The 57,272-nt window shown below is 62.8% G+C and carries 54 protein-coding genes (3 of these 54 cut by a window edge); 35 read left to right on the top strand and 19 right to left on the bottom strand.

The genetic code is table 11. From position 1 onward, the window contains the following. On the top strand, positions 1-2 hold a 2-nt sliver of the coding sequence (locus GV002_RS17445) for a hypothetical protein (RefSeq protein WP_160020193.1). The gene continues 226 nt to the left of window position 1, outside the view; just 2 of its 228 coding nucleotides fall inside the window; its start codon lies off the left edge, out of view; only part of the stop codon is in view: it crosses the left edge, with 2 bases visible at positions 1-2. On the opposite strand, the gene GV002_RS17440 is transcribed toward GV002_RS17445, so the two are convergent. After that, positions 1-355, bottom strand: partial view of an excalibur calcium-binding domain-containing protein gene (locus GV002_RS17440; RefSeq protein WP_160019583.1) — the 5' portion only. The gene continues 2 nt to the left of window position 1, outside the view; 355 of the gene's 357 nt are visible here — the first part of the coding sequence; it begins with the start codon at positions 353-355; only part of the stop codon is in view: it crosses the left edge, with 1 base visible at position 1. The genes GV002_RS17445 and GV002_RS17440 overlap by 4 nt on opposite strands. 137 nt (positions 356-492) lie before the next feature. On the opposite strand from GV002_RS17440, the gene GV002_RS24170 reads away from it, so the two are divergent. Further along, on the top strand, positions 493-657 hold the full coding sequence (locus GV002_RS24170; protein ID WP_178094719.1) for a hypothetical protein: 165 nt from the start codon (positions 493-495) through the stop codon (positions 655-657). A 25-nt stretch (positions 658-682) separates the two neighbouring features. Next, positions 683-1,129, top strand: a complete 447-nt coding sequence (locus tag GV002_RS17435; protein WP_160019582.1) for a hypothetical protein — start codon at positions 683-685, stop codon at positions 1,127-1,129. A 160-nt stretch (positions 1,130-1,289) separates the two neighbouring features. On the opposite strand, the gene GV002_RS17430 is transcribed toward GV002_RS17435, so the two are convergent. Continuing rightward, positions 1,290-2,204: a DMT family transporter gene (locus GV002_RS17430; RefSeq protein WP_160019581.1), complete on the bottom strand. Its 915-nt coding sequence runs from the start codon at positions 2,202-2,204 to the stop codon at positions 1,290-1,292. A 503-nt stretch (positions 2,205-2,707) separates the two neighbouring features. Continuing rightward, on the bottom strand, positions 2,708-4,630 hold the full coding sequence (locus GV002_RS17425) for a bifunctional metallophosphatase/5'-nucleotidase (RefSeq protein WP_160019580.1): 1,923 nt from the start codon (positions 4,628-4,630) through the stop codon (positions 2,708-2,710). A 172-nt stretch (positions 4,631-4,802) separates the two neighbouring features. Here GV002_RS17425 and GV002_RS24165 point away from each other — a divergent pair, with 172 nt between their 5' ends. Then, positions 4,803-4,967: a hypothetical protein gene (locus GV002_RS24165; RefSeq protein WP_003459472.1), complete on the top strand. Its 165-nt coding sequence runs from the start codon at positions 4,803-4,805 to the stop codon at positions 4,965-4,967. A gap of 203 nt (positions 4,968-5,170) precedes the next feature. On the opposite strand, the gene moaE is transcribed toward GV002_RS24165, so the two are convergent. The 4 genes from moaE to GV002_RS17405 all read right to left on the bottom strand — a co-directional run bounded on the left by moaE (position 5,171) and on the right by GV002_RS17405 (position 8,248). Beyond that, entirely contained in the window at positions 5,171-5,620 is a 450-nt protein-coding gene (moaE, locus tag GV002_RS17420; protein WP_160019579.1) for a molybdopterin synthase catalytic subunit MoaE, read from the bottom strand. A 136-nt stretch (positions 5,621-5,756) separates the two neighbouring features. Further along, a complete protein-coding gene (locus GV002_RS17415) occupies positions 5,757-5,999 on the bottom strand; it encodes a MoaD/ThiS family protein (RefSeq protein ID WP_003459467.1) in 243 nt (80 codons plus the stop codon). Beyond that, a complete protein-coding gene (gene moaC, locus GV002_RS17410; protein WP_013714224.1) occupies positions 5,996-6,472 on the bottom strand; it encodes a cyclic pyranopterin monophosphate synthase MoaC in 477 nt (158 codons plus the stop codon). The genes GV002_RS17415 and moaC overlap by 4 nt, the downstream gene beginning before the upstream one ends. A gap of 384 nt (positions 6,473-6,856) precedes the next feature. Continuing rightward, on the bottom strand, positions 6,857-8,248 hold the full coding sequence (locus GV002_RS17405) for a PhoH family protein (RefSeq protein WP_017678167.1): 1,392 nt from the start codon (positions 8,246-8,248) through the stop codon (positions 6,857-6,859). A 529-nt stretch (positions 8,249-8,777) separates the two neighbouring features. On the opposite strand from GV002_RS17405, the gene yaaA reads away from it, so the two are divergent. From yaaA to GV002_RS17320, 17 genes are all read left to right on the top strand, one after another. Beyond that, positions 8,778-9,557 (top strand): peroxide stress protein YaaA, encoded by a 780-nt coding sequence (gene yaaA / locus GV002_RS17400; RefSeq protein WP_160019578.1) that lies wholly within the window; start codon positions 8,778-8,780, stop codon positions 9,555-9,557. Between the two features lie 707 nt (positions 9,558-10,264). Next, positions 10,265-11,575, top strand: a complete 1,311-nt coding sequence (gene algD, locus GV002_RS17395) for a GDP-mannose 6-dehydrogenase (RefSeq protein ID WP_021488167.1) — start codon at positions 10,265-10,267, stop codon at positions 11,573-11,575. Positions 11,576-11,626: 51 nt separating this feature from the next. Next, positions 11,627-13,108, top strand: a complete 1,482-nt coding sequence (gene alg8, locus GV002_RS17390) for a mannuronan synthase (RefSeq protein WP_160019577.1) — start codon at positions 11,627-11,629, stop codon at positions 13,106-13,108. A gap of 26 nt (positions 13,109-13,134) precedes the next feature. Further along, positions 13,135-14,298: an alginate biosynthesis protein Alg44 gene (locus GV002_RS17385; protein ID WP_160019576.1), complete on the top strand. Its 1,164-nt coding sequence runs from the start codon at positions 13,135-13,137 to the stop codon at positions 14,296-14,298. A gap of 12 nt (positions 14,299-14,310) precedes the next feature. Continuing rightward, entirely contained in the window at positions 14,311-15,687 is a 1,377-nt protein-coding gene (gene algK, locus GV002_RS17380; protein WP_160019575.1) for an alginate biosynthesis TPR repeat lipoprotein AlgK, read from the top strand. A gap of 14 nt (positions 15,688-15,701) precedes the next feature. Continuing rightward, positions 15,702-17,141, top strand: a complete 1,440-nt coding sequence (locus tag GV002_RS17375) for an alginate export family protein (RefSeq protein ID WP_160019574.1) — start codon at positions 15,702-15,704, stop codon at positions 17,139-17,141. 11 nt (positions 17,142-17,152) lie between these two features. Beyond that, positions 17,153-18,688, top strand: a complete 1,536-nt coding sequence (gene algG / locus GV002_RS17370) for a mannuronan 5-epimerase AlgG (protein WP_160019573.1) — start codon at positions 17,153-17,155, stop codon at positions 18,686-18,688. 11 nt (positions 18,689-18,699) lie between these two features. Then, complete coding sequence (locus tag GV002_RS17365; protein ID WP_160019572.1) at positions 18,700-20,130, top strand: alginate O-acetyltransferase; 1,431 nt, start codon at positions 18,700-18,702, stop codon at positions 20,128-20,130. Positions 20,131-20,140: 10 nt separating this feature from the next. Continuing rightward, positions 20,141-21,214 (top strand): mannuronate-specific alginate lyase, encoded by a 1,074-nt coding sequence (locus GV002_RS17360; protein WP_160019571.1) that lies wholly within the window; start codon positions 20,141-20,143, stop codon positions 21,212-21,214. Between the two features lie 132 nt (positions 21,215-21,346). Next, on the top strand, positions 21,347-22,798 hold the full coding sequence (locus GV002_RS17355; protein WP_160019570.1) for an MBOAT family O-acyltransferase: 1,452 nt from the start codon (positions 21,347-21,349) through the stop codon (positions 22,796-22,798). A gap of 13 nt (positions 22,799-22,811) precedes the next feature. Next, entirely contained in the window at positions 22,812-23,945 is a 1,134-nt protein-coding gene (locus GV002_RS17350) for an alginate O-acetyltransferase (RefSeq protein WP_160019569.1), read from the top strand. A 25-nt stretch (positions 23,946-23,970) separates the two neighbouring features. Next, a complete protein-coding gene (locus GV002_RS17345; protein WP_160019568.1) occupies positions 23,971-24,618 on the top strand; it encodes an alginate O-acetyltransferase AlgF in 648 nt (215 codons plus the stop codon). Positions 24,619-24,715: 97 nt separating this feature from the next. Continuing rightward, complete coding sequence (locus GV002_RS17340) at positions 24,716-26,152, top strand: mannose-1-phosphate guanylyltransferase/mannose-6-phosphate isomerase (protein WP_160019567.1); 1,437 nt, start codon at positions 24,716-24,718, stop codon at positions 26,150-26,152. Between the two features lie 282 nt (positions 26,153-26,434). Beyond that, positions 26,435-26,899 (top strand): multidrug transporter, encoded by a 465-nt coding sequence (locus GV002_RS17335; RefSeq protein WP_160019566.1) that lies wholly within the window; start codon positions 26,435-26,437, stop codon positions 26,897-26,899. A 195-nt stretch (positions 26,900-27,094) separates the two neighbouring features. Then, a complete protein-coding gene (locus tag GV002_RS17330; RefSeq protein ID WP_160019565.1) occupies positions 27,095-27,925 on the top strand; it encodes an SDR family oxidoreductase in 831 nt (276 codons plus the stop codon). Further along, positions 27,922-28,290: a hypothetical protein gene (locus tag GV002_RS17325; RefSeq protein WP_160019564.1), complete on the top strand. Its 369-nt coding sequence runs from the start codon at positions 27,922-27,924 to the stop codon at positions 28,288-28,290. Before GV002_RS17330 ends, GV002_RS17325 begins: the two co-directional genes overlap by 4 nt. A gap of 24 nt (positions 28,291-28,314) precedes the next feature. Continuing rightward, positions 28,315-29,475 (top strand): AAA family ATPase, encoded by a 1,161-nt coding sequence (locus tag GV002_RS17320; protein WP_160019563.1) that lies wholly within the window; start codon positions 28,315-28,317, stop codon positions 29,473-29,475. Positions 29,476-29,583: 108 nt separating this feature from the next. Here the strand turns inward: GV002_RS17320 and trxB are convergent, their stop codons facing one another. Then, positions 29,584-30,531, bottom strand: coding sequence for a thioredoxin-disulfide reductase (gene trxB / locus GV002_RS17315; protein ID WP_160019562.1), 948 nt, complete (start codon positions 30,529-30,531; stop codon positions 29,584-29,586). A gap of 285 nt (positions 30,532-30,816) precedes the next feature. Here trxB and cysZ point away from each other — a divergent pair, with 285 nt between their 5' ends. Further along, positions 30,817-31,581 carry a sulfate transporter CysZ gene (gene cysZ / locus GV002_RS17310; RefSeq protein ID WP_160019561.1) on the top strand — a complete coding sequence of 255 codons (765 nt, stop codon included), beginning with the start codon at positions 30,817-30,819 and terminating at the stop codon, positions 31,579-31,581. Here the strand turns inward: cysZ and GV002_RS17305 are convergent. Further along, positions 31,555-32,664: an SRPBCC family protein gene (locus GV002_RS17305; protein WP_160019560.1), complete on the bottom strand. Its 1,110-nt coding sequence runs from the start codon at positions 32,662-32,664 to the stop codon at positions 31,555-31,557. The two genes, cysZ and GV002_RS17305, sit on opposite strands and share 27 nt — an antisense overlap. Before the next feature lie 79 nt (positions 32,665-32,743). Here GV002_RS17305 and GV002_RS17300 point away from each other — a divergent pair, with 79 nt between their 5' ends. Both GV002_RS17300 and GV002_RS17295 read left to right on the top strand, forming a co-directional pair. Continuing rightward, the gene (locus GV002_RS17300; RefSeq protein WP_160019559.1) at positions 32,744-33,646 is read left to right on the top strand and encodes a LysR family transcriptional regulator; all 903 of its coding nucleotides are present in this window, start codon (positions 32,744-32,746) and stop codon (positions 33,644-33,646) included. Positions 33,647-33,704: 58 nt separating this feature from the next. After that, positions 33,705-34,919, top strand: coding sequence for a glycosyltransferase family 4 protein (locus GV002_RS17295; protein ID WP_160019558.1), 1,215 nt, complete (start codon positions 33,705-33,707; stop codon positions 34,917-34,919). A 154-nt stretch (positions 34,920-35,073) separates the two neighbouring features. Here the strand turns inward: GV002_RS17295 and GV002_RS17290 are convergent, their stop codons facing one another. From GV002_RS17290 to rluD, 4 genes are all read right to left on the bottom strand, one after another. Next, complete coding sequence (locus tag GV002_RS17290) at positions 35,074-36,183, bottom strand: NADH:flavin oxidoreductase (RefSeq protein WP_160019557.1); 1,110 nt, start codon at positions 36,181-36,183, stop codon at positions 35,074-35,076. 27 nt (positions 36,184-36,210) lie between these two features. Continuing rightward, on the bottom strand, positions 36,211-36,801 hold the full coding sequence (locus GV002_RS17285) for a TetR/AcrR family transcriptional regulator (RefSeq protein WP_256667122.1): 591 nt from the start codon (positions 36,799-36,801) through the stop codon (positions 36,211-36,213). A 327-nt stretch (positions 36,802-37,128) separates the two neighbouring features. Next, positions 37,129-37,860 carry a peptidoglycan editing factor PgeF gene (gene pgeF / locus GV002_RS17280; protein ID WP_160019555.1) on the bottom strand — a complete coding sequence of 244 codons (732 nt, stop codon included), beginning with the start codon at positions 37,858-37,860 and terminating at the stop codon, positions 37,129-37,131. Further along, positions 37,857-38,831: a 23S rRNA pseudouridine(1911/1915/1917) synthase RluD gene (gene rluD, locus GV002_RS17275; RefSeq protein ID WP_160019554.1), complete on the bottom strand. Its 975-nt coding sequence runs from the start codon at positions 38,829-38,831 to the stop codon at positions 37,857-37,859. The genes pgeF and rluD overlap by 4 nt, the downstream gene beginning before the upstream one ends. A gap of 138 nt (positions 38,832-38,969) precedes the next feature. On the opposite strand from rluD, the gene GV002_RS17270 reads away from it, so the two are divergent. The 4 genes from GV002_RS17270 (at position 38,970) to GV002_RS17255 (ending at position 43,315) form a co-directional block, all read left to right on the top strand. Beyond that, positions 38,970-39,962 carry an outer membrane protein assembly factor BamD gene (locus GV002_RS17270; protein WP_160019553.1) on the top strand — a complete coding sequence of 331 codons (993 nt, stop codon included), beginning with the start codon at positions 38,970-38,972 and terminating at the stop codon, positions 39,960-39,962. A gap of 191 nt (positions 39,963-40,153) precedes the next feature. Continuing rightward, on the top strand, positions 40,154-40,390 hold the full coding sequence (locus GV002_RS17265) for a PP0621 family protein (protein ID WP_160019552.1): 237 nt from the start codon (positions 40,154-40,156) through the stop codon (positions 40,388-40,390). Further along, on the top strand, positions 40,380-41,972 hold the full coding sequence (locus GV002_RS17260) for a sensor histidine kinase (protein WP_160019551.1): 1,593 nt from the start codon (positions 40,380-40,382) through the stop codon (positions 41,970-41,972). Before GV002_RS17265 ends, GV002_RS17260 begins: the two co-directional genes overlap by 11 nt. A gap of 2 nt (positions 41,973-41,974) precedes the next feature. Continuing rightward, positions 41,975-43,315 carry a sigma-54-dependent transcriptional regulator gene (locus GV002_RS17255; RefSeq protein ID WP_160019550.1) on the top strand — a complete coding sequence of 447 codons (1,341 nt, stop codon included), beginning with the start codon at positions 41,975-41,977 and terminating at the stop codon, positions 43,313-43,315. 93 nt (positions 43,316-43,408) lie between these two features. Here GV002_RS17255 and thiO read toward each other — a convergent pair whose 3' ends face one another. Further along, a complete protein-coding gene (gene thiO, locus GV002_RS17250; RefSeq protein WP_160019549.1) occupies positions 43,409-44,503 on the bottom strand; it encodes a glycine oxidase ThiO in 1,095 nt (364 codons plus the stop codon). Between the two features lie 91 nt (positions 44,504-44,594). Between thiO and GV002_RS17245 the strand changes: the two genes are divergently transcribed. The 7 genes from GV002_RS17245 to GV002_RS17215 all read left to right on the top strand — a co-directional run bounded on the left by GV002_RS17245 (position 44,595) and on the right by GV002_RS17215 (position 51,969). Next, complete coding sequence (locus GV002_RS17245) at positions 44,595-45,104, top strand: GspH/FimT family pseudopilin (RefSeq protein WP_160019548.1); 510 nt, start codon at positions 44,595-44,597, stop codon at positions 45,102-45,104. 108 nt (positions 45,105-45,212) lie between these two features. Next, on the top strand, positions 45,213-45,701 hold the full coding sequence (locus GV002_RS17240; protein ID WP_160019547.1) for a GspH/FimT family pseudopilin: 489 nt from the start codon (positions 45,213-45,215) through the stop codon (positions 45,699-45,701). Continuing rightward, the gene (pilV, locus tag GV002_RS17235; RefSeq protein ID WP_160019546.1) at positions 45,698-46,210 is read left to right on the top strand and encodes a type IV pilus modification protein PilV; all 513 of its coding nucleotides are present in this window, start codon (positions 45,698-45,700) and stop codon (positions 46,208-46,210) included. Before GV002_RS17240 ends, pilV begins: the two co-directional genes overlap by 4 nt. A gap of 2 nt (positions 46,211-46,212) precedes the next feature. Then, on the top strand, positions 46,213-46,935 hold the full coding sequence (locus GV002_RS17230; RefSeq protein WP_160019545.1) for a PilW family protein: 723 nt from the start codon (positions 46,213-46,215) through the stop codon (positions 46,933-46,935). Beyond that, the gene (locus GV002_RS17225; protein ID WP_160019544.1) at positions 46,932-47,486 is read left to right on the top strand and encodes a pilus assembly PilX family protein; all 555 of its coding nucleotides are present in this window, start codon (positions 46,932-46,934) and stop codon (positions 47,484-47,486) included. The genes GV002_RS17230 and GV002_RS17225 overlap by 4 nt, the downstream gene beginning before the upstream one ends. Positions 47,487-47,530: 44 nt before the next feature. Next, on the top strand, positions 47,531-51,511 hold the full coding sequence (locus tag GV002_RS17220) for a pilus assembly protein (RefSeq protein WP_178094717.1): 3,981 nt from the start codon (positions 47,531-47,533) through the stop codon (positions 51,509-51,511). Then, positions 51,508-51,969 (top strand): type IV pilin protein, encoded by a 462-nt coding sequence (locus GV002_RS17215; protein WP_160019543.1) that lies wholly within the window; start codon positions 51,508-51,510, stop codon positions 51,967-51,969. The genes GV002_RS17220 and GV002_RS17215 overlap by 4 nt, the downstream gene beginning before the upstream one ends. A gap of 51 nt (positions 51,970-52,020) precedes the next feature. Here GV002_RS17215 and ispH read toward each other — a convergent pair whose 3' ends face one another. The 5 genes from ispH to ribF all read right to left on the bottom strand — a co-directional run. Then, the gene (gene ispH, locus GV002_RS17210; RefSeq protein WP_160019542.1) at positions 52,021-52,965 is read right to left on the bottom strand and encodes a 4-hydroxy-3-methylbut-2-enyl diphosphate reductase; all 945 of its coding nucleotides are present in this window, start codon (positions 52,963-52,965) and stop codon (positions 52,021-52,023) included. A 186-nt stretch (positions 52,966-53,151) separates the two neighbouring features. Next, a complete protein-coding gene (locus GV002_RS17205; protein WP_160019541.1) occupies positions 53,152-53,589 on the bottom strand; it encodes an FKBP-type peptidyl-prolyl cis-trans isomerase in 438 nt (145 codons plus the stop codon). After that, positions 53,586-54,095: a signal peptidase II gene (gene lspA / locus GV002_RS17200; RefSeq protein ID WP_160019540.1), complete on the bottom strand. Its 510-nt coding sequence runs from the start codon at positions 54,093-54,095 to the stop codon at positions 53,586-53,588. Before lspA ends, GV002_RS17205 begins: the two co-directional genes overlap by 4 nt. After that, complete coding sequence (gene ileS, locus GV002_RS17195) at positions 54,088-56,919, bottom strand: isoleucine--tRNA ligase (RefSeq protein ID WP_160019539.1); 2,832 nt, start codon at positions 56,917-56,919, stop codon at positions 54,088-54,090. Before ileS ends, lspA begins: the two co-directional genes overlap by 8 nt. Next, a protein-coding gene (gene ribF, locus GV002_RS17190) for a bifunctional riboflavin kinase/FAD synthetase (RefSeq protein ID WP_160019538.1) crosses the window boundary here: on the bottom strand, positions 56,916-57,272 show its 3' end. 594 nt of this gene lie beyond the right edge of the window; the window shows 357 of its 951 coding nt (coding positions 595-951); the start codon falls outside the window, past its right edge; its stop codon occupies positions 56,916-56,918. The genes ileS and ribF overlap by 4 nt, the downstream gene beginning before the upstream one ends.

Raw genomic sequence — 57,272 nt, 5'->3', positions numbered from 1 at the left:
AACGCCCGCACCATTGCCCTTCACAGGGCACACCATCGTTGTCGCCGTCCATCTTGGTGCCGGGGCAGTTGCGCAGAAAGAAGGTGGCTTCGGCGCAGGAGGTCATCTGCGAGCAGTGAACTCGGCCATCGCAACGATACTGCTTGCTGGCGACCTGGGCTGCGGGTTGGCTGATCGAGGGTGAGGGGCGCAGACTGTCCAGCGAGAAGGTGGACGAACCTGGCTGGGTGACCACCGGATTGTCCATCACCGAGCCATCGCTGGCGATGTTGCTGATCACCGGACTACCGGGCTTGCTCAGATAGAACTGCCAGAAAGCGGCGCCCAACAGCAGGATGATGATCAGTTTCTTCATTGCACAGTCCCTTGCCCGGTTTACGTGATAGCCAGTATCGGCTTGCCGAGCCGACAGCGCCAGGGGCGTGCATTGGCACTTGCCATCCCCTGCCCGCCTGTTCATCCTGCCCCATTGTTTATCCTGCGAGCCCTGTCATGACGCCCATCCAGAATATCGGCCTGGCGCTATTCGTGTTGCTTTCCATCGGTTTCGCCCTCGGCCACAAGACCGAATGCGGCGATGGCCGCGTGGTAGAAACCTTTTTGGCCAAAGGGCTGGCGTCGCAGTTGCTGGGGCATGATCTTTGCCAGCAACCCTGAACACCCTTCATTAAGGAATGATGTGATGAAAACGTTCGCCTTGCTTGTCAGCGTTGGCCTTCTCGGCGCTTGCGCCAACCTGGGCTCGCAACCGCCGGTGCCGGTCACCTCTCCCGTGGTGAAGGCGTTCCGCGACATCTGCCTGCAGACGGCGCCGAGCTTTGCCGAGGCGCATCGCATCGCGCGCCAGCATGGCATCACCGAGATGACCGATATGGGCTTCGCCACCGTCGGCTTCAATGCGGACAAGAGCCTGAGCATTCAGGTCAAGGTCAGCCACGAATGCGTGGTGACCAGCGAGGCGCAGGAGGATGACAGCCTGACTCGCCAGTTGCTCAGCGCGGCGGCGATCAACGCCGGCACCACGGTGCCGCGCAAGGTGCCGGTGAAGATGATGATCGCCGGGCAGCCGTTCATCCTGATGCATGATCGTGAAGGCGGTGAGGCCTTCGTGATGCTGAAGCCGGAGTGAAAGAACTAGCATCCCCTCCCCCGAGCCACGTTCGACGGGGGTGGCCGGCAGACTTACGGCGTTTTCAGCCCTCTCACCCAACCCCTCTCCCATAAATGGGAGAGGGGAGCAAAGCGCGCAGGACGTTCTGTGAACAGCGTTACGCTAATCAGGGGTATTTTCAGGCGCTCTTGCCTGGCCGCGTTGCCAGCAGCAGGCCGCCGAAGATCATCGCGGCACCCAGCCAGTGATAGAGCTGCAGGCTCTCGTTCAGCAGCACCCACCCCAACAACGCGGTGAATACCGGCATCAGGTAGTTGGTCAGCGCCGCCTTGGCCGCGCCGATCACGCGGATGCCGTGGTTCCAGGCCAGGTAGGCCAGCAGCGAGGCGAACACGGCAGTGTAGGCGACAGCCGATAGGTTGGCGGCGTTGAGCGCCAGATGCGCGCCCTGGCTCAGTTCGTATAGATAGAAGGGCAGAATCAGCGGTACGCCCAGCAGGATGAACACGCCCAGCAATGCCAGCGGCGGGATCGGCTGCAGGTAAGCAGCCCAGCGCCGCAGCAGCAGCGAGTACAACGCCCAGTCGACCACCGCCAGTAGCATGATCAGGTCGCCCTGATTGAACGACAGGCTGGCCAGGCGGCTCCATTGCCCCTGGCTGATCAGCACCGCCAGGCCCATCACCGCCACCAGCATGCCCCACCAGGCGCGGCGTGCCGGCCATTCATTGAGCAGCAGCCCGGCGCCGATGAATGTCACCAGCGGCAGGCAGGTATTGACCAGCGAGATGTTGATGGCTGCCGTGGTCTGCGCCGCGCTGTAGAGCAGCGAGTTGTAGCCGGCGATACCCAGCCCGCCGAGCACCAGCAGACGCCAGCCGGCAGTGCGCACTGCCACACGATGACGCCACAGCGGCATGGCGACGAAAGGCAGCAACAGTGCCAGGGCCAGGCACCAGCGCCAGAACGACAGGGTGAACGGGGCGATCTCGCCCGCGAAGGCGCGCGCCACCAGGGCATTGCCGGACCAGCAAAGGTTGGCCAGCAACAGGCCGAACAGCGCCAGCGGGCGCGAATGATTGAGTGCGGTCATAGGGCGAGCGCCGCACCAGTGGCGCGACATTTATCCGTGTGGAGGTTGGCCGGCTGTGCGCGGTCACCGAGCGGGCAGTGCTGAGCGATCATTGCGTAGCTTCCGAATCAGGCGGCTTTGCACCATACGGAGGCACGCAATGCTTGGCAAGGTGGCGGACTGTAGGGTGCACCGTGCGCACCAACTCTGCAGTGACACCATCATGGCTAAGACTGCATGGATGCAGGAGGTAGAGCGAAGCAGGATGCCCGAACCGAAAGCCACTCCCACGAATCGGCCGGAGCCAAACCGCGGGAGGCGCTTCAGCGGCGAGCGTTGCAGTATCTCGGCATATCTCGGCGTATTCGGTGCGCGCGGCGCACCCTACGCTGCGCAAACCGCGCGAGATCCCGTAGGGTGCGCCGTGCGCACCAACCCAACGGCGTCCGCGCATGGGTGCATTTTGCGAGTATGAGGGCCGAATAGCGCGTCATTCCCGGTGCGCACCGCGCACCCTACGGTCATCAACGCTGACTGCGGCGACGCAGCGGACGACTCAGCAGCCAGAGAATCAGCAGCACGCCGGCCAGGATCACCGCGCTGGCGCCCCATTGCATCGGCCCGGCCAGGCGGAACAGCTCGGTCGGATGCAGGCTGGGCGCGCGGATCATGCGCGCTTCGGCTGCCGCACCCGTGGTGGGAATATCGGCCAGGCCGTCGCCATCGAGATCCGGCAGGCTGCGGATATGGTCGAGCAGCACCTGCCATTCCTTGAGTTCCTGCACGCCTTCCCTATCCGGGTCCTGGTCGATAATGGCGTCTTCGATACGCGGCAGCGGGCGGCCCTCGGCATCCTTGGGGATGACGTCGAGCAGGCCCTTGGTCAGGTCCGGCACCAGCCAGGTGAAGCTGCCGACGTAGCTGGTGGCGCCGATGCTGTAGAGGCGTGTGTCGTTCAGGTCCAGGTCACGGTAGTCACCTTGCGGATCGCCGATTTCGATGCGGCTGACGCGGTCGAACGGCACACGCCAGGGGTTGTAGGTGAAACGCACGCCGGAAACGCGCGGGTAATAGCTCTGGCTGTCGCGCAGCTGATAGGCGAGCAGCAGCACTTCGAGCAACGACTTGATTTCGCGCGCGCTGATGTAGGCCTTGATCATCGGGTAACCCGGTTCGTCGTCGAACTGGCCGATACCCAGCGGGGCGATGCGAAACAGGTCGGAGACATCCTGCACGCCATTACGCCCCTTGAGCAGGTCATCGCGGATGGTGCCGTTGCCGGTGAACGCAAGGTCGGCATCGACCGCATGACGCAGCGCATCGGTGACCAGGTTGGCCAGGGTCTGATCGGTGAAATCACGGCCCAGGCTCTGGTCGACCCTGGCCAGCGGCTGGTCGAAGCGGTAGCCCCTGGGCGCCAGCATGCGCTCGCTGACCACCTGCTTGAAGTCTTCGACCCTGGCAGTGATGGTCGCGTCGCCGACGATGCTGTCGTTGACCGCATGCAGGCGATAGTCACGCACACGCGGCACGCCGTCTTCACCCAGGCTCATGCGCAGCTCGCCAAGGTACTGGATTTCCGAGCCGGCCTGCACCACCGGGGTACGCCCATTAACCAGCACCGGCTGCGGCAGTGCCACATGCGAATGGCCGCCGACGACGATATCGATGCCCGGCACCTGCTCGACCAGTTCCACTTCCTCGCCGCGCCAGCTGCCATCAGCCTGCTGGGTGACGCCCATGTGCGAGAGCAGGATGACCACCTCGGCGCCCTCCTCGCGCAGCTTGGCCACCGTTTCCCTGGCGGTGGCGACCGGGTCGGCGAAGGTCACCGGCTTGATCATCGGGCTGACCGCCACGGCGTTGTTGCCAAGCAGACCGAACAGGCCGAAACGAATGCCGCCGCGCTCAATCAGCTTGTACGGCAAGATGCGCCCGGCCTCAGCATGCGCCTGCAGGCTATCGTCGGCCTTGCTCGCGGCATCGAAACGCATGTTGCTCGACAGCAGCGGCAGCAGCGCGTCGCCCTTGGCCCTGTGCGCCGCGCTGATCATCGCGGCAAGGCCGGCGGGGCGGAAGTCGAATTCGTGGTTGCCGATCACCGCGGCGTCATAGCCCAGTTCGGTCATCAGGCGCAGTTCGCTGCCCATCTCGCGGGCGATGGTGTGAAACAGCGTGCCCATGGTGAAGTCGCCGCCGTCGAGCAACAGCAGAGGTTCTTCGCCGGCTGCTGCGCGGCGTTCATTCAATAAGGTGGCAAGCCGGGCGACGCCGCCGACGGTGTCGTCATCGTTCACCGTCGCCGGGCTGTATTCATTGTTGGGGCCGAAACCGAGCAGGCGCGACTGCCAGTCGTTGCTGTGCAGGATGGTGAAATGGCGCTCAGCGGCGACCAGCGGCGCCGCACTCAGCAGGCCGGCAAGCAGGAGGGAGAGGAGCAGGCGCATGGACGATCCTTGACGATGACTGCGCACAGTATGGAGCAGGCCATGACGCCAGGCAGCGACCAATCGAGACGCAGGTTGTCGCCAATCGAGTCAGACTTTAATTGCCCCAGGTCAGCCCCAAGCCAGACGGCGAGACTAAGCTGTAATCAGGACTGCGAAGTGGAGAAGCGCCATGGACCACTATCACCTGATGCTGATGCTGCTGATCGGTGGCTTTCTGCTGCTGGGAGTCGGCTTCAATTTTCGCGAGCACGAATGGGGCGTACGCGTGCTGGGTTTGGGCGTATTGCTGATGCTGGTGCCGATTGCATTGCGGGTGCATCTGGCGTTGGCGTGAAGCCGCTCTTGTAGGAGCCAGCTTGCTGGCGATCCGCTTGACGCATCGCTGGCAAGCCAGCTCCTACACGTAATGTGGTTTTCGCGGCCACTAAAGGTGGCAACGCAGAATACCGGCCTTCAGGCAGTGCGCCGCGTAACCCACCAAGCGGTTGACGACGCCACGCCGAAGGTGGGTTCAGGTAACAGCCCCATGACTCCCTACTACTTCCAGCGCTCGGCTGCGCTCTGGTCGCTGCAGCGGCCTTCGACCCAGCGCGGGCCTTCGCGGGTGTCTTCCTTCTTCCAGAACGGCGCGCGGGTCTTCAGGTAATCCATGATGAAGTTGCAGGCATCGAACGCGGCTTGTCGATGGGCGCTGCTGGTGCCGACGAAGACGATGGGCTCGCCCGGCTCCAGACGACCGATGCGGTGGATAATCTCGATGCCCAACAGCGGCCAGCGCTCACGCGCCTGATCGGCGATCTTGGCCAGGGCCTTTTCGGTCATACCGGGGAAGTGTTCGAGGAACATACCGCCGACTTCGCGGCCGTCATTGAAGTCGCGCACGTAGCCGACGAAGGTGACCACCGCGCCAATGCCAAGGTTGGCGGCATGCAGGGCGTTGAGCTCGGTGCCGGGGTCGAAGGGTTGGGCTTGGACGCGGATGGTCATGCGATGTGTCCGTTCGGTAGGGCTTTGGAGCGGTGGGCTAAAGCGGAACGCCGCCCGGCCCACCCTACGGTGTCACTAATCTGTGGGAGGGGCTTCAGCCGCGACAACGAACGCGGAGCAGCGGCTGACAGCAGCATCAACCACCGGTAACGGTGGGGAAGAAGGCGACTTCATCGCCTTCGGCCAGCGGTTCGTCGAGGCTGCACAGTTCCTGGTTGCGCGCGCACATCAGGTTCTGCTCGCCCAGCACTTCCCATTCGCCGCCACGGGCGACCAGGTGCAGGCGCAGGTCGTCGAGGGTGGCGAAATCGCCGCTGAGTTGTTCGTCGTCACGGCCCAGCGCTTCGCGGTAGCGGGCGAAATACTGCACGCGGATCATGCTTGTTCCTCCAGCTTGTAGTGACCGCTCTTGCCGCCGAGTTTTTCCAGTAGGCGTACCTGTTCGATGACCATGCCGCGATCCACGGCCTTGCACATGTCATAGATGGTCAGCGCGGCGACGCTGGCGGCCGTCAGTGCTTCCATCTCGACACCGGTTTGCCCGGACAGTTTGCAACGGGCAGTGATATGCACGGTGTCGTCACCCTCTGCACTCAGCTCGACCTTGACGCCGGTGAGCATCAGCGGATGACAAAGAGGGATCAGATCGCTGGTCTTCTTCGCGGCCTGGATGCCGGCGATACGCGCCACGGCAAACACATCGCCCTTGGGATGCTCACCGGCGACGATCATCTGCAGGGTGGCAGGCAACATGCGCACGCGCGCTTCGGCAGTGGCTTCGCGGAAGGTGGTCGCCTTGTCAGTGACGTCGACCATGTGCGCGCGGCCTTGGGAATCGAGGTGAGTCAGCACGGGAAAGCTCCAGACGGGAATCGATCGATTGTAAACCTGCAGGTCAGGATTTGCAGTCATCTTGTAGCCCGGATGAAATCCGAGGCCAGAGCGGCAAAAATCCCCGGATTTCATCCGGGCTACGAACCCTCTCCCCCTGCCCCCGCCCTGCGCCCCAGCCCTTCGCAGAGCTCAGGGCGCTTCAGCGAGCGAAGCAGTGCTTCGCTATTTCCGCTTACGCCCCGCAAGCAGGAGAGGGGAGCCAAACGCGCGCTTCTGTAGGAGCGGATTTATCCGCGATCATCGCGGCTGAAGCCGGTCCCACGGGACTTGTGGAGATTCGTTAATGCAGACTAAAACGCCCCTGCTCTTGCGAGCAGGGGCGCGAGTGTTTAACAGCCCGAGTTACATATGGGTTTCAGCGTACTCCGCGAGGATCGAGCGCGGTACGCCCTGCAGGGTGATGTGCACGCCGTGCGGGAAGTCCTTGAAGCGTTCGGTGAGGTAGGTCAGGCCCGAGCTGGGCGCGGACAGGTAGGGGGTGTCGATCTGCGCCAGGTTGCCCAGGCACACTACCTTCGAGCCATTGCCGGCCCGGGTGATGATGGTCTTCATCTGGTGCGGGGTGAGGTTCTGGCATTCATCGATGAGAATCAGGCTCTGCTGGAAGCTGCGCCCGCGGATGTAGTTGAGCGATTTGAACTGCAGCGGCACCTTTTGCAGGATGTAGTCGACGCTGCCGTGGGTGCTCTCGTCCTCCATATGCAGCGCTTCGAGGTTGTCGGTAATCGCGCCGAGCCAAGGCTCCATCTTCTCCGCCTCGGTGCCGGGCAGGAAGCCGATTTCCTGATCCAGCCCCTGCACGCTGCGAGTGGCGATGATGCGCCGGTAGCGCTTGCTGACCATGGTCTGCTCGATGGCCGCGGCCAGCGCCAGGATGGTCTTGCCGGAGCCGGCGGCGCCGGACAGGTTGACCAGGTGGATGTCCGGGTCGAGCAAGGCGAACAGCGCCAGCGCCTGGTGGATGTCGCGCGGTTTCAGGCCCCAGGCTTCCTGATGCAGCAACGGTTCCTGATGCATGTCGAGGATCACCAACTCGTCGCCCTTGATCGCCTTGATCCAGCCGACGAAGCCCTGTTCATCGAGGATGAACTCGTTGACGTGAACCGCTGGCAGGTTGTCGATGAGTTGCACGCGATGCCAGGTGCGCCCATGGTCCTGACGGGTGTCGACCTTGCTCACGCGATCCCAGAACGAGCCGGGCATGTCGTGATACCCCTTCGACAGCAGCGAGACGTCATCGACCAGTTGGTCGGTGTGGTAGTCCTCGGCGTCGATACCACAGGCGCGCGCCTTCAGGCGCATGTTGATGTCCTTGGTCACCAGCACCACGGACAGGCCGGGGTTGCGCGACTTCAGCTCCACCAACTGGTTGATGATCTTGTTGTCGTTGAGGTTTTCCGGCAGCCAGGTCACCGGCGCCGCACTTTTGCTCATGAGGATGGAAAGACGACCGCAAGGGCCGCTCTTGCCGCGCTGGATGGGTACCCCGTACTCGACGTCCTCGGGCTCCGCCCCGGCGAGAATCTGATCGATCAGGCGGATGGCCTGGCGACATTCCGCGGCCACGCCATGCTTGCCGGATTTCAGTTTGTCGAGTTCCTCCAATACGGTCATCGGGATAGCGACGTGGTGTTCTTCGAAGTTGAGCAAGGCGTTGGGATCGTGAATCAGGACGTTGGTGTCGAGAGCGTAGAGGGTTGGAGCGGTGGGCTTGGAGCGTCCGTGGTCATCCATACGTCGGTCACCTTCTTGTAGTAGCCAGACGACGCAATACCTGGGGCGGTGCTGCGCCGGACAGAGACCGCCGACTTTTTCAGGTCGGGGCCGAAAGGAGGCAAACAAGGTGAGGGCCAATGGCCGCCACCTGTCTGCAGGTTTCGGCGGTCTTGCTTTTTTATTACTCCAATTCACATGACAGAAAAACGTTTTTTTTCGCCACACAGGTTTATTTGCAGACGCGACAAATAGCGCTTGGCGAGCCACCAGCACCCCGTTACAGTCCGAAGTCCTACCTGCTGCAACTCGCCGCGCTTACCGCCCCCACATGCAGCACGCCGCGCTAATAAGGTGCAGGCGCTGTTCGTATCGCCTGACTATCTGCGTTCCCGTAGGCGCCGGCTTGCCGGCGATCAGTGCTGACCGGATCGCCGGCAAGCCGGCGCCTACAAAGGCATCAATACTGTTCTTCTCAATCGTCCCGATAGGTGGTCTTGCCGCCCCCTGAGCTCTAGAATCGCCGTCACGCTTTCTGGAGACTTCTCACATGCTGATGGTGATTTCACCGGCCAAGACCCTCGACTACGAGACGCCGCCCGCCACCCCGCGCTTCACCCAACCCGAACACCTCGACCACGCCCAGGAATTGATCGCCCAGCTGCGTGACTTCAGCCCGACGCAGATCGCCGAGCTCATGCATCTGTCGGACAAGCTCGCCGGCCTCAATGCCGCCCGTTTCGGCAGCTGGGAGCGACCGTTCAATCCGTCCAACGCCAAGCAGGCGCTGCTGGCATTCAAGGGCGACGTGTATACCGGGCTAAACGCCGAGGATTTCTCCGAAGAGGATTTCGACTTCGCCCAGACTCACCTGCGCATGCTCTCCGGCCTCTACGGTGTGCTGCGCCCGCTGGACCTGATGCAGGCCTATCGCCTGGAAATGGGCACCAAGCTGGCCAATGGGCGCGGCAAGGATCTGTATGCCTTCTGGGGCGAGCGCATCAGCGGCTGGCTGAACGAAGCCCTGGCCGCCCAAGGCGATGACGTGCTGCTCAACCTGGCCTCCAACGAGTACTTCGGCGCGGTCAAGCGCAAGGCCCTGAACGCACGCCTCATCGATACCGAGTTCAAGGACCTGAAGAATGGCCAGTACAAGATCATCAGCTTCTACGCCAAGAAAGCCCGTGGCCTGATGGCGCGCTACGTGATCAAGGAGCGCCTGACCAACCCCGAAGGTTTGAAAGACTTCAACTACCAAGGCTATCGCTACTCGGCCGAGCATTCCAAGGCCGACAGCCTGGTTTTCCTGCGCGACCAGCCGCAAGACTGACCTCTTCTACGCCGGCTAGCCCATGCACCGCTCATCGGTTGCTGCATGGGTTGGCCGCTGCGCTTGCCGATCCCCTCCTTCCTCACCCTGTCGCTTCGTTGCGCCCCGAGCGCTGCGCCTGGCAAAAATTCCCTCGCCGTTGCGTTTGATTCTCAAAACCTGCTTGGCATCACAGATTCAGCGCACGTGCACTTTCCATAGAACTTATTGCGTCATTAAGTTATCGGATAGTTTCGAGCGCATTAATGAACATATTGCCATCATGCATTTTGCAACTTGCCAGTATATTGCAATCAAATTAGCCGTTCAGCTTCGGTTCAGCTTCAGGACGAACGGTAGGAACTATCTGAAAGGGCCGCTACTCATACAGCCCGTAACACATTTCAATACATAACTTTCCAATCACTTGAACCTGCCAAATAGCGAATTAACTTTCGCCGGACAGCTTCACCCAAAGAAAAGTTCGTGTATTTCAAAGGGAGATATAGCAACCCGTCAAAGCACCGAGATAGAAGCCTCAAACGAGGCGGCAGCGACAACATCAAAGGGCCACCTTCAATATAAAGGCCCACATTTGGTGCCACTTCCGGCGCCCCACTCTATTTATGCCTGAATGAACTTGCTCATATTAAAGCAGCACGTTCACGGACTAGTTTTGGCCATAAGGCCAGTATTTGAAACTGCATCGAACGGACGAGGTGAATACCATGCGAATCAGTATCTTCGGTTTGGGTTATGTAGGTGCCGTTTGTGCCGGCTGTTTGTCGGCACGCGGTCACGACGTGATTGGCGTGGATATCTCCGCGAACAAGATCGACCTGATCAACAACGGTAAATCGCCCATCGTTGAACCGGGTCTGGAAGAACTGCTGCAACAGGGTCTGCGTCAGGGTCGCCTGCGCGGCACCACCGACGTCGCCGCTGCCGTTCTGGAAAGCGATGTGTCGTTCATCTGCGTCGGCACGCCGAGCAAGAAGAACGGCGACCTGGAGCTGAACTACATCGAAGGCGTGTGCCGCGAGATCGGCATGGCCATGCGCGACAAGAACGAGCGCCACACCGTGGTGGTGCGCAGCACCGTGCTGCCAGGCACCGCCAAGAACGTGGTGCTGCCGATTCTCGAAGATTGCTCGGGCAAGAAGGCCGGCGTCGATTTCGGCCTGGCGGTGAACCCCGAGTTCCTCCGCGAAAGCACCGCGATCAAGGACTATGACTTCCCGCCGATGACCGTCATCGGTGAGCTGGACAAGGCTTCCGGCGACCTGTTGGCCAGCATCTATGAAGAACTTGACGCACCGATCATCCGCAAGGACATCGAAGTCGCCGAGATGATCAAGTACACCTGCAACGTCTGGCACGCCGCCAAGGTCACCTTCGCCAACGAGATCGGCAACATCGCCAAGGCCGTCGGCGTCGACGGCCGCGAGGTGATGGACGTGGTCTGCCAGGACCACAAGCTCAACCTCTCCAAGTACTACATGAAGCCCGGCTTCGCCTTCGGCGGCTCCTGCCTGCCCAAGGACGTGCGTGCGCTGAACTACCGCGCCGGCAGCCTGGATGTGGAAGCGCCGCTGATCGGTTCGCTGATGCGCAGCAACGCCGCCCAGGTGCAGAAGGCCTTCGACATCATCGCCAGTCACGACTCGCGCAAGGTCGCCCTGCTCGGCCTGAGCTTCAAGGCCGGCACCGATGACCTGCGCGAAAGCCCGCAGGTGGAGCTGGCGGAAATGCTCATCGGCAAGGGTTTCGACCTGAGCATCTACGACCGCAACGTCGAGTACGCCCGCGTACACGGCGCCAACAAGGAATACATCGAGTCGAAGATCCCGCACGTCTCCTCGCTGCTCAACAGTGACCTGGACGACGTGGTAGCCAAGGCCGACATCATCGTCCTGGGCAACAGCGACGAACGCTTCGCCAAGCTGGCCGAGCAGGCGCCGAGCGGCAAGCGGGTGATCGACCTGGTCGGCTTCATGCCCCACGCCAGCAATGGTGTGGCCGAAGGCATCTGCTGGTAAGGACCCGAACGTACCTGCGCGCCCAGCGCGTGCAGGTACTCGGAGACCCATATGGACAAGCTCAAGAACGGCCTCAACCAAGCCAGCGGCTGGATGCTCTATCTCAGCCTGCTGATGCTGCTGGCACTGGCCCTGCCACGCACGGTGTTCGACCCCGAGTCGCGGGACTTCCTCCTGCTCATCGGTATCGTCGGCATCTGGCGCTATTCCATGGGCGCCATGCACTTCGTGCGCGGCTGCCTGTTCCTTTACCTGGTGTACCCCTGGTATCGCCGCAAGGTTACAAAACTCGGCAAGGACGCCGACCCCTCTCATGTGTTCCTGCTGGTCACCAGCTTTCGCATCGAGGCGCTGACCACCGCCATGGTCTACCGCTCGGTGATTCGCGAAGCCATCGACTGCGGCTACCCAACCACCGTGGTGTGCTCGATCGTCGAGCTCTCCGACGAGTTGCTGATCAAGAACCTCTGGGCTCAGGCCGAGCCGCCGACGCATGTCACCCTGGACATCGTGCGCATTCCCGGCACCGGCAAGCGTGATGGCCTGGCCCATGGTTTTCGCGCCATCTCCCGGCAGATGCCGGACCGCGATGCGGTGGTGGCGGTGATCGACGGCGACACCGTGCTCGAGCCTGAAGTGGTACGTAAATGCGTGCCCTGGTTCAAGCTCTTCCCCAACGTCGGCGGGCTGACCACCAACGAGTTCTGCGAGGTACGCGGCAGCTACCTGATGAGCGAGTGGCACAAGCTGCGCTTCGCCCAGCGCCACCTCAACATGTGCTCGATGGCCCTGAGCAAACGCGTGTTGACCATGACCGGGCGCATGTCGGTATTCCGCGCCAGCGTGGTGACCGACCCCGAGTTCATCCGCGACGTGGAAAGCGATCACCTGGAGCACTGGCGCCTGGGCCGCTTCCAGTTCCTCACCGGTGACGACAAGTCCAGCTGGTACAGCCTGATGCGCCTGGGCTACGACACCTTCTACGTGCCGGATGCGGCGATCAACACGGTCGAGCACCCGCCGGAGAAGAGCTTCATCAAGGCCAGCCGCAAGCTGATGTTCCGCTGGTACGGCAACAACCTGCGGCAGAACTCGCGCGCCCTGCGTCTGGGCATGGGTCGCCTCGGCGCCTTCACCAGCCTGGTGCTGTTCGATCAGCGCGTGTCGATGTGGACCTGCCTGCTGGGTCTGTGCGTGGCGATCATCGCCAGCATCAAGTACAGCCTGATGTACCTGCTGATCTACCTGCTGTGGATCGGCACGACGCGGCTGATCCTGACGCTGCTGCTGATGCTCTCCGGCCACCGCATCGGTCCGGCCTACCCGGCGCTGCTCTATTACAACCAGATCGTTGGCGCGATGGTGAAGATCTACGTGTTCTTCCGCCTCGACCAGCAATCCTGGACGCGCCAGAACACCAAGCTCAATCGTGGCCTGTCCAGCTTCGCCAACTGGTTCAACAGCTGGTCGTCACGTGCCATGACTTTCTCTGCCGCCTCTGTCTTCATCGCCGCGCTGCTGGCGCTGGTGTGACCGTACTCGAATAGGAATTAGCCACCATGAACTCCGTCGCCAATCACAACGTCGTCCATGAGTCCGAGGCCCAGCGCCAACATGCCCGCGTCAAGCTGCCGGGGCGTCTGCGCTTCACCAATGCCAAGGGCGAACGCATCGATGCACGCCTGCAGGATGTCTCTGCCGGCGGTTTCAGCTTCACCAACGAGAAGACCACGCACAAGGTCGGTGATTTTCATCGCGGCCAGCTGCAGTTCCAGCTCGACAGCCTGGTGCTGGGCCTGGACGTGGAGTTTCAGGTCAACTCGGTACAGCCCGAGCACAACCGCATCGGCTGCCAGTTCCATGGCGTCGGCGCACGCGAAACTGCGGCCCTGCGCCACCTGATCAGCGCGCACCTGGCTGGCGAGCTGGTCAACGTCGGCGAAGTGCTGCACATCCTCCAGCGCGACAACTTCACCAAGGCGCGCAAGAACGGCGGTAGCGGCGGTATGGGCGTGTTCGGCCGCCTGCGTGCGGTGACCTTCAGCGGTGCGATCTTCCTCATCGGTTTGGCCGCCTTCGGCTATATCGGCAAGTCGATCTACGGCCTGTACTTCGTCACCCACGCACAGTCGGCGCAGATCAGCCTGCCAGCGCTGCAGGTGACCATGCCGCGTGAAGGCAGCGTGCAGAGCCTGGCGCAGCCCGACGGCATCGTCGAGAAAGGCGCGCCAATCGCCACCTTCACCACCAGCATGCTGGAAATGCTCAAGGGGCACCTGGGTGAAGACCAGCTCGACCCGAGCCAGATCGAAGCGCTGTTCGCCCGTGAGATGCAGGGCACTCTGACCAGCCCGTGCAACTGCAAGATTTCCCGCCAACTGGTGGCCGACGGTCAGTTCGCCAGCAAGGGCGACGTGATCTTCGAACTGGTGCCGCAGGACGGCATCGCCACCGTCGCCGCCAGCTTCCCCTACCGCCATCTGGAACAGGCGCGCCCCGGCACGCCAGTGACCTTCAAGGTGGCCGGCGAAGACCAGGCGCGTCACGGCGAGATCGTCAGCAGCGCCCTGCATGACGGCGGCCTGAGCTCGGACATCCGCGTGGTGATCAAGCCCCAGGAAACCCTGCCGGCCAGCCTCGCCGGGCAACCGGTGGATGTGGTCATCGACCGTGGCCCGTCGCTGGGCTGGCTGGTCGATCGCGCCGTCGCGGCAGGCCGCTAAGGAGAACGTGTCGTGAGCATGCCCCTACTTCGCCCTGCCCTGCTCGGCCTCGCCGTCAGCGCCACGCTGGCCGGTTGTGCCGGCCTGCCGGATGAGCGCCTGGCGCGTGAAGCCCTGCACAGCGGCGACCAGCAGACGGCCGAATGGCACTTCCGCCAGCTTGCCGAGATGGGCTACAGCGACGCGCAGATCGGCCTGGCCGACATCTACGCAGCAGGTGGCCAGACCCAGGATCTGGATGAGGCCGAGCGCATCTACCGCCAGGCCCAGGACGGTTCGCCACGGGCCGAGGCGCGCCTCGGCAAGCTGCTGGCGCGCAAGCCCGGCAGCAGCCTGGCCGAGCGCCAGGAGGCCGCCGAGCTGCTGGAAAGCGCAGCCCAGGCCCGCGAGCCCAGTGCGCTGCTGCCGCTGACCGAACTCTACCTGTTCTACCCACAGGACTTTCCCGCCATGAACCTCGCGCAACGTATCCAAGACTGGCGCCAGCAGGGTCTGCCGCAGGCAGAACTGGCGCAGATTCTTCTGTATCGCACCGATGGCACCTACGACCAGCATCTGGGCGAGATCGAGCGCATCTGCCAGGCGCGCCTGGCCAGCAACGACGCCTGCTACGCCGAGTTGGCCACCGTGTATCAGAAGCAGAATCGCGAAGACGACCGTCAGGCGCTGATCGAGCAACTGCTGGCGGGTTACCGCGCCGGCACTGTCTCGCCCAACCAGGTCGACTCCGTGGCTCAAGTCCTCAGCGACCCTGAGGTCGGCCAACCGCAACCGCAGCAGGCACAGGAGCTGCTCGAAGCCATCGCACCGAACTATCCGGCCGCCTGGGTCAGCCTGGCGCGTCTGCTCTACGACTATCCGGCGCAAGGCGATATCGACACGCTGCTCGGTTATCTGGACAAGGGCCGCGAGGCTGCCCTGCCACGCGCCGAATTGCTACTCGGGCGCCTGTACTACGAAGGCAAGTTGCTGCCGCAGCAACCGAAGAAAGCCGAAGAGCACCTGCGCAAGGCCGCGCCCAGCGAACCCAGCGCCAATTACTACCTGGGGCAGATCTACCTGCGCGGCTACCTCGGCGAGGTCTACGCCCAGCAGGCGCTCGACCACCTGCTCAGCGCTGCGCGCGCTGGCCAGCTCAGCGCCGACTTCGCCCTGGCGCAGATGTTCAGCCAGGGTCGTGGGGTCAAGCCAAACCCGATCAACGCCTACGTATTCAGCCAACTGGCCCTGCCACGCAACACACCGCCAACCGTCGAACTGGCACAGACGGTGGCCGAGAGCCTGACCCCGGCACAACTGGCCGAAGGCCAACGCCTGCTGCGCGAAGAGCGCGATGCCCGCGGCATCGTCCTGCAGCAGCAGGCCGCCCTGCAGGTCAGCCAGCCATGAACAAGGATGCACGCATGCAGTTGAACAAAATCGTTAGCCAGCTGGGGTTGAGTGCCAGCCTGCTGGCGGCCAGCGCCGCCTGGGCGGCGGATGCACCGAAGAACTTCGGCCTGGATGTGAAGATCACCGCGCAATCGGAAGATGACCGCGACCTCGGCACCCGAAGCGGCGGGGATGTCAGCGGTATCGGTCTGGACCTGCGCCCCTGGGCCTACGGCGAACGCGGCAACTGGAGCGCCTTCGCCATGGGCCAGGTGGTTACCGCCACCGATACCATCGAAACCGACCCACTGCAGGATGACGGCGAAGACAGCACGCAGCGCAGCGACGCGCGCCAGCCGGACAAGAGCTACCTGGCCATGCGCGAATTCTGGGTCGACTACGCCGGCCTCACCGCCTACCCGGGTGAGCACCTGCGCGTCGGTCGTCAGCGCCTGCGCAGTGACGAAGGTACCTGGTGGGACACCAACATCGAAGCGGTCAACTGGCGCTTCGATACCACCCTGCTGCAGGCCAACGTCGGCATCGCCGAGCGCTTCTCCGATTACCGCACCGATCTCGACGACCTGGCGCCCGAAGACGAAGACCGCCAGCATTTCTTCGCCGGCCTCGACTACCAGTGGACGCCCGGACACCGCATCGGCACCAAGCTGCATCACAGCCGCGACGACGGCCGCCTGGCCAATCCCGGCGAGCGCGTCGACGAGCTGAGCAAGCGCTACACCGGTGACCTGACCTGGTTTGGCCTGCACGCCGACGGCGGCTTCTTCGAACGCAATTCGCGCAACCGCCTCAACTACTGGGCGCAGCTGACTTGGTTGCAGGGCGATACCGACCAATTGCAGCAGCAGGTGGTCGGCAGCGACCGCATCGCCACCGGCTCGCGCAGCCAGGACGTCGACGCCTGGGCCATGGACCTGGGCCTGCGCTACAGCCTCGACGAAAACTGGAAGATCGGCGCCGCCTATGCCCGTGGCAGCGGCGGTGGCGACGAGGGCAAATCCCGCCAGTTCATGCAGACCGGCCTGCACAGCAACCGCGCCAATTTCACCGGCGTCGAATCGCGCCTGCACCGCTACGGCGAGGCCTTCCGCGGCGAGCTCTCCAACCTGCAGGTGGCCAGTGCCTTCAGCTCCTGGCAACTGGGCGAGGACTACGACGCCAGCGTCGTCTATCACCGTTTCTGGCGCGTCGATGGCGATCAGGACGTCGGCGACAGCGGCATCACCGCGCCGCTGGTGGCTGGCGAGAAAGACATCGGCCAGGAAGTCGACCTGGTGCTGACCCGCTATTTCAAGCAGGGCCTGCTGCCGGCCGCCGTTGCCGAACAACTGGATGACCGCTCGGCCCTGGTGCGCCTGCGCGCCGGCGTGTTCCTGCCAGGCGACGCCTACGGCAGCGGCACCGACTCGGTGATGCACCGCGCCTTCGTCGACTTCATCTGGCGCTTCTGAGGGATCGGATCATGCAACCCAACGGCTTAGCCCTACCCCTGCTGCTCAGCGCACTGTGTCTCACCGCGCCCCTGGCCCAGGCCAACCCCGAGCAGCACCAGTTCGACTACCGCGTGCGCAGCGCACCGGCGGACGAGCTGCATCTGGAAGCACCCAAACTGCCGGACCTGTCCGGCTACACCAAGGAGGCCGTGCTGGCCAAGATCCCGCGTGAAAAGCGCGGTCAGGTGATGGTAAGGCGCATGCTGCGCCAGGACGCGCTGAAGGACTTCACCGGCGGCAACGAGCGCCTGCGTGAGTGGATCAAACGCCAGCAAGGCATGCCCCAGGCGATCTTCATCGAAGGTGGCCTGGTCACCGCCCAGGACATCGCCAAGGCGCTGCCTGAGAGCCAGTTCGCCGAGCAGGAACCGGGCGTGTACCTCGCCCGCCTGCCCATCGTCGTGGCAGAAGGCGCAGCGCTGCATGTCGGCAAGGAAACCCGCGAACTGCGCCTGTCGCAGGAGCGCGGCGCGTTCCTGGTCAACGACGGCCTGATGTTTCTCACCGACACCCGCGTCACCGCCTGGCGCGAGGCCGACAACGGCCCGGCGACCCTGCGCGACGACGGCAAGGAGTTCCGCCCGTTCCTGGTGTCCTGGGGCGGCAGCGAGCTGTACATCGCCAGCAGCGTGCTGACCAGCCTGGGCTACGACAACTCCAAGTCCTATGGCGTGTCGATCACCCAGTACACGCCGAACATGCATGAGCGCCTGCAACGTGAAGAACCGACCGGCTGGCTGATCGATTCGGAGTTCGTCGACCACTGGTACGGCTTCTACTGCTACGAAGCGCAGAACGTCGTGATCAAGGGCAACACCTACCGCGACAACATCGTCTACGGCATCGATCCGCACGACCGCTCGCACGGCCTGATCATCGCCGAGAACACCGTGTTCGGTACGAAGAAGAAGCACGGCATCATCATCTCGCGCGAGGTCAACGACAGCTGGATCTTCAACAACGAGAGCTATGACAACAAGCTCTCCGGGGTGGTGATCGACCGTAACAGCGAGCACAACCTGATCGCCTACAACCGCGTGCATGGCAATCATGCCGACGGCATCACCCTGTACGAGAGCGGCGACAACCTGCTGTGGGGCAACCAGGTGCTGCGCAACCAGCGCCACGGCATCCGCATCCGCAACAGCGAGAACATCCGCCTCTACGAAAACGTCTCGGCGATGAACCAGCTCACCGGCGTGTACGGCCACATCAAGGACCTGTCCGACACCGACCGCGACCTGCAACTGGACCCGTTCGACACCAAGATCTCGATGATCATCGTCGGCGGCACCCTGGCCGGTAATGGCTCCAGCCCGATCAACATCGACTCGCCACTTTCCGTCGAGATGTACCGCGTGAAGATGCTCGCACCGCGCAAGAGCAGCGGCATCCAGCTCGCCGGCATCCTCGGCGAGAAGCAGGACGAAATCCTCGACCTCATGGTGCGCCAGCGCCTGCCCGTGTTGATCGACCCAATCGATCCCGAGCTGATGACCAACTGACGAGGCCTCTAATGACTGCATACACACTCAAGACCCTGGCCCTGGCAGTGACCTGCGCCGCCTTCGGCAGCACCCTGCAAGCCGAAGAGCGCCAGGCGCCGCAATACCAGGTACAAGATTGCTGCTCGCTGTGCCCGGCTGCGCACGACGCCAGCCGCTACACCACCAACTACATGAAGAACTTCGTCACCCTGATGGATGCCGACGAGGGCTGGCTGTTTCGCAGCGTCGAAGACCTGCGCACCGAATTCGGCACCAGCGAAGTCGGCTACCAGCGGCTGAAGGAACTGCGTGACGGCCTCAAGCAGCGCGGCGTGGAACTGGTGGTGGTCTATCAACCGACCCGCGGCCTGGTCAATCGCAGCAAGCTGCGCCCGGCCGACTATCAGCGCTTCGACTACGACAAGGCGCTGCGCAACTATCGCCAGGCGCTGACCCGCTTCGAACAGCTGGGTATCTGGGTGCCGGATCTGGCCCCGCTGACCGACGAGGACAGCGACAAGGAGTTCTACTTCCGCCGCGACCAGCACTGGACACCCTACGGTGCCGAGCGCACCGCGCGTCTGGTGGCCGAGACGGTCAAGCGCATCCCCGGCTTCGAAGACATTCCGCGCAAGGAGTTCGTCACCGAGCGTGTCGGTCTGATGGGCAAGACCGGCACCATGCAGAACGTTGCCAGCCAACTGTGTGGCACCGGTTATGCGGTGCAGTACGTCGATCAGTTCATCACCGAGCCGAAGAATGCCAGCGATGGCGATGCGCTGTTCGGCGACGACAGCAGCCCGCAGATCACCCTGGTCGGCACCAGCCACAGCGGCAAGAACTACAACTTCGGCGGCTTCCTGGAACAGTACCTGGGCACCGACGTGCTCAACGCCGCCTTCCCCGGCGGTGGCCTGGAAGGCGCGATGCTCGAATACCTGGCCAGCGATTCGTTCCAGAACGACCCGCCGAAGGTCCTGATCTGGGAATTCTCGCCGCTCTACGACCTGGCCTCGGACAAGATCCACCGTCAGTTGATGGCCTCCCTGAACAACGGCTGCAGCGGCCAGACCGAGCTGCTCGCCAGCGAGAAACGCCTGCATCCGGGTAGCAACGAAATTCTCGTCAACGGCGAGAACAAGCTGCTGACCCTGGCCGGCAATCGTCACCAGCTCGACCTGCGTTTCAGCGATCCGTCGGTCAAACGCGTCGACGCCACCATCTGGTACCTCAACGGCCGCCGCGAACAGCTCAAGCTGGAGAAACCCGACACCGTCGACACCGACGGCCGCTTCGCCGTGGAGCTGCGCGACGAGCCGGGCTGGGGTGATCAGAACTTCTTCGCCCTGGAAATCCAGAAGCCCGAGGACAGCGCTAACGACCTGAAAGTCCAGGCCAGCCTGTGCGAACGCCCGAGCGGGCCTGGCCAGCAGGTCGCGCAGCATCACGCGAACGACTGAGGAGGCCACCATGCCTGCACGACTCGCACCTTTCACCCTTGTGGCGCTGCTGCTCAGCGCCCCGGCCTTCGCCGCGCTGCAACCGCCTGCGGGTTACTACGCCGCCGTGGGCCAGCGCGACGGCAAGGCGCCCGTCTGCCCGGCGGTACCGCAGCCGTATACCGGTGAGCTGCAGTTCACCAGCAAGTACGAGGGCTCCGATAGCGCGCGCGCCACGCTCAATCGCCAGGCGGAGAAGAACTTCCGCGAGCAGACCGCGCACATCACCCGCCTGGAAAAGGAGGCCGGGCGGATGATCACCGGCTACATGCGTACCGGTCAGCGCGAGCGCCTGGAATGCGCCATCGAATGGCTGGACCAGTGGGCCAGCTCCGATGCGCTGGAGTCCGAGCAGTTCAACCACACCGGCAAGTCGATGCGCAAATGGGCGCTCGGCAGCCTGGCCGGCGCCTGGCTACGCCTGAAATTTTCCGAGTCGCAGCCGCTGGCCGCCTACCCGCAACAGAGCGCACGCATCGAGGCCTGGTTCACTCGCCTGGCCGAGCACACGGTGCGCGAGTGGAGCGACCTGCCGCTGAAGAAGATCAACAACCACAGCTACTGGGCTGCCTGGTCGGTGATGGCGGTGGCGGTGATCGATGATCGCCGCGACCTGTTCGACTGGTCCGTAGGCCAGTTCCGCATCGCTGCCAATCAGGTCGATGACGAAGGCTACCTGGCCAACGAGATGCGCCGCAGCCATCGCGCCCTCGCCTACCACAACTACGCCCTGCCGCCGCTGGCGATGATTGCGGCATTTGCCGAAGCCAATGAAGTCGACCTGCGTGGCGAGAACCATGGTGCCCTGCAGCGCCTGGCCGAGCGCGTGCTGCAAGGCGCGCGCGACCCGGCTGCGTTCGCCCAGCGCACTGGCGCCAAGCAGGACATGAGCGAGCTGCGCAAGGACTTCAAGTACGCCTGGCTGGCGCCCTACTGCAGCCTCTATGCCTGCAGCGAACAGACCCGCGAACTGAACCAGGAGATGGGGCCGTTCAACAGCTTCCGCCTCGGTGGCGAAGTGACCCAGGTGTTCGGAAAGCCGTAGGAGCCGGCTTGCCGGCGATGCTTTTAAAAGCTGATCGCTGGCAGGCCAGCTCCTACGGACGTAGCAAAAACAAACCCTCCGCTCGCGGGGGGAAAGGGGGGCGCTGCCCCGGCTGTTCACGGAGAAGCACGGATGGTCTTTTCATCCAACGTCTTTTTGTTCCTGTTCCTGCCGACCTTCCTCGGCTTGTACTACCTGTGCCCGAATCGCGGGCGCAACCTGCTGATCCTGATCGGCAGTTACGCCTTCTATGCCTGGTGGCGGGTGGATTTCCTCCTGCTGTTCGCTGCGGTGACGCTGTGGAACTACTTCTTCGGCCTGCGCATCCAGGCGCATGCCGGCACCGAGACGGCGCGCCGCTGGGTCGTGGCCGGGGTGATCGGCAACCTGGCCACGCTGGGCTATTTCAAGTACGCCAACTTCGGCGTGGCCAACATCAACGCCGTGCTCGAATCCATGGGCCTGGAGCCCTTCGTGCTGACGTCGGTCATCCTGCCGATCGGTATTTCCTTCTACATCTTCCAGTCGATCAGCTACCTGATCGACGTGTACCGCAAGGACACCGAACCGACGCGCAACCTGATCAACTTCGCCGCGTTCATCGCCCTGTTCCCCCAGCTGATCGCCGGCCCGGTACTGCGCTACAAGGACCTGGCCGACCAGTTCACCGACCGCACCCACAGCCTCGACAAGTTCAGCGAAGGCGCCACGCGCTTCATGCAGGGCTTCGTCAAGAAAGTGTTCATCGCCGACAGCCTGGCGCCGCTGGTGGACCATTGCTTCGCCCTGGAGAACCCCAGCACCGGCGACGCCTGGCTGGGCATGATCGCCTACACCGCGCAGCTGTACTTCGACTTCTCCGGCTACAGCGACATGGCCATCGGCCTGGGCCTGATGATGGGCTTTCGCTTCATGGAGAACTTCAACCAGCCCTATATCAGCCAGTCGATCACCGAGTTCTGGCGGCGCTGGCACATCAGCCTGTCCACCTGGCTGCGTGACTACCTGTACGTGCCGCTGGGTGGCAACCGTCACGGCACCTTCAACACCTACCGCAACCTGTTTCTGACCATGCTGCTGGGCGGTTTCTGGCACGGCGCCAACTGGACCTTCCTGATCTGGGGCGCCTGGCACGGCATGTGGCTGGCCATCGAACGAGCGCTCGGCGTGAAAGCCGCACCGACTGTGTTCAACCCGCTGAAATGGGCCTTCACCCTGCTGCTGGTGATGCTCGGTTGGGTGATCTTCCGTGCCGAGAACCTGGAAGTTGCCGGGCGCATGTACGCCGCACTGCTGTCCTTCGGTGACTGGCAGCTGAGCGAGCTGACCCTGGCGCACATCACCGGGCTGCAGATGGTCACTCTGGTGCTGGCCTGGGTGGTGATCGCCATCAACGGTGCCCGCCAGTTCCTTGCCAGTCGCAGCCATGAGCCGGGCCTGACCCTGGCCAGCGCCGGTGTCGCCCTGCAGGCCGTCGACCTGCGCATGGTGGCCGTACGCGGCGCACTGCTGCTGTTGTTCTGCGCCTCGCTGCTCAAGCTCTCGGCGCAGAGCTACTCCCCCTTCCTGTACTTCCAGTTCTGAGCGGAGGCCGAGCATGAATCGCCCCATCAAGACCCTGTATGTCGCGCTGTTCGCCCTGCTGCTGTTGCCAGTCAGCCTGCTGGCCCTGAGCAAGCTCGGCGCCTATAGCATGCCGGCGCAGCCAAACGTGCTCGACGGCGGCCTGGCCAAGAGCATCGAGCGTCACTACGACGAGAACTTCCCGCTCAAGCAGGCCGGCATCAACCTCTGGGCCGCCCTGGAATACCTGGCGTTTGGCGAAGGCCGCAGCGGCCTGGTGGTCGGCGAGGACGGCTGGCTGTACTCGGACGAGGAGTTCGATCCGCTGGCCGACGGTCAGCGCCAGCTGCGCGACAACCTGGCGCTGATCCGTGGTGTACAGCGCCAGCTGGAGAAACGCGACATCCAGCTGCTGCTGGCCATCGTCCCGGCCAAGACCCGCCTGTACCCGGAGCACACCGGCAGCCATCGCCCCAGCGCGCTGCAGCGCAGCCTGTACCCGCGCTTTCACCGCGCGGTGCGTAACGCCGGGATCGCCGCGCCGGACCTGCTCGGCCCGCTGCAGGCAGCCAAGCGCGAAGCACCGATGTTCCTGCGCACCGACACCCACTGGACCCCGGAAGGTGCCGACATCACGGCCCGCGCCCTGAGCGAGGTGGTGCACAGCGCCATGCAGCTGCGTGGCGAGCCACAGCAGTTCGTCACCGAGACCGTGGAAACCCGCTCGCACCAGGGCGACCTGACCCGCTTCCTGCCGCTGGCGCCGCTGTTCGAAAGCCTGATGCCGCAAGCCGACCGCCTGCAGCAGCGTGAAACCCACGCCGCCGAAGGCAGCGGCGACGACCTGTTCGGCGACAGCGACCTGCCGGTGACGCTGGTCGGTACCAGCTACAGCGCCAACCCAGCCTGGAACTTCGCGGGTGCCCTGCGTGAACACCTGCAGCGCGACCTGGCCAACCACGCCGAGGAAGGCGGCGGCCCGCTGGTGCCGATGCTCAAGTACCTGCAAAGCGACGAGCTGAAGAACAACCCACCACAGCTGGTGATCTGGGAATTCCCCGAGCGCTACCTGCCGATGGCCAGCGATTTCACCGATTTCGACCCGCAATGGCTCACCGCACTCAAAGACGGCGGCGAGCGCCAGGGGCTGGCTGCTGCCAGTCACTGATTCATCCCCCAAGGAGGACTATCCGATGAACACTCAAACCACCCTGCGTCGTTTCACTCTGAGCGCCTGCGCCCTGGCCCTGGGCCTCGGCATGCTTCAGGCGCATGCCGATGACGGCGCCCTCTACGGACCCAAGGCGCCCAAGGGTTCGGCCTTCGTCCGAGCCTACAACGCCAGCAGCGCCGAACTCGATGTCAGCGTCGGCCAGACCCAGCTCAAGCAGATCTCGCCACTAGGCTCGAGCGACTTCAAGTTCCTCCCGGCCGGCAGCTATCAGGCCCAAGTGGGCAACGCGCAGATGCCGGTGGATCTGCAGGCCGCGCGTTACTACACCCTGGTCAGCCAGACCGGCGCCAAGCCGCGCCTGGTCGAGGAACCGCCCTTCACCAGCCGGCAGAAAGCCCTGCTGCGCGTGCAGAACCTGACTGACAGCACCCTCAGCCTGAAAACCGCCGACGGCAAGACCGATGTGGTCGCCGATGTGAAGCCGGACGGCCGTGGCGACCGCGAGATCAACCCGGTCAAGGTCGGCCTGGCGCTGTTCGACGGCGAACGCAAGGTCGCCGACCTGAAACCGGTCACGCTGGAACGCGGCGAGGTGGTCAGCCTGTTCGTCACCGGTGGTCAGGGCAAGTTGTCGCCGGTGTGGGTCAAGCGCCCCATCGACGGTTGATGCAGTGAGTTTCTAGAACAAGGAAAACGGCGGGTACACGCCGCACCGACACGACACGGGCAAACCACTTGATCAATCGTTCAGGAGAGACACAACCATGACCCCCATCATCCTATCCGGTGGCAGCGGCTCGCGACTCTGGCCTCTTTCGCGCAAGCTGTATCCCAAGCAGTTCCTCGCCCTGACCGGTGAGCAGACGCTGTTCCAGCAGACCCTGCAGCGCCTCTCCTTCGACGGCATGCAACCGCCAGTGCTGGTGGCCAACCAGGAGCACCGTTTCATCGTGCTCGAGCAACTGGAGCAGATCGGTCAGCAGACGCAAATGCTGCTGCTCGAGCCGTTCGGCCGCAACACCGCCCCCGCCGTGGCCATGGCCGCCCTGCAGCTGGTCGCCGAAGGTCGTGACGAATTGATGCTGGTGCTGCCGGCCGATCATGTACTGGACGACCAGCAAGCCTTCCGCCAGGCCCTGGCACTGGCCACCGTGGCCGCCGAAAAAGGCGAGATGGTGCTGTTCGGCGTACCGGCAGACCGCCCGGAAACCGGCTACGGCTACATCCGCGGCCAGGCTGACGGCACCCTGCCCGATGGCGTGGCGCGCGTCGCCAGCTTCGTCGAAAAACCCGACGCCCAACGCGCCACCGAGTATGTGAACAGCGGCGACTATTACTGGAACAGCGGCATGTTCCTGTTCCGCGCCAGCCGCTTCCTCGAAGAGCTCAAGCATCACGATGTGGACATCTACGACACCTGCCTGCTGGCCCTGGAACGCAGCCAGCGCGACGGCACGCAGATCTCCATCGACCCGGCCACCTTCGCCTGCTGCCCGGACAACTCCATCGACTATGCGGTGATGGAGAAGACCAGCCGCGCCTGCGTGGTGCCGCTCGCCGCCGGCTGGAACGACGTGGGCAGCTGGTCGTCGATCTGGGAAGTGCATGACAAGGACGAGGCCGGCAACGTGACCAAGGGCGACGTGGTGCTCGAAGACAGCCGCAACTGCCTGATCCACGGCAACGGCAAGCTGGTCTCGGTACTGGGCCTGGACGATATCGTCGTGGTGGAAACCAAAGACGCCATGATGGTGGCGCACAAGGACCGCGTGCAGGACGTCAAGAAACTGGTCGGCAAGCTCGACGCACAGGGCCGCTGCGAGACTCAGAACCACTGTGAGGTGTATCGCCCGTGGGGCTCGTACGACTCGGTGGACATGGGCGGTCGTTTCCAGGTCAAGCACATCACCGTCAAGCCGGGCGCACAGCTCTCCTTGCAGATGCACCACCACCGCGCCGAGCACTGGATCGTGGTGTCCGGTACGGCCAAGGTGACCTGCGACGACCGTGAGTTCCTGCTCACCGAGAACCAGTCCACCTACATCCCGATGACCTCGGTGCACCGCCTCTCCAACCCGGGCAAGATCCCGCTGGAAATCATCGAGGTGCAGTCCGGCACCTACCTCGGCGAAGACGATATCGAGCGTCTGGAAGATGTATACGGTCGCAGCGATGCGTTAGTCGCTGGCGCCGTCCACTGAGCTGTTCGTAGCCCGGATGCAATACGGGTCGATCTCGGCCCCGGATTGCATCCGGGCTACGCCCCAGTTCATCCAAGGCATGCGCAACGAACTCCCCTCTCCCATTCATGGGAGAGGGGTTGGGGGAGAGGGCAGAAGACGCCACGCCGTTGCAGGTTCTCCCTTTCCCTGCCCCTTTCCCGCCAGATGAAGGAAGCTGTCACACCCTGCGACAGCCCACGCGGTTACCCTGACCTGACACCTTGTGTAGGATGAGCGCAGACTTCGCAAAAGGCTGCCCTCATGCTGTTCGGTGTCGTACTCGTCATCACCTGGCTGATCCTGCTGATCCGCTACCCGACCAAGGCGCTGCCGGTGTCCATGGCCGCGCTGGTCGGTCTCGGCCTGGTGGCCACCTGGGTGCTCTGGCAGGAAACTCGCGATGAGCGCTACCTCGCCCATCTCGAACTGCGCCTGCACTACGACCCACAGCGCTGCCCTGCTGATCGCCCCCTGGCGATCGACCTGAAGAACGGCAGCGACGCTGCCCTGCTTGAGCTGCGCTGGGAAGTCGCCGCCTACCGTCCGGGCAATGCCACCAACCTGGCCCAGCGCCTCTACGAATCGCCGCGCTACAGCGGCCCGGGCGAACTGTTGCCGGGCGCCAGCTGGAGCGACTGCATGCCCCTGCCCGACCTGCGCAGCGGCTATCGCCCGGCGACCCTGGAGTTTCGCGCCGAACGCCTGCAGGGCAAGTTCATTCGCTGACACCTACTGCACGCCGAACGCAGCCTCGTAGCCCGGATGCAATCCGGGGATGCTGCCTATGGCGGTTCCCGGATTGCATCCGGGCTACGGCATTAAGCGCGTAGGGCGGACTCAGGAGCCTAGGCGAACAGTCCGCTATCACCTCAAGCCAAGCCTGCTAAGCTGCAGCCCCATCTCGTCTCAGGGAACCCCGCCATGCCTCAACCCAGCGTCCTGATCACTGGCTGCTCCAGCGGCATCGGCCGCGCCCTGGCCGACGCCTTCAAGGCGGGTGGCTACGCCGTCTGGGCCACGGCGCGCAAGGAGGGCGATCTGGCCGCCCTGCAACAGGCCGGTTTCAACGCGGTGCAGCTCGACGTCAATGATGGCGAAGCGTTGCAGCAACTGACCGCACGCCTGAACGAGGAAATCGGCGGCCTCGATGTGCTGATCAACAACGCGGGTTACGGCGCCATGGGCCCACTGCTCGACGGCGGTGTGGAAGCGATGCAGCGGCAGTTCGAAACCAATGTGTTTTCCATCGTCGGCGTCACCCGCGCGCTCTTCCCGCTGCTGCGCCGCAGCCGTGGTCTGGTAGTGAATATCGGCAGCGTTTCCTCGGTACTGGTGACGCCCTTCGCCGGTGCCTACTGTGCCTCCAAGGCTGCCGTGCATGCATTGAGCGACGCGCTGCGCATGGAGCTGGCGCCCTTCTCCATCGAGGTGATGGAAGTGCAGCCCGGCGCCATCGCCTCCAGCTTCGGCGCCAACGCCAGTCAGCAAGCCGAGGCGCTGATCCGCGAGGATTCGCCCTGGTGGCCGCTACGCGATGGCATCCGCGCCCGCGCCAACGCCTCGCAGGACAACCCGACCCCGGCCAGCGAGTTCGCTGCGCAACTGCTGGCCGCCGTGCAACGCGACAAACGCCCACGCTTGCTGCGTCTGGGCAATGGAAGCCGCGCCCTGCCACTGCTTGCCACGCTGCTGCCCAAGGCACTGTTACAACGGGTACTGAGCAAACGCTTCGGCCTGGTGCAAAGCCTGTGAGCCAGAGCCTGCAACTGCGCTACTACGCGGCTGTGGGGATAGTCACAGCCATCGTGCTGAACCTGCTGCTGCGCACCTTCGTGCGCCTGGGCGGGGTGTTCACCACACTGCTGATCGCCGCCGCCATCGCCGCTGGCCTGGCGCTGGTGTTTCACTGGCGCCAGGGGCGCGCGCCAAGCAGCGCCGAGCGCTGGCGCTTCATCCTGCTCTATGGCGGCGTGCTGGGGCTGCTCTATCTCGGCCTGCTGGGCATGATGGTCCTGCAGGACACACCCAGCCCCATGGGCCTGTTTCTCTTCAGCCTGCATTATCTGTGCTACCCAGTGCTGGCCTGGCTGGCGTTTTCGCCACGCCATGGTCGCTGATCGTTTTGTCAGGATGACTCCGCCATGCTGCACACCCTCGCCGTCGCCAACTACCGCTCGATCAACAGCCTGGTGCTGCCACTGGGCCGGCTCAACCTGATCACCGGCGCCAACGGCAGCGGCAAGTCCAACCTCTACCGTGCCCTGCGCCTGCTGGCGGAAACCGCGCAAGGTGGCGTGGTCAACGCGCTGGCACGCGAAGGCGGGCTGGAATCGAGTTTCTGGGCCGGACCGGAGAAAATTTCCCGACGCATGCTGGGCGGCGAGGTGCCCGTGCAGGGTGGCCCGCGGCAGAACGTGATGCGTCTGCGCCTGGGCTTTGCCGGCGAGGATTTCGGCTACGCCATCGCCCTTGGCCTGCCCGAGCCAAGCAGCTCGGCCTTCGCTCTCGACCCGGAGATCAAGCGCGAGTGCATCTGGGCTGGCGCCAGCTACCGCCCTGCCTCGCTGCTGGTGGATCGCGCCGGGCCCATGGTGCGCATGCGTGAAGGGCGCAGTTGGCAGGTACTGGCCCAACACGTGCCGAACTACGACAGCCTGTTCGACCAGATCGGCAACGACCCGAATTGCCCGGAAGTCTTCCAACTGCGCGAAACCATCCGCCGCTGGCGCTTCTACGATCACTTTCGCAGTGATGCAGACGCGCCGGCACGCCAGCCCCAATTGGGTACGCGCACACCGGTGCTGCATCACGATGGCCGCGACCTGGCCGCCGCGCTGCAGACCATCCGCGAAATCGGCGACCGCGCGGCGCTGGACGCCGCCATCGACGACGCCTTCCCCGGCAGCCGCCTGCATATCGATTTTCAGGCCGGCGGGCGCTTCGCCGTGGAACTGCGCCAGGAGGGTTTGCTGCGCCCCTTGAGTGCAGCCGAGCTGTCCGACGGTACGCTACGCTACCTGCTGCTGGTAGCCGCCCTGCTCACGCCTCGGCCGCCTTCACTGATGGTGCTCAACGAGCCGGAAACCAGCCTGCACCCGGATCTGTTACCTGCACTTGGCCGGCTGATCATCGCCGCGTCGAAGCAAACGCAGGTGTGGGTCGTCTCTCACGCCAGCCGACTGATCGCAACGCTGAAGGAAAGCCCCGACTGCAACACACTGGAGCTGGACAAACAGCTCGGCCAGACCTGCATACGCGGCCAGGGCATGCTCGACGAGCCGCCCTGGCATTGGCCGGATTGAGCGGCCAGACACCAGGCCCGTAGGAGCCCGCTTGCGGGCGATCAACCATTGCCAGGCATCGCCGGCAAGCCGGCTCCTACAACGGCCGCCAACAACGCGGCCGCAACCTCACAGCCCGTCGAGATAGCGCTCGACATCCAGCGCCGCCATGCAGCCGGCACCGGCCGAGGTGATCGCCTGGCGATAGACCGAATCGGCCACATCACCAGCGGCGAACACGCCCTCAATAGTGGTCGCGGTAGCATTGCCCTCATGCCCACCATTGACCACCAGATAGCCATCCTTCAGCGCCAGTTGGCCTTCGAACAGGCTGGTATTGGGGGTATGGCCGATGGCGACGAAAAGACCATCCACCTTCAGCTCGCGGTAAGCGCCGCCGTATTGCTTCAGACGCACGCCAGTGACGCCGCTGGCATCACCCAGCACCTCGTCCACCTCGGCATTGAGTTGCAACTCGATCTTGCCTTCGGCGATACGTGCGCGCAGTTTGTCCTGCAGGATCTTCTCGGCACGGAAAGTCTCGCGGCGGTGAATCAGGGTCACTTTGCTGGCGATATTGGCCAGGTATAGCGCCTCTTCCACGGCAGTATTGCCGCCACCGACCACTGCCACCTCGCGGCCACGATAGAAGAAGCCATCGCAGGTTGCGCACGCCGAAACGCCGCGCCCCATGAACGCCTCCTCACTGGGCAGCCCCAGGTAACGCGCACTGGCGCCGGTGGCGATGATCAGCGCATCGCAGCTGTAGGTAGCACTGTCACCGACCAGGGTGAAGGGCTTGCCGGCCAGGTCCACGGCATTGATGTGATCGAAGACGATCTCGGTCTCGAAGCGCTCGGCGTGTTCCTGCATGCGCTGCATCAGCGCCGGACCGGTCAGGCCATGGGGATCACCCGGCCAGTTGTCCACCTCGGTGGTGGTGGTCAGTTGGCCGCCGGCCTGGATGCCGGTGATCAGCAGCGGTTTCAGGTTGGCGCGCGCGGCATAGACGGCAGCGCTGTAACCGGCAGGGCCGGAACCCAGGATGATGACGCGGGCATGACGAACGGCAGACATCGCTAACTCCTCGCAGGCCCATAGGACCGGCAGGCTGGATAAAAAGGGACTCTCGAAGCACTAGGGGAAGGCTTGGAACGTTGAGAGCCCCGCAAAAAAGCGCACCTCTAAAAGGAAACTGGGCGCAAGGCTATCGGGGCGGTTTGCGAAGCGGAAATATCCATTACCAATTCCGCGAATAGAATCCGCCTATGGCCGTCGGGGTTGAGCCTTGCCCATGGCTGAACTTTCACCGCGCAGGCAAAGTCGGTATGGTCGCGCGCATCAACCACTCAGGAGACCACCATGCCCGCCGCTCCCGTCCTGTCCGGCCCGCAATACCTGCGAGAAGGCCTGAAACTGGTACTCAGCCCTGGTCTGCGCCTGTTCGTGTTGCTGCCGCTGACGGTCAACCTGCTCCTGTTCGTCACCCTGATCAGCTTTGCCGTGCAGCAGTTCAGCGGCTGGGTCGATACCTTCATGCCCACACTGCCGAACTGGCTGAGCTTTCTGCAGTACATCCTCTGGCCACTGTTCGTGGTGCTGGTGCTGCTGATGGTGTTCTTCACCTTCACCATGCTGGCCAACATCATCGCCGCGCCGTTCAATGGCTTTCTCGCAGAGAAGGTCGAAGTGGTAGCGCGCGGTGAAGATCACTTCCCGCCATTCAGCTGGGCCGAACTGGCGGCCATGGTGCCGCGCACCATGGGCCGCGAGATGCGTAAGCTGGCGTACTTCCTGCCGCGTGCCATCGGCCTGCTGATCCTCAGTTTCATCCCGGTGGTGAACCTGATTGCTGCGCCGCTGTGGCTGCTGTTCGGCGTGTGGATGATGGCCGTGCAGTACATCGACTACCCGGCGGACAACAACAAGATGAGCTGGCAGGACATGCTCGCCTGGCTGCGCGAGAAGCGCTGGCAGAGCCTGAGCTTCGGCGGTATCACATACGCCGCCCTGCTGGTGCCGGGGCTGAACATCCTGATGATGCCGGCGGCAGTGGCCGGTGCCACGCTATTCTGGGTACGCGAGCGCGGCGAGCAGGCGCTAGGTTCGCGCAAGAACATCGTGTAACGCCTGCATCGACGCCTGCGACTCGCGCTCGATGCGCCGGCGCATGAACAGGTCATTGGCCAGGCGCATCGGCCAGCCGGCGAAACCGTATTCGAGGGTGCGCACGAACTCGCAGCCGCCCTCCACCGTCACGCACTCGTAGGTGAGCAGCAGGTGCAGGCCATGATCGCCCTGCGCACTGGCCTGCCAACGCTGGGCCGGCTGATGGTCGAGCACGCTCCAGCGCAGATGCCCGGCGCGGCCGCCAGCATGAATGTCTTCCTCGAAGCGCTCACCTGCGAGCAAGGCCCCCTCGCGCCCATAGATGCGCAGTGACGACGGGTGCCACTGCGGCCAGTGACTCGGCGCCGCGGCGTATTCCAGCACGCGCGAGGCAGGCCGGGCGATGCGAATGTGGTGTCGCTGGCGGTTCTGCTGATGAATCGCCTCAGGCTCCCAGTGCAGAGTGCCGTACAGCCAGTCCATCAGCGGATGAACGATGCCGAAGTTGTACGAATGCATCAGTTCACGGCGATGGTGCAGCGCGTGCAGGCGGCGCATCTGGCGAATCCACGGCAAGCGCGAAACCGGGTGCTCGGCCGGCAGGTGCTCGCAGGCATGCACCACTTCATAGCTCATGTAGCCCAGCAGCATGCTGCCGGCGAACAACGCGGCGACGTTGCCGTCGAGATGGGACAACAGCCACCAGGCGGCGAATAACGGCAGGCTGTAGAACACGATCAGCCAGGCCGGAAAGAGGATCACCCGCCAGTCGCGCGCCGTCTCGTAGGGCATCAGCGTCTCGACGAAGAAGCTGTGGTGATCGCCGGTGTGGCGTTTGTAGAAGAGTTTGCCGAAGCGCGTCTTGTTGTGGCCGAGGCGCTTGTGCACCTGGTACTCACCCCAACTGAAGAACACCAGCGTCACCGGCACCAGCAGCCACTGCCAGGGCGCCACGGCTTCCAGCGTGCTCCCGAGCCACCCGATGCAGAGCAGCCCGTAAGCCAGTACGAATGCGGCATGCAGCCAGGGGTTGTACAGCGGATGGATGGCAGCCCGGTAATCGCTGCGAAAAGCCCGGGCATTGTCATTGTTGTAGGCCATGGCGCTCTCCTGTGGATTGACAGCAGTCTAGGCCCGGCCAAATCATTCGAATAATGGATATTTGAAAAGAGCATTATCCGTGATAACGAATTTACGTCAGCTCGACCTCAACCTGCTGCTGGTCTTCGACGCCCTGATGCAGGAAGGCAATCTGACCCGCGCCGCCCAACGCCTGCACCTGAGTCAGTCAACCGTGAGCAACGCCCTCGCCCGCCTGCGCCAGCAACTGGGCGAGGAGTTGTTCCAGCGCACCGCACGCGGCATGACGCCGACCGCGCGCGCCCTGGCGCTCTACCCACCCGTGCGCCAGGCGCTGCAATTGCTGCAGACCGGCCTCGGTCCGGCAGAACCCTTCGATGCGCGGACGCCACATGTGTTCAGCCTGTCGCTCAACGACTACGCCCAGGCCGCGTTGTTGCCGACGCTGCAGGCGCACCTGGCCCGCGTCGCGCCGCTGGTAGAGCTGGTGGCTCACAGCGACGACGCCGACAACCTGCTGCCACGCCTGGAGAGCGGCGCTCTAGACCTGGCCATCGATTACCTGCATTTCGACTCGCCTGACCTGCGCTATTCGCCCCTGCGTGAAGAGGCTCTGGTGGTGATCGGGCGCCAGGATCATCCGGCCTTCGTCGGCGGCCTCAGCCTCAAGGATTACCAAGAGGCTCGCCATGTGATCGTGACGCCACGTGCCGGGCGCGGCTCGCCACTGGAAATCGTCCTGGGCTCGGCCAAGGTCAGACGCCAAGCGGCGCTGCACCTGCCCAATTACCTGCCGATTCCCGCCATCGTCGCCCACACCGATTTGCTCGGCACCGTACCGGCGCGCCTGGCCAACGCCTTCGCGCCGCTTTTCGCCCTGCAGGTCGCACCATTGCCCTTCGACATGCCGGCCGTGCAGATCAGCCTGATCTGGCACCGCCAGCAGCACCACGACCCGGCACATGCCTGGCTGCGTGAACAACTGCACGGCCTGCTTGCCTGACATATAAACGCAATCGAAACGTCATGTTCACTACATGACCTGGGCAGAGACTGCTTACATGAACGCACCTTCTCTGCACATCGCGCTGATCAGCGAAACCTTCCCGCCGGAAATCAACGGCGTGGCCAATACCCTCGGCCGCCTGGTCGACGGCCTGCGCAGCCGCGGCCATCGCGTGCAACTGGTGCGGCCACGCCAGGAGGTCGATCAGGAACAGGACGCCGGCAATGATCTGCTGCTCACGCGTGGCTGGCCGCTACCCGGCTACCCCGGCCTGCAATGGGGTCAGTCATCCCTGCACAAGCTGCTCAGGCGCTGGCAACGGCAGCGACCGGATGTGCTCTATATCGCGACCGAAGGTCCGCTGGGCCTGTCCGCTTTGCGCGCAGCCAGGCGCCTGGCGATCCCGGTGGTCAGCGGTTTTCACACCAACTTCCAGCAGTACACCGGGCACTACGGCATCGGCCTGCTGACGCGGGCGATGACCAACTACCTGCGCTGGTTCCACAACCGCACGCAGCTGACGCTGGTGCCGAGCATCGGCCAGAAGGTCGACCTCGAACGCCGCGATTTCGAACGCCTGGCCCTGCTTGCCCGTGGCGTCGACAGTCAGTTGTTTCACCCAAGCAGACGCAACGAGGCCCTGCGTGAAAGCTGGGGCCTGGGGCCGGATGATCTGGCGGTGCTGCATGTCGGTCGCCTGGCGGCAGAGAAGAACCTCGGCCTGCTGGTCAAGGCCTTCCACGCCCTGCAGAAGGCACACCCACAACGACGCATGCGCCTGATTATGGTCGGCGACGGACCGCTGCGTGCCAGCCTCCAGGCGCAATTACCAGAGGCGCTGTTCTGCGGCCTGCAACGCGGTGAAGAGCTGGCCACGCACTACGCGTCAGGCGATCTGTTCCTGTTTCCCAGCCTCTCGGAAACCTTCGGCAACGTGGTGCTGGAAGCCCTGGCATCGAGTCTTGCCGTGGTGGCATTCGACCAGGCGGCGGCCGCCCAGCATATTCATCACCGCCACAATGGCATGCTCGCTCGCCCTGGCGACGAAGCCGGTTTCTGCGAAGCCGCCTGTGAGTTGCTGGATGATGCCGAAGTGCTACGGCGCATACGTCTCAATGCGCGCCGGCATGCCAGCCACCTGAGTTGGGACGGCATCGTCGCGTTGTTCGAACAGCACCTGCGCAGCGCCATGCAGCCGGCGCCCGAACAGACGAAGCCGGTGAACATCGAGACCCCAGTGGCGATACCGAGCAAAACCTCAGAGCGCTGACACATTCCCCGTAGGGTGCGCCGTGCGCACCGGAAACCCGACGCGATACCGAGCAGGTTCGCGCGGAGCCCCATCAATCAGCGGACGCAAAAAAGCCCCGATGTGCCGGGGCTGAAAATGGGGCGCCGGATCGCGACGCCCGCTAGAAACAGAGTCAGACCAGCGTAGTCAGCGCATCACGACTGAACGGCAGGATGTCCTGCTCACGACCTTCACGCACCTTCAGCGCCCAGTCCGGGTCGACCAGCAGTGCACGCCCCACGGCCACCAGGTCGAACTCCTCCTTGTTCAGGCGCTCGAGCAGATTCTCGAGGCTGGCAGGCTCGGCCACCTTGTCGGTCTTGACCATGAACTGCAAAAACTCGCCATCCAGGCCGACGCTGCCGACGGTGATGGTCGGCTTGCCGGTGAGCTTGCGCGTCCAGCCAGCCAGGTTGAGGTCGCTGCCTTCGAACTCCGGCTCCCAGAAACGGCGGGTCGAGCAATGGAAGATGTCCACGCCAGCCTCGGACAGCGGCTTGAGGAAGGCTTCCAGTTGCTCCGGGGTCTGCACCAGGCGCGCGGTGTAATCCTGCTGCTTCCACTGCGAGAACCGCAGAATGATCGGGAAGTCCGGGCCAACTGCTGCACGTACCGCCTGGATCAGCTCGATGGCGAAACGCGAGCGCGCTGCCAGGTCACCGCCGTACTGATCGGTGCGCTGGTTGCTGCCTTCCCAGAAGAACTGGTCGATCAGATAACCGTGGGCGCCGTGGATCTCCACGCCATCCATGCCAATGGCCTTGGCATCGCGCGCGGCCTGAGCGAAGGCGGCGATTACCTCATCGATATCGGCCTGGGTCATGCCGTGCACGACCACCTCGCCGTCCTTGAGCTTTTCCATCGGGCCATAGCCGGGAACGCTGGCATCCGGCTCGGTGCCCAAACGGCGCACGTTACCGACGTGCCAGAGCTGCGGGACGATCTTGCCGCCTTCGGCATGTACCGCATCGACCACCTGCTTCCAGCCGGCCAGGGCGTCTTCGCCGTAGAAACGCGGCACGTTCGGGTAACCGTTGGAGGCCGTGTGGCCGACGGTAGTGCCCTCGGTGACGATCAGGCCCACGCCCGCAGCTGCGCGGCGACGGTAGTACTCGATGACCTTGGCGTTGGGCACGCCACCGGGCGAGAAGGACCGGGTCATCGGCGCCATGACCACACGGGTCGGCAGCTCCAGGTTACCGAGACGGAACGGGGCGAACAGGGCTTGAACGGGAGCGCTCATCATCTTTCCTCTGGGGTTGAACGGTAATCAGGCCTGCAGCAAACGCTCCAGGCGGGTGACGAAAGCTTCCAGCGGCTGCAGGTTACGGCCCACCTTGAGGCGGGCGAGCACGCCCTGCCAGGCGTCGCTGATAAAGGTGGCGAGGTTGCCGCAGTCCTCGTCAACCGACAGTTCACCGGCAGCCTGCGCCTGCTCCAGGCAGTCACGCAAAATGTCCACCGAAGTCTGCTGAATAGCTGCGACCTCGGCGCCGATGGCCGGCAGCATCTCGCTCATCTCGAAACTCAGGCTGCCGATGAAACAGTGATATTGCGGCGTCTCCTGCCGGGCGAAATGCGCCAGCAGCTCGCGGTAATAGCCGAGGATGCGCGCACGCGGGCTCGCCGCCGGGGCGTTCAACGCCTGGGCGTAGCGCGCCAGACGTGGCCGATAGATGAAGGCCAGCGCCTGCAGGGCGAAGTCTTCCTTGCTGGCGAAATAGTGATAGAAGCTGCCCTTGGGAATCCCGGCCGCCTGCACGATCTCCAGCACGCCGGTGCCGTGGTAGCCACGGCGCGTCATCACCGCCGAGCCTTTGCTCAGGATCAGGTCGCGCTTGTCGAGTCGAATGCTGTTCATGGCGCCGAGCATATGACCGGTCGTCTCGCTCGGGACAGCACTATTGATATTGGTGATTGAGGTCTAGAACGCAGCGCCCGGATGGATAGACCCTCCGAGCCCTACGCCACAGTGGATCGATGAAGCGTGATCCACCAGGTACCAGGTCGGCCGCAGGAAATGGAACAACCACGAACCTGTGGGAGCGGCTTCAGCCGCGATGCATGTCGCGGCTAAAGCCGCTCCTACAGCCCGCACAGATCACTGTGCCAGCTATTTTTCGGATGAACATAGGCGGCTGGACGGACGCTGACCTGGTGGATCGACAGAGCGTGATCCACCCCACGCTCAGGGCTGCAGCCAGATCAGCGAAGCGAAACGCCCGGTGCGGGCACTGCGGCGATAGGAGTAGAAACGCGGATCGTTGTAGGTACACAACCCACCGCCGCTGACGGCGGTCACGCCGATGGCAGCCAGGCGAATGCGCGCCAACTGGTAGATATCAGCCATGAACTTGCCGGCATTGGCGCTGGGCACGAATGCGCTGGCAGCCTCGGCATGTTGCTGCACGAAAGCCTCGCGCACTTCACCACCGACCTCGAACGCTGCCGGGCCGATGGCCGGGCCGAGCCAGACCAGCAACTCCTGCGGCGCGACGTCCAGCGCCTGTACAGTCGCCTCCAGCACGCCACCGGCCAAACCGCGCCAGCCGGCATGGGCCGCCGCCACACGCGTACCAGCGCGGTCGCAGAACAATGCTGGCAGGCAATCGGCAGTCATCGCCGTGCAGGCGATACCGGGCGTGGCTGTCCAGTTGCCATCGGCTTCGATGAGCGTTGAAGGATCAGCTGGTGCCACGACGGTGCCATGCACCTGACGCAACCAGGCTGGCTGGCAACCCAGGGCATCGACCAGATGCTGACGGTTGCTGGTCACTGCAATCGGGTCATCCTCGACATGATCGCCCAGGTTGAAGCTATCGAACGGCGCAGCACTGACGCCGCCGCTACGCGTGGTAACGCAGGCGCGCACGTTGGCCGGCGCAGGCCAATCAGGAATGAGCCAGTCGTGGGCACTCACCCGACGAAGGCCTCGCGATCCTGACGCAACAGGGTCAGCAGCCAGACCAGATCATCCGGCAGTTCCGACTCCCACTTCATGCGCTTGCCGGTAGCCGGGTGATCCAGTTCGAGGAAACGCGCATGCAACGCCTGACGCGGGAACTCCTTGAGGCTCTGCACCAGTGTCGGGCTGGCGGCTGGCGGAATGCGGAAACGACCGGCGTAGACCGGATCGCCTACCAGCGGGTAACCAACGTGGGTCATGTGCACACGAATCTGGTGGGTACGCCCGGTTTCCAGCTTGACCCGTACATGGGTGTGCGAGCGGTAGCGCTCAAGCACCCGGTAGTGACTGATCGCCGGCTTGCCGCCGTCAGTCACCGCCATGCGCTGACGCTGGCTGGAGCTGCGGCCGATCGGCGCATCGATGGTGCCGCCAGCGGTGATCACGCCAATGCAGACGCATTCATAAATGCGGCTGACGGTGCGCTTCTGCAGCTGTTCGACCAGGTTGGTCTGCGCCTGCAGGGTCTTGGCCACCACCATCAGGCCGGTGGTGTCCTTGTCCAGACGATGGACGATGCCGGCGCGCGGCACATTGATGATGTCCGGGACGTGATGCAGCAGGGCATTGAGCAGCGTGCCATCGGCATGCCCGGCAGCCGGATGCACCACCAGGCCAGCCGGCTTGTCGATCACCAGCAGGTGTTCGTCTTCATAGACGATGTTCAGTTCGATGTCCTGCGCGATCCACTCGCCCTGCGCCTCCTGCTCGGCATCGAGCACCAGGGTTGAGCCGGCATGCACGGTGTCGCGCGGGCGCGCTACGGCGCCATCGACGGTCAGGCGACCTTCCTTGATCCAGGTGGAAAGGCGCGAACGGGAGAACTCGCCAAACAGCTGCGCAGCCACCTGGTCGAGGCGTTGACCGCCCTGTTCAAAGGGGACAATGGCTTGGAGTTGGATCAGCTGTTTCTTTATAGAAGTCATCTTCGGCAACGGCGGGAGCCTGGCCTTTGGTTTCGGCGACAGGCTTGTGGTTAAATACGGCGTCTTTGCCCCAGGGGTTTCCGGGGGCGCTCATCATAACAGGACGGCCGCGCGGCCGTCACAGGGACGCAAGCCGCCATGCAAGTGAAACACCTGCTGCTGATCGCCATCCTCGCCCTTACCGCCGCCTGCTCCTCCAAGCAGCCGGAGGTCGATGAAAACCTCAGCGAGGTGGAGCTGTACCAGCAGGCCCAGGCCGACCTGGACAACCGCAGCTATACCCAGGCCACCGCCAAACTGAAGGCGCTGGAATCGCGCTATCCATTCGGACGCTATGCCGAGCAGGCGCAGCTGGAACTGATCTACGCCTACTACAAGAATGCCGAGCCGGAAGCTGCCAAGTCGTCCGCCGAGCGCTTCATCCGTCTGCACCCGCAACACGCCAACGTCGACTACGCCTACTACCTCAAGGGCCTGGCCTCCTTCGACCAGGACCGTGGCCTGCTGGCGCGCTTCCTGCCGCTGGACATGACCAAGCGTGACCCGGGTGCCGCACGCGACTCCTACAACGAGTTCGCTCAGCTCACCAGCCGTTACCCGACCAGCCGCTACGCCCCGGATGCCAAACAGCGCATGATCTACCTGCGCAACCTGCTGGCTGCCTATGAGATACATGTCGGCCACTACTACCTGACCCGCCAGGCCTATGTCGCTGCCGCCAACCGTGGCCGCTACGTGGTGGAAAACTTTCAGGAAACCCCGTCGGTCGGTGACGGCCTGGCGATCATGACCGAGGCCTATCAGCGCCTGTCCCTGGACGACCTGGCTGCCACCAGCCTGGAAACCCTCAAGCTCAACTACCCTGACCATCCGAGCCTGGAAAGCGGCGAGTTCGTCCCGCTCGAAGAGGAAGCCGACAACCGCTCCTGGCTGGCCAAGGCCACCCTGGGCCTGATCGAAACCGACACGCCGCTGCCGCCGGGTGAAACCCGCGCCAGCCAGGACGTGGTTCGTCAGTACGAGGAAGCCGAGCAGCAGATACCGCGCGAACTGCAGCAGGACGCCAAGACCGGCGAAACCGCCAAGAAGCGTTCGATCTGGAGCTACATGACCTTCGGTCTGTTCGACTGATCGACGCGTCAGTGCAGAAGGGAGGCCACGGCCTCCCTTTTTTGTGCCCGTGAATTCATCCAGGCTACGGGCCCGACTCCGACTTGCAGCCCGCCCCCCTCGGAATCAGCTCACAGCCTGCCACCGCCCCTCTGTGCCGATGGTCTCAGCTTGGCTAAACTGCCGACTTTAACCGGATAAAAGAGCACACCATGGGCCTGTTCCGCCTGCTGTTCTGGGTTGCAGTGATCTTCGCCGCAATCTGGATCTGGCGTCGTTTCATCAGCAAAGCCAAGAGCACTCGCCCCACCGAGGACGCTGCAGCCCCGATGGTGCGCTGCGCGCACTGCGGCGTGCACATTCCCAAGACCCAGGCACTGAGCCAGGATCAGCAGTGGTACTGCAGTCAGGCCCACCTCGAACAAGGCCCACACACCGGTGACCGCTGATATCAGCGCACCCGGCAACACTCAGGGGCGACGTATCCTCAGGCTCTATCACTTCTATCGCCTGAGCATCGGCCTGGCGCTGATCCTGATGATTTCCAGCAACCTCGACGAACAGTTGCTGGACGTCGTGCATATCGAGCTGTTTCGCACCGGCAGTTGGGTTTACCTGATCCTCAACATCTTCATCGCCGTACTGGTGCAGAAACCCAAGCACCTGATGCAGCTGTTCAGCCTGGCGCTGGTCGATGTGATCTTTCTCTCGGCGCTATTCTACGCAGCCGGCGGCACGCCCAGCGGCATCGGCAACCTGCTGGTGGTGGCGGTGGCCATCGCCAATATCCTGCTGCGCGGACGCGTTGGTCTGCTGATCGCCGCCGTCGCCGCCATGGCGCTGATCTACCTGACCTTCTACCTCAGCCTCAGCCGCCCGGCCGCAGCAGCCCAGTACGTACAGGCTGGCGCACTTGGTGCGTTGTGCTTCGCCGGGGCGCTGTTCATCCAGGGCATCACCCGCCGCCTGCAGGTCAGCGAAAACCTGGCCGAACAGCGCGCCGCCGACGTGGCCAACCTGGAAGAACTCAACGCGCAGATCCTGCAGCGCATGCGTACCGGCATCCTGGTGCTCGATACCCAGCATCGTGTGCTGCTGGCCAACCAGGGCGCGACCCAACTGTTGGGGCGCGGCGAACTGACCGGCAAGATCATCGACCCGCATTGCCCTGAACTGGTCAAACGCTTGCAACAGTGGCTGCACAACCCGACCCTGCGCCCGGAAAGCCTGCAGGCCCAGGTCGATGGCCCGGTGCTGCAACCCAGTTTCATTTCCCTGCAACGCGGTGACCAGCAGCACACCCTGGTGTTTCTCGACGACATCTCGCAGATCGCCCAGCAGGCGCAGCAACTCAAGCTGGCCTCGCTCGGCCGCCTGACCGCCGGTATCGCCCACGAAATTCGCAACCCGCTCGGCGCCATCAGCCATGCCGCGCAATTGCTGCAGGAGTCGGAGGACTTGCACGGCCCGGATCAGCGCCTGGCCCAGATCATTCAGGATCACTCCAAGCGCATGAACCTGGTGATCGAGAACGTTCTGCAACTGTCACGCAGGCGCCAGGCCGAACCGCAACTGCTCGACCTGAAGTACTGGCTACACCGCTTCGCCAGCGAGTTTCGCAGCTCGGCACCGGCTGACCGGCAGATTCACCTGGAGACTCAGGGCGGCAGCCTGCAAACGCGCATGGACCCGCATCAACTGACCCAGGTGCTGACCAATCTGGTCCAGAACGGCCTGCGCTATAGTGCCAAGCAGCACAAGATCGGCCAGGTCTGGCTGCGCCTTTTCCGCGACGAGAACAGCGACCTGCCGGTGCTGGAAATCCTCGACGACGGCCCCGGTGTGCCGCCAGAGCAGGAGCAGCACATCTTCGAGCCCTTCTACACCACCGAGAACAAGGGCACCGGTCTCGGCCTGTATATTTCTCGCGAGCTGTGCCAGGGCAACCAGGCGCGCCTCGACTATAAACCTCGTGAAGGTGGCGGCAGTTGCTTCCGTATCACCTTCGCCCATCCGCGCAAACTGAGCTGAGCATGAACCGTCAGAGAGCACTGATCGTCGACGACGAACCCGATATCCGCGAATTGCTGGAAATCACCCTCGGACGCATGAAACTGGACACCCGCAGCGCCCGCAACGTCAAGGAAGCGCGCGAGTGGCTGGCGCGCGAGCCGTTCGACCTGTGCCTGACCGACATGCGCCTGCCCGATGGCACCGGCCTGGATCTGGTGCAGCATATCCAGCAGCGCCATCCGCAAGTGCCCGTGGCGATGATCACCGCCTACGGCAGCCTGGACACTGCCATCAACTCGCTCAAGGCCGGCGCCTTCGACTTCCTCACCAAACCGGTCGACCTCGGTCGCCTGCGCGAACTGGTGGCCACCGCCCTGCGCATTCGCTCTCCCGAGGGTGAGGAAACCCCGGTCGACAGCCGTCTGCTCGGTGACTCGCCGCCGATGAAGTCGCTGCGCAAGCAGATCCAGAAACTCTCGCGCAGCCAGGCGCCGGTCTACATCAGCGGCGAATCGGGTAGCGGCAAGGAGCTGGTCGCCCGCCTGATCCATGAGCAAGGCCCGCGCGTCGAACAGCCGTTCGTGCCAGTGAACTGCGGTGCGATTCCCTCGGAGCTGATGGAGAGCGAATTCTTCGGCCACAAGAAAGGCAGTTTCACAGGCGCCATCGAAGACAAGCAGGGGCTGTTCCAGGCGGCCAATGGCGGCACCCTGTTCCTCGACGAGGTCGCCGACCTGCCGCTGCCGATGCAGGTCAAACTGCTGCGCGCGATTCAGGAAAAAGCCGTGCGCGCCGTCGGTGGCCAGCAGGAAGTGGTGGTCGATGTACGCATCCTCTGCGCCACCCACAAGGATCTGGCAGCCGAAGTCGCGGCCGGCCGTTTCCGCCAGGACCTCTACTACCGCCTCAACGTCATCGAACTGCGCGTGCCTCCGCTGCGTGAACGTCGCGAAGATATCGCCCAGTTGGCCGACGTGATGCTCGCGCGCCTGGCCGATGGCACCGGCCTCGCCGCCGCCAGGCTGCACCCCGATGCCCTGGAAAAACTGAAGAACTATCGCTTCCCCGGCAACGTGCGCGAGCTGGAAAACATGCTCGAACGCGCCTACACACTGTGCGAAGACGATCAGATCACGCCCAGCGACCTACGCCTGGCCGATGCCAGCGGCCCGAGTAGCGAAGGTGGCGAAGCCAGCCTGGCGCAGATCGACAACCTCGAGGACTACCTCGAGGACATCGAACGCAAGCTGATCATGCAGGCTCTGGAAGAAACGCGCTGGAACCGCACGGCGGCGGCTCAGCGTCTGGGCCTGACCTTCCGGTCGATGCGCTATCGACTGAAGAAACTGGGTATCGACTGACCACGGATCACGCGCATGTAGAAGCCGGCTTGCCGGCGATCAAGACAGCCTGCGCCGAGTCCTGAAGTCCCTTGATGCGGGGATAACAAGGTATCAGTGCAACCGCCCCGCCGGCGCGTAAGGCGCCGGATCGATGATCGGCTCGTGCCCCAGCAGCAGATCAGCCAGCAGCCGGCAGGACGCTGGCGCCAGCACCAAGCCGTTGCGGAAATGCCCGCAATTGAGCCAAAGACCGGGATACGCAGGCAGCTCGCCAATGAAGGGAATACCTTCAGGCGAGCCTGGCCGCAAACCAGCCCAATGCCCCACCACTTCGGCATCCTTGAGTGCAGGCAACAGCTCTTCGGCCGATGCCTTGAGGCTTTCCAGCGCATTATCGGTCGGCGTCTTGTCGAATCCGGCGTATTCCAGCGTGCTGCCAATCAGGATATGCCCATCGCGCCGCGGAATCGCATAGCGCCCCCTGGCCAACACCATGCTTGGCAGAAAGTCCTCGGCGCACTTGTAGAGAATCATCTGCCCCTTCACCGGCTCGACCGGTAACTCCAGACCAAGCGTTTTGAGCAGTTCGCCACTCCAGGCCCCGGCAGCCAGCACCACGCGCTCGGCACGAATCTCGCCATCGGCCGTAGTCACGCCGCAGATCCGACCCGCCTCCTGGACAAAGCCTTTGACAGGGCAATGCTCACGCAGCTCCACGTTCGGCATGGCCGCCAAAGCCGCTCGCAACGCTTTGACCAACCGAGGATTACGCACATTGGCCACGCCCGGCATATGGATGGCGCGCTCAAAACCACCACCCAGAACAGGCACCTGCCGATACGCCTCGGCGATATCCACTGGAAAAAGCGGACGCCCCTCGCGTGCAGCCCAGGCCAGCGCCTCGGCCTCATCATCGAGATCCAGCCAGTACAACCCGGTGGCGTTTACCTCGGGATCGATACCGGTGTCTTCCAGCAACTGCCGCGCAAAACCCGGATAGAAATCCTGCGACCAATGCGCCAACGCCGTCACCGCCGCGCTGTAACGCCAGGGATAGAGCGGGGAAACAATGCCGCCGCCGGCCCAGGAGGACTCGCGGCCGACACCCTGACGATCCAGAAGGAGTACACCCTCGTCCGCTGCTGCCAACAACTTGGCGGACAGCAAACCCAAAGCCCCTCCTCCAACTACTAACGTACGCCCCACATCGCCCTCTCATTTGCCAAGACAGTCAATCACTACTAAACCTTCCACTCGTGCCAGGAACGCACACAGCAGAATGTAAAGGACTATACCCATGAAACTACCTACACAGTTGGCGTTCAGCCTCTACGAGCTTCTTGTCGTGCTGGCACTGCTCAGCACCGGCGCCTCTCTGGCAGTACCAAGTCTCCTTGCACTACAACAAAAAAGCGAACGCGAAGCCCTGTGCAACCATCTGCGCGCCTCTCTCAGTCACGCCCGACTACAAGCCGTAGTGCACAAAACAAGCGTAGAGCTATGCGGATCACACGATGGTGCAACTTGTGGTCACGACTGGAGTCAGGGCTGGCGTATGCAGTTCATGAACGCACCGGAACACATCATGCTGATCCAGCAGCATCGCAGCAGTACACCATTACGCTGGGTCGGCTTCGACTCGCGCATTCGCTTTCACGCCAACGGCACCAGCCCGTCCAGTAACGGCCGCTTCTTTCAGTGCAAAGGCACGGAAATAGCCTGGCAACTGATACTCAACCGACAGGGGCGAGTACGCCTCGCAAGTCATCAGGAAAACCTCGCCCAGGTCCATCGCTGTCAAGGCTGAACAACACAGCAACCAGTCATCCGCTCCAGTCAGCCAGCCGTCCTGCTACGGCAGACAGACAAAGGACGTTATCGCAGTATTCGCTCGGACGTCCCCAAGGAGCAAAACATGTCACGCCATCCTGACATGCGAGGTTTTAGCCTGATCGAACTGATGATCGTGCTGGCATTGCTGGCTATCGCAGTAGGCATCGCAATACCCAACTTCGCCCGCCTGGTTGCCAACAACCAGATCGAGGCGCAGGCGCAGACGCTCAACAGTTTGCTGCAGTTCGCTCGTTCGCAGGCGGTGGTACGCCGTACCTCGATCAGGCTGCGCAACGACAACAATGACTGGATTGTCGAGAACGCAGCGGATGCCACCCGGCTGCGCCAGGAAACCTTTAACCCGGATCACGCCAGTGTCGCCAGCAGCCTGGCGCCGGTCACGCTCACCTTTACAGCAAACGGCACAGCCGAAACCGCAAGCTTCGTCGTTTGCCGCGACGATAACCCGGTATTTGCCTATCGAATCGAGGTTCAGCCCAGCGGCAGTACGCGTCTGATGCCACGTGGCAAGGACGATGAGGGCAACGACCTGGGAGACTGCCAACCATGACCCTGCGCAATACACAACGTGGTTTCAGCCTGATCGAAGTACTGGTCACACTGCTTCTGCTGACCGTCGGCATGCTCGGTCTGGTGGCTATGCAAGGCCGTGGTATCCAGTTCACCTCGGACTCCGTGGCGCGTAACAACGCCGTCATGCTGGCGACCGAGATCATGGAAAAGATCCGCGCCAATCCCGATGCTCGGGATGACTACATGATCAACGCGCTCGAGGCGCAGGGGGCATGTGGCGACACCCCCATCCCCGTCGACAATGTAGCCAGGCAACTGACCTGCTGGAGCGAGAAAGTGCGCACGCTGATGCCCGGCGCTGCTGGCGACGACGCTGATGCAGTGGCAGTGCGCAATGCGTTCTATATCTGCCGTTCCCAGGTACCCGGTGCCTGTGCCGCTGGTTCTACTGTCGAGGTTCAGGTTGCCTGGCGCTCCAACGGCGAGACCTGCGGCAATGGCGCCGATCCCTTTATCTGTACCTTGCGCCTGCGCGGAGAACTCTGACCATGCACAAGCAACATGGCCTTTCCATTATCGAGATGATGGTTGCCCTGCTGATCAGCAGCTTCCTGATCCTGGGTATCACTCAGGTTTACCTGGACAACCGCGAGAACACGCTGTTCCAGCAGAGCCAGGGACAAAATATCGAGAGCGCTCGCTTCTCCATCCTTCTACTGGAGCAAACGCTGGCCAAGACCGGCTATCGCCGTCGCCCCGATGAAACCATGGAGGCAGCATTTCCCTCGTTTAGTGGCGGTAACTGCAACGGAATGGCTACCGGAGAAGTTGTAAAGCGCATTGACGCAACAAGCTTCTGCATCCGCTACCAACCGGCCTTTCCGGGCGCTCGCACCTGCAGCGGCGACCTGATTGCCGACATTCCAAATGACCCTTACGTGAACACCGATCCAGTCGTCGAAATCTTTCAACTCACCAATGGTGAGTTGCGTTGCAACGGACAAACCATCGCCACAGGCATAACAGCGCTGAACTTCGATTACGGCGTCAACTACAACGATGACAAGCGCATCACCGAATACACACCAGCACCCGCGGCGAACGCCCGTGTGCGTGCTGTGCAATTCGCCATCATGGCAGGCAGCCCGACCGAAGTCGGCAAGAGTGCCGGCAGTGCGGTCTACGAATTCTGGTTCGGCAATGCGCCCAATGACAAACGCCTGTACACCATGCTCTCCAGCAGCACCAGCATGAGGAACCTGATGCCATGAACAACAACCGCCATTACCACCTTGGGCAGCGCCAGCAAGGCGTAAGTCTGCTCATCGCGTTGATTTTTCTGCTTGTCATTACGGTTCTGGCCATCGCCAACATGCGCGAGGTCAGCCTGGAGTCGCGCATCACAGGCAACATGATCGAACAGAAACAACTGCTAAACGTGGCGGAGGCCAGTGTACGCGATGGCGAGCGCAGAACGGTTCAGCGTGGCCCCCAGGAACCGACCAGCACCTGTGAAGGTATTGCCGCCGGTACGCTTTGCCTACTCGACAAAGAGCCCGCCTATGCAATAGACGCGACCAACAAGCAGGTCTATTCACCGGACGACAACACCGAACTCTACGGCGACGCCACCTGGTACGCACAGATAGCACCTGGCGGCGAGCTTCAGGGCGAGTCGGAAAACCCCGAATACGGAAACATGCTGCTAGGTATTGGCGTATTCCGTTACGAGGTAAACGGCATGGCCAGTAACAACGATTTGAATAGCGCTGTGCGCTCGACCGTGGCCCTCAATTCCAAGGGCAGGATCGAAACCGAATGAAATCCATCTTTTTTGTGCCTGGTGATCGATCAGGGAGTCATTCCATGAATCTTTTTCAATCCACGACCAGAACCGTCGGCAGCGCCCTGCTGTTCACATTTGTCTTTTCTGGCTTCAACGCCGCTGTCGGGGCAACGCTGGATATCAGCCAAAAACCCCTCATTTTGAGCGAGAGCGTTGCCCCCAACCTGATCTTCACCCTCGATGACTCCGGCAGTATGCGCTGGGCCTTCGGCCCCGATGATGCGGGCCGCGAAGAGAGCCCGAGCAACCTGCGTAATACTCGGCGCGGAATGTCTTCAACTACCAACCCGATGTACTACAACCCCAGCGTGACTTACCGCCCGCCGGTGAAGCTGAATAACGATGGCTCGGAGGTAGAAAATGGTTATACCTCCAGTTTCACCACCGCTTATCAAAATGGCTTTCAGACCTCTTATGGCTCGATCAACTTAAGCAATGACTATCGAGTATCCTGGAACTTCAGCACTGATGAGGCCGTGAATTATAACTATAGTTCTTCCGTCAACTACGCTGCCCCGACAGGGCGCATATTTAATTTGTCGCAAAACCCTAACTCAGATTTTGGAACTGTCACTTACAGGCTCTCTCTTAGTGGGACCAGCGGAACAAGTAGCCGACAGGACGTCGATCCACCCCCAAGTATTATACCTGGGCTAGGCAAGGTCAGAGTCCAACGAACCACATCTGGAACAAATTGTACTGCGACCTTCATCAGCGGTAGCTATAGCGGCCCTATATCCTGCTCACGCAACAACAATGACTATACGATCAGCTTAAGTAACGTTCCTGTCCCTGCTTACTACTACGTTTACGACCCATCCCTTGCCGGCTGCAACGCTAATAAAAATAACGATGCCTGCCATCGCCCGGTCTTTGTATCGGCCAACTCCGGCGCAGGTGGTACCGACGAACGAGCAAACTTTGCCATCTGGTACTCGTTCTATCGCACTCGCGCACTGGCTACGGTGACCGCCGCAAACCTCGCATTCAACGAACTGGCAGCCTCGTCCCGCTTTACCTGGCAAACGCTGGCCGTCTGCAATACGCTGAACTCCAACAACTGCAATAACAACTACTTCCGTGAACTCAGCCCACGCCACAAGGCCAACTTTCTGAATTGGCTGGCCTCGGTCAAATTCAACAGCAGTACCCCGCTGCTGGCTGCCACAGCACGAGCTGGTGAGTTTTTGCGTACATCATCAGATGCGTGGGCTCACACTCCCAACCCGGTCACTACAACGGGAGGCCGTGGCGCCACCATCGAATCCCCCGTTCATGCATGCCGCCCGAGCTTCCATGTGCTGATGACTGACGGCATGTGGAACGACGACAACTTCCCGAGCGGCATCGCACGACATGACGGCGCCACCTTCACACTTCCTGACGGCAGCCAGACCTATAGCCCAAGCCGCAAGCCTTACGGCAATGACCAGAGAACGACCACTGGCACCCTTGCGGATATCGCCATGCACTACTGGGCCACGGATCTGCGTCCGACTCTGGAAAACGATGTCAAACCCTACATCCAGGTTCCCAACACAGACGCCACGGCCCAGTACTGGGAGCCCAAGAACAACCCGGCCACCTGGCAACACATGGTCAACTACACCATGGGGCTGGCACTCACCAACTCCCTTAATGCACCGAACCTGCCCTGGACCGGCGACACCTTCGGCGGTAGCGGCTATGAAAACCTGCTATCCGGCGCGCAAAGCTGGCCTGAGGCATCAAAAAGTTCATCCAATAACGTCTATGACCTCTGGCATGCCGCCATCAACTCGCGTGGCGAGTTCTTCAGCGTCGATAGCCCGGACGACATGGTCAAGGCGTTCAAGGACATCCTCAACCGTATTGCCAACCGCACCACTTCGGCAGCACGTCCTGCGGTTGCAGCATCCTTCGTGTCCGATAGCGACAACGCCCTGCAGAGCAATGTCTACGCCACCCAGTTCTCCAGCGAGGACTGGAGTGGCGAGCTGAGCAAGACCCTGGTCGACAAAACCGGAGGTACCACCCTGCTGTGGAGTGCGCAGAAAGCCAATGAGGGTATCAACCCCAACACTCGCCGCGTGCTGATGCTCGACAGCACTGCCAGCAACAAACTCAAGAACTTCACCTGGAACAACCTCAGCACCCAGCAGCAAAGTTGGATGAACCGCAACCCTGAAAGCCTTGGTGTGGCATTCGACAGCCGCGGTCAAGACCGCCTGAACTATGTACGGGGCGAACGGAGCAACGAAGGCCTGACCTCTCCGCAGTTCCGCAAACGCAGCTCGATCCTGGGTGACATCATCAACTCCAGCCCTGCGGTCGTCGGCACGCCTGCTTACCTCGCCTACCTCGCCGACGCGATCGAAAACCCCACAGGGGATCTAACCGGCTACAGGAGTTACGCAGCGTTCCGTGAAGCCAACAAGAAAGCCAATCGCCAGGAAATGATCTATGTCGGTGGCAACGACGGCATGCTGCATGGCTTCAATGCCACGACCGGACAGGAAACCTTCGCCTTCATTCCAAGCGAAGTGATTCAGAACCTTCATAAGCTCACGGGACAAAACTACAAAGGTGGCGAGCACCAGTATTTTGTCGACGGTTCCCCCATCGTGCGCGATGTCTACTTTGGCAACGGTGATGATGAAGGCTGGCGCACCGTGCTGATCGGCACCCTGCGCGCAGGGGGCAAATCCCTGTTCGCGCTGGATGTCACCGACCCTGCGCAGATCAAGCTGCTGTGGGAGTTCGACTCAGCCAAGGATGCCGACCTCGGCTTCACCTTCGCACAACCCGAGATCGTGCGCCTGCATACGGGTGAATGGGCAGTCCTGCAGGGCAATGGCTATAACAGCACAAACGACAAGGCTGCTCTGCTGATCATTAACATCAAGAGCGGCGAGCTGATCAAGAAGATCACTGTGCCTGATGTCGTGGAAGGCAACATCACCCTCTCGAATGGCCTGTCCAGCGTGCGTGGTGCCGACAATAACGGTGATGGGCTGGTGGACTATGCCTATGCTGGCGATCTCCAGGGCAACCTGTGGCGCTTTGATCTGGTGAAAACCACCAGCGACACCACATCCATTACGGGTGATCCGTTCGCCCGCACCAACACAGAAGTCGCCAGTACGAGCAAAGCCGATTTCAAACTAGCTTATGGTGAAAAACCTCTGTTCGTGGCCAGGGATACGGCGGGCAAGCGTCAAGCCATCACCATTCAGCCTTCGCTGGTTCGCCACCCGACTAGTTATGGTTATCTGGTGCTTTTCGGTACCGGCAAGTATCTGGAAACGAGCGACGCCAACGTTGACACCAGCCGCGCCATGACGCTTTACGGCATCTGGGATCGCAACACCAAACGCCAGAGCACCACTGCAACTACGCCAGTTGCAGGGACTCGCGCCGGTCGCCTGGTGGAACAGAACTTCACCGAGCAACAAAACAATGTCGTTATCGGTGACGAAGAACAGAGCGCTACACGTGATATCCGCCTGGTAAGCCAGGAGCTACCACAGTGGTTCCGGGCACCAACCACCAGCGAAGCCGACCTCAGGGTCCCGACCTCCGACGCCCTGGTAACGCAGTGGGGCTGGGCGCTGGACATGGCCGTCAAGAACAACAACGGGACCCCGCGACTGGAGGGCGAGATGATCATCAACAATATGACGGCCAGCGGCTCCATCCTGTTCCTCAGCAGCCTGACGCCGAATCAGGATCCCTGCCAGGCAGGTGCAGATACCTGGTTGTATGCAGTGGATGCTTTCAGTGGTGGCCGCACACGCTTCAACGTACTGGATCTGAACGCGGATCGCCTGGTCAACCCAACTGACGCATACAATGCCAATGTCGTATCCGGTATGCGTTTCCCTGCCCTGGGTGGCTTCACCCTGGCACCCGGCAACAAGGTATTCGGCAGCGACGGCGCAGCAGACCCCGCGACCGTGGGCGATGACCCTAACAGCAGCGGCCGCCAGAGCTGGCATATCGTGCCTGAGGAGTTTCAATGATCCAGCGTAAACAGAAGGGCTTCAGCCTGATCGAACTGATGCTCGCGGTGGCGATCATCGGCATCCTGGCGGCCATCGCCATCCCCAACTATCAGGACTACATCACCCGTAGCAAGAGGGCTGAAGGCATGGCGCTGCTCCAGGAAATGGCCGCTCGGCAGGAGCGCTTCTATGCCCAGAACAACCGCTACGTGACCACCCCTGAGGATCTGGACCTGCTGGTCTCCAATCAGGCAAGCGTCATCAACGCTGACGCAGCAGGAGCCAGGGTGCGCTCGGAAAATGGCTACTACTTGGTCGGGGTATCCCGTACCAACGGTGATGGCGGTTATACGCTGACGGCCGAGGAGACTATCGGCGACGGCCTCTGTGGCAACCTGACCCTCACGGCCGTTGGCATCAAAGGCAAGACGTCCACCGGTTCTAATGCCAAGACGGTAGATCAGTGCTGGCGCTGAGCAGCCAAACACAAGAAAAAGGCGATCCTCGGATCGCCTTTTTCTTTTCCGTCAGAGCGCTTTCACCCTCAACTCCTTCGGCATCGAAAAGGTAATGTTCTCCGGCCGGCCATCCAGTTCGGTCTCCCCTACCGCGCCCCAGGTGCGCAGTTGCTCGACCACGCCACGTACCAGTACTTCCGGCGCGGAAGCGCCCGCGGTGATGCCGATGCCACTCACGCCATCGAACCACTCACGCTTGAGATCTTCGGCGCCGTCGATCAGATAGGCCGGAGTCCCCATGCGCTCGGCCAGTTCGCGCAGGCGGTTGGAGTTGGAGCTGTTCGGGCTACCGACCACCAACAGTACATCGCAGTCGCTGGCCAGCTGCTTGACCGCGTCCTGACGGTTCTGTGTGGCGTAGCAGATGTCGTCCTTGCGCGGGCCGCCAATGGCGGGAAACTTGGTGCGCAGGGCGTCGATCACCTTGCTGGTGTCGTCCATGGACAGGGTGGTCTGGGTCACGAATGCCAGGTTTTCGGGGTTGCGCACCTGCAGCTCAGCGACGTCCGCCTCGTCTTCCACCAGATAGATGGCGCCACCATTGCTGGCGTCGTACTGGCCCATGGTGCCTTCGACTTCCGGGTGGCCTTCGTGACCGATAAGGATGCACTCGCGACCTTCACGGCTGTAGCGCACCACTTCCATGTGCACCTTGGTCACCAGCGGGCAGGTGGCGTCGAACACCTTGAGGCCACGACGCGCCGCTTCGTCGCGCACGGCCTTGGAAACGCCATGAGCGCTGAAGATGACGATGACATCGTCCGGCACCTGATCCAGCTCTTCGACGAATACTGCGCCGCGTGCACGCAGATCTTCGACCACGAATTTGTTGTGCACCACTTCATGGCGTACGTAGATCGGCGGGCCGAAGACTTCCAGCGCGCGGTTGACGATTTCGATGGCGCGATCGACACCGGCGCAGAAGCCGCGGGGGTTGGCGAGTTTGATATGCATGGAGATTCTCGGCACGCGGTCATTCAGAAGGGGCAGTGTAACGCGGGATCGACCAGGGTTCCCGCTTCACGTGGCTCGGATGAAATCCGGGAAACGATGGTCACGCTTTCCCGGATTTCATCCGGACTACAGACTGCAACAAGAGCCTCGCGGCTGAAGCCGCTCCTACAAGAGCGGCTGCACGGGCTAGAGCGCCTTGACGTCGATGATTTCCACATCGAAGTCCAGCACCTTGCCGGCCAGCGGATGGTTGAAGTCGATGGTGACCTGCTTGTCATCGAACGCCTTGACCACGCCCGGCAACTCGGTATTGGCGGCGTCGTTGAAGATCACCAGCAGCCCTTCGGAGAGCTCCATGCCGTCGAACTGACTACGCGGCATGATCTGCACATTCTGAGGGTTCGGCTGGCCGAAACCCTGCTCCGGCTGCACCTGGACGCTGCGTTTATCGCCGGCCTTGAAGCCATATAGCGCTTGCTCGAAGCCTGGCAGCAGATTGCCGTCGCCGACCTTGAAGGTAGCCGGCTGCTTGTCGAATGTGCTGTCGACCACGTCGCCGTTTTCCAGCTTGAGGGCGAAGTGCAGGGTCACTTCCCTGTCCGGCCCGATGCGTACGTCTGTCATTGCGCAGCCTCCTTCGCGGACTTGTCGCTCTTGAACATATCCAGCGCCAACAGGATGGCGCCGATGGTGATGAAGGTGTCGGCCAGGTTGAACGCCGGGAAGAACCAGCGGCTCTGCCAGTGCACCAGAATGAAGTCGACCACATGGCCGAGCACCACACGGTCATACAGGTTGCCCAGCGCGCCGCCCAGGACCATGGCCAGTGCCACAGCCAGCAGGGTTTCGTGACGCTTGAGGCGCTTGAGCCAGATCACCAGCACGACGCTGACAACGATGGCGATGGCCGCGAAGAACCAGCGTTGCCAGCCGGCTGCATCGGCCAGGAAGCTGAATGCCGCGCCGGTGTTGTAGGCCAGAGTCCAGTCGAAGTAGCCCGGAATGACTTCGATGCGCTGATACATGCTCAGCGTGCCCTCGAAGATGTCCTTGGTCACCCGGTCGGCGACCAGGATCAGCACGCTCAGCAACAGCCAGGGCAGATGCCCGAAACGCGAGGCCTCAGGCATGCTTGCGCACCTCACCGATGCCTTCGAGGTTGCTCACGCAGCGACCGCACAGCTCCGGATGCGCAGCGTGGCTGCCGACATCGGCGCGGAAGTGCCAGCAGCGACCGCACTTGGCGTGGGCGGATTTGAGGATCTTCAGTTTCAGGCCTTCGACCTCGGTCACCACCGCATCACTCGGCGCATCGGCCAGCGGCGCGGTCTGCGCCGCCGAGGTGATCAGGGCGAAACGCAGCTCGTCGCCGAGCTTGGCCAGGTCGGCCTGCTTGGCCTCGTCGCAGAACAGGGTCACTTCCGCCTGCAGGCTGGCACCAATGGCCTTGGCCGTGCGCAGGTTCTCCAGCTCCTTGTTGACCGCAGCCTTGACCTGCATGACGCGGTCCCAATAGGCACGATCCAGTTCGAAGCCTTCCGGCAGGCGCTCCAGACCGGCATACCAGGTGTTGAGCATCACCGACTCGTTGCGCTCGCCCGGCAGGAACTGCCAGATTTCCTCGGCGGTGAACGCCAGGATCGGCGCGATCCAGCGCACCAGCGCCTCGCTGATGTGAAACAGCGCGCTCTGGCAGGAGCGACGCGCCACGCTGTCGGCAGCGGTGGTGTACTGGCGATCCTTGATGATGTCCAGGTAGAAAGCGCCCAGCTCCTGCACGCAGAAGTTGTGCACCTTGGAGTAGACGTTCCAGAAACGGTAGTCGGCGTAGGCCTCGATGATCTCTTCCTGCAGGCGCAGGGCAGCGTCCACGGCCCAGCGGTCGAGGTCGAGCATCTGCTCGGGCTTCAGCAGGTCCCTGGCTGGATCGAAACCGTTGAGGTTGGCCAGCATGAAGCGCGCGGTATTACGGATACGCCGGTAAGCGTCGGCGCTGCGCTGCAGGATCACCTTGGACACGGCCATCTCGCCCGAGTAGTCGGTGGAGGCGACCCACAGGCGCATGATGTCGGCGCCCAGGCTGTCGTTGACCTCCTGCGGGGCGACCACGTTACCCAGCGACTTGGACATCTTGCGGCCGTTCTCGTCGACCACAAAACCGTGGGTCAGCAGTGCCTTGTACGGCGCGTGACCGTCGATGGCGCTGCCGGTCAGCAGAGACGAATGGAACCAGCCGCGGTGCTGGTCAGAGCCTTCCAGATACAGATCGGCACGCGGGCCGTCGGTGTGGCCCATGTCGTGCGAGCCACGCAGCACGTGCCAGTGGGTGGTGCCGGAGTCGAACCACACGTCGAGGGTGTCGTTGATCTTGTCGTAATCAGCTGCTTCGGCGCCGAGCAACTCGGCAGCGTCGAGCTTGAACCAGGCTTCGATGCCCTCTTGCTCGACACGCTTGGCGACTTCTTCCATCAGCTCGACCGTGCGCGGGTGCAGCTCGCCGGTGGCCTTGTGCAGGAAGAACGGGATCGGCACGCCCCAGTTGCGCTGACGCGAGATGCACCAGTCGGGACGACCAGCGATCATGCTGTGCAGGCGCGCCTGGCCCCAGGCCGGGACGAACTGGGTCTGCTCGATGGCGGCCAGCGCGCGCTCACGCAGGGGAGCGCCCTGCTTGGGCTGAGTGTCCATACCGACGAACCACTGCGCGGTAGCGCGGTAGATCAGCGGCGTCTTGTGGCGCCAGCAGTGCATGTAGCTGTGCTGGATCGGCTGGTGCTTGAGCAGCGCACCGACCTCGGCCAGCTTCTCGACGATGGCCGGGTTGGCCTTCCAGATGAACTGGCCGCCGAAGAACGGCAGATCCGGGGTGTAGACGCCATTGCTCTGCACCGGGCTGAGAATGTCGTCGTTGCTCATGCCGTACGCTTTGCAGGTACGGAAGTCGTCCTCACCATAGGCCGGCGACGAGTGAACGATGCCGGTACCGGCGCCCAGCTCGACGTATTCGGCCAGGTAGACCGGCGAGAAGCGCTCATAGAACGGATGACGGAAACGGATCAGCTCCAGCGCCGCGCCCGGCGCGGTGGCGATCACCTGACCTTGCAGGCCGTAGCGCTGCAGGCAGGACTCGACCAGTTCCTCGGCCAGCAGCAGGATGCGCTCGCCGGTGTCGACGAGGGCGTAGGTAAATTCAGGGTGTACGTTGAGCGCCTGGTTGGCCGGGATGGTCCAGGGCGTGGTGGTCCAGATGACGATGGCGGTCGGCTTGCTCAGCTCGCTCAGACCGAAGGCGGTAGCCAATTTGCCTGCGTCTTCGATGGGGAAGGCAACGTCGATGGCATCGGACTTCTTGTCCTGATACTCCACCTCGGCCTCGGCCAGTGCCGAGCCACAGTCGAAGCACCAGTTCACCGGCTTCAGACCCTTGAACACGAAGCCCTGCTTGACCATCTCGGCCAGGGCGCGGATCTCGCCGGCCTCGTTGGCAAAATCCATGGTCTTGTAGGGGTTGTCCCAGTCGCCGAGCACGCCGAGGCGGATGAAGTCGGCCTTCTGCCCTTCGATCTGCTCGCTGGCGTAGGTGCGGCAACGCTCACGGGTCAGGTCGGCCGCCTGGTTCTTGCCGAAGGTGGTTTCGACCTTGTGCTCGATCGGCAGACCATGGCAGTCCCAGCCTGGTACGTAGGGCGCATCGAAGCCGGCCAGCGTCTTGGAGCGGGTGATGATGTCCTTGAGGATCTTGTTCACCGCATGACCGATGTGGATGCTGCCGTTGGCATAGGGCGGGCCGTCGTGCAGGACGAACTTCGGCCGATCTTCGCCAATCTTGCGCAGCTTGCTATACAGGCCAATCTCGTTCCAGCGCTGCAGGGTCTGCGGCTCGCGTTGCGGCAGGCCGGCCTTCATCGGGAACTGGGTATCGGGCAGGTTCAGCGTAGCTTTGTAGTCGGTCATTTCGGGCTCTTCATCAGCGGGTGGCTCTGCCAATAATCACGGGCAGCGGCGATATCGGCGGCAATCGCCGCCTTCAAGGCCTCCAGCGAGGCGAAACGCTGCTCATCACGCAGCTTGTGGTGGAAAGCCACCGAGAGACGCCGGCCATACAGATCGCCGGCAAAATCCAGAAGGTGAACTTCCAGATGGGCGCTGCCGTCACCGGCAACGCTGGGTCGCACGCCAATATTGGCGACGCCCGGTTGAATCACGCCATCGACTTCGCAGCTCACCAGGTAGACGCCAGTCAGCGGCACCTTGCGCCGCTTGAGCTGGACATTGGCGGTGGGCGCATCGAGCTGGCGGCCGAGTTT

The organism is Pseudomonas sp. 8O, from assembly GCF_902506495.1.
GTDB lineage: Bacteria > Pseudomonadota > Gammaproteobacteria > Pseudomonadales > Pseudomonadaceae > Aquipseudomonas > Aquipseudomonas chaetocerotis.
The sequence above is the reverse complement of the archived record's forward strand: the minus strand, read 5'-3'. Positions and strand labels throughout refer to the sequence as shown.

What these genes read in the sequence shown, in the direction of transcription:
- GV002_RS17220 (WP_178094717.1), top strand. Translation starts at nt 47,531, where the DNA reads ATGAATCTTTTTCAATCCACGACCAGAACCGTCGGCAGCGCCCTGCTG.
- GV002_RS17255 (WP_160019550.1), top strand. Translation starts at nt 41,975, where the DNA reads ATGAACCGTCAGAGAGCACTGATCGTCGACGACGAACCCGATATCCGC.
- GV002_RS17290 (WP_160019557.1), bottom strand. Translation starts at nt 36,183, where the DNA reads ATGAGCGCTCCCGTTCAAGCCCTGTTCGCCCCGTTCCGTCTCGGTAAC.
- algG (WP_160019573.1), top strand. Translation starts at nt 17,153, where the DNA reads ATGCAACCCAACGGCTTAGCCCTACCCCTGCTGCTCAGCGCACTGTGT.
- GV002_RS17360 (WP_160019571.1), top strand. Translation starts at nt 20,141, where the DNA reads ATGCCTGCACGACTCGCACCTTTCACCCTTGTGGCGCTGCTGCTCAGC.
- GV002_RS17330 (WP_160019565.1), top strand. Translation starts at nt 27,095, where the DNA reads ATGCCTCAACCCAGCGTCCTGATCACTGGCTGCTCCAGCGGCATCGGC.
- GV002_RS24170 (WP_178094719.1), top strand. Translation starts at nt 493, where the DNA reads ATGACGCCCATCCAGAATATCGGCCTGGCGCTATTCGTGTTGCTTTCC.
- GV002_RS17435 (WP_160019582.1), top strand. Translation starts at nt 683, where the DNA reads ATGAAAACGTTCGCCTTGCTTGTCAGCGTTGGCCTTCTCGGCGCTTGC.
- ileS (WP_160019539.1), bottom strand. Translation starts at nt 56,919, where the DNA reads ATGACCGACTACAAAGCTACGCTGAACCTGCCCGATACCCAGTTCCCG.
- GV002_RS17415 (WP_003459467.1), bottom strand. Translation starts at nt 5,999, where the DNA reads ATGATCCGCGTGCAGTATTTCGCCCGCTACCGCGAAGCGCTGGGCCGT.
- GV002_RS17205 (WP_160019541.1), bottom strand. Translation starts at nt 53,589, where the DNA reads ATGACAGACGTACGCATCGGGCCGGACAGGGAAGTGACCCTGCACTTC.
- lspA (WP_160019540.1), bottom strand. Translation starts at nt 54,095, where the DNA reads ATGCCTGAGGCCTCGCGTTTCGGGCATCTGCCCTGGCTGTTGCTGAGC.
- GV002_RS17285 (WP_256667122.1), bottom strand. Translation starts at nt 36,801, where the DNA reads ATGAACAGCATTCGACTCGACAAGCGCGACCTGATCCTGAGCAAAGGC.
- GV002_RS17345 (WP_160019568.1), top strand. Translation starts at nt 23,971, where the DNA reads ATGAACACTCAAACCACCCTGCGTCGTTTCACTCTGAGCGCCTGCGCC.
- algD (WP_021488167.1), top strand. Translation starts at nt 10,265, where the DNA reads ATGCGAATCAGTATCTTCGGTTTGGGTTATGTAGGTGCCGTTTGTGCC.
- pilV (WP_160019546.1), top strand. Translation starts at nt 45,698, where the DNA reads ATGACCCTGCGCAATACACAACGTGGTTTCAGCCTGATCGAAGTACTG.
- GV002_RS17335 (WP_160019566.1), top strand. Translation starts at nt 26,435, where the DNA reads ATGCTGTTCGGTGTCGTACTCGTCATCACCTGGCTGATCCTGCTGATC.
- GV002_RS17340 (WP_160019567.1), top strand. Translation starts at nt 24,716, where the DNA reads ATGACCCCCATCATCCTATCCGGTGGCAGCGGCTCGCGACTCTGGCCT.
- cysZ (WP_160019561.1), top strand. Translation starts at nt 30,817, where the DNA reads ATGCCCGCCGCTCCCGTCCTGTCCGGCCCGCAATACCTGCGAGAAGGC.
- GV002_RS17295 (WP_160019558.1), top strand. Translation starts at nt 33,705, where the DNA reads ATGAACGCACCTTCTCTGCACATCGCGCTGATCAGCGAAACCTTCCCG.
- ispH (WP_160019542.1), bottom strand. Translation starts at nt 52,965, where the DNA reads ATGCATATCAAACTCGCCAACCCCCGCGGCTTCTGCGCCGGTGTCGAT.
- GV002_RS17385 (WP_160019576.1), top strand. Translation starts at nt 13,135, where the DNA reads ATGAACTCCGTCGCCAATCACAACGTCGTCCATGAGTCCGAGGCCCAG.
- GV002_RS17265 (WP_160019552.1), top strand. Translation starts at nt 40,154, where the DNA reads ATGGGCCTGTTCCGCCTGCTGTTCTGGGTTGCAGTGATCTTCGCCGCA.
- GV002_RS17305 (WP_160019560.1), bottom strand. Translation starts at nt 32,664, where the DNA reads ATGGCCTACAACAATGACAATGCCCGGGCTTTTCGCAGCGATTACCGG.
- alg8 (WP_160019577.1), top strand. Translation starts at nt 11,627, where the DNA reads ATGGACAAGCTCAAGAACGGCCTCAACCAAGCCAGCGGCTGGATGCTC.
- GV002_RS17350 (WP_160019569.1), top strand. Translation starts at nt 22,812, where the DNA reads ATGAATCGCCCCATCAAGACCCTGTATGTCGCGCTGTTCGCCCTGCTG.
- GV002_RS17230 (WP_160019545.1), top strand. Translation starts at nt 46,213, where the DNA reads ATGCACAAGCAACATGGCCTTTCCATTATCGAGATGATGGTTGCCCTG.
- GV002_RS17425 (WP_160019580.1), bottom strand. Translation starts at nt 4,630, where the DNA reads ATGCGCCTGCTCCTCTCCCTCCTGCTTGCCGGCCTGCTGAGTGCGGCG.
- trxB (WP_160019562.1), bottom strand. Translation starts at nt 30,531, where the DNA reads ATGTCTGCCGTTCGTCATGCCCGCGTCATCATCCTGGGTTCCGGCCCT.
- GV002_RS17225 (WP_160019544.1), top strand. Translation starts at nt 46,932, where the DNA reads ATGAACAACAACCGCCATTACCACCTTGGGCAGCGCCAGCAAGGCGTA.
- GV002_RS17245 (WP_160019548.1), top strand. Translation starts at nt 44,595, where the DNA reads ATGAAACTACCTACACAGTTGGCGTTCAGCCTCTACGAGCTTCTTGTC.
- GV002_RS17365 (WP_160019572.1), top strand. Translation starts at nt 18,700, where the DNA reads ATGACTGCATACACACTCAAGACCCTGGCCCTGGCAGTGACCTGCGCC.
- yaaA (WP_160019578.1), top strand. Translation starts at nt 8,778, where the DNA reads ATGCTGATGGTGATTTCACCGGCCAAGACCCTCGACTACGAGACGCCG.
- moaE (WP_160019579.1), bottom strand. Translation starts at nt 5,620, where the DNA reads ATGACCATCCGCGTCCAAGCCCAACCCTTCGACCCCGGCACCGAGCTC.
- GV002_RS17320 (WP_160019563.1), top strand. Translation starts at nt 28,315, where the DNA reads ATGCTGCACACCCTCGCCGTCGCCAACTACCGCTCGATCAACAGCCTG.
- GV002_RS24165 (WP_003459472.1), top strand. Translation starts at nt 4,803, where the DNA reads ATGGACCACTATCACCTGATGCTGATGCTGCTGATCGGTGGCTTTCTG.
- GV002_RS17215 (WP_160019543.1), top strand. Translation starts at nt 51,508, where the DNA reads ATGATCCAGCGTAAACAGAAGGGCTTCAGCCTGATCGAACTGATGCTC.
- GV002_RS17430 (WP_160019581.1), bottom strand. Translation starts at nt 2,204, where the DNA reads ATGACCGCACTCAATCATTCGCGCCCGCTGGCGCTGTTCGGCCTGTTG.
- GV002_RS17355 (WP_160019570.1), top strand. Translation starts at nt 21,347, where the DNA reads ATGGTCTTTTCATCCAACGTCTTTTTGTTCCTGTTCCTGCCGACCTTC.
- rluD (WP_160019554.1), bottom strand. Translation starts at nt 38,831, where the DNA reads ATGACTTCTATAAAGAAACAGCTGATCCAACTCCAAGCCATTGTCCCC.
- GV002_RS17240 (WP_160019547.1), top strand. Translation starts at nt 45,213, where the DNA reads ATGTCACGCCATCCTGACATGCGAGGTTTTAGCCTGATCGAACTGATG.
- GV002_RS17405 (WP_017678167.1), bottom strand. Translation starts at nt 8,248, where the DNA reads ATGGATGACCACGGACGCTCCAAGCCCACCGCTCCAACCCTCTACGCT.
- GV002_RS17375 (WP_160019574.1), top strand. Translation starts at nt 15,702, where the DNA reads ATGCAGTTGAACAAAATCGTTAGCCAGCTGGGGTTGAGTGCCAGCCTG.
- GV002_RS17270 (WP_160019553.1), top strand. Translation starts at nt 38,970, where the DNA reads ATGCAAGTGAAACACCTGCTGCTGATCGCCATCCTCGCCCTTACCGCC.